General features: G+C 68.8%; 52 protein-coding genes (1 of these 52 only partly in view). 20 read left to right on the top strand and 32 right to left on the bottom strand.

From position 1 onward, the window contains the following. Nucleotides 1-273, bottom strand: the 5' portion of a protein-coding gene (locus tag FSY45_RS24630) for a non-heme iron oxygenase ferredoxin subunit (protein WP_017404936.1). The gene continues 48 nt to the left of window position 1, outside the view; the window shows 273 of its 321 coding nt (coding positions 1-273); its start codon is at nucleotides 271-273; the stop codon falls past the left edge of the window. Nucleotides 274-311: 38 nt separating this feature from the next. Next, nucleotides 312-1454: an aromatic ring-hydroxylating dioxygenase subunit alpha gene (locus FSY45_RS24625; RefSeq protein ID WP_017404935.1), complete on the bottom strand. Its 1143-nt coding sequence runs from the start codon at nucleotides 1452-1454 to the stop codon at nucleotides 312-314. Between the two features lie 111 nt (nucleotides 1455-1565). On the opposite strand from FSY45_RS24625, the gene FSY45_RS24620 reads away from it, so the two are divergent. Next, entirely contained in the window at nucleotides 1566-2867 is a 1302-nt protein-coding gene (locus tag FSY45_RS24620; protein ID WP_017404934.1) for a citrate/2-methylcitrate synthase, read from the top strand. A gap of 46 nt (nucleotides 2868-2913) precedes the next feature. Here FSY45_RS24620 and FSY45_RS24615 read toward each other — a convergent pair whose 3' ends face one another. The 3 genes from FSY45_RS24615 to FSY45_RS24605 form a co-directional block, all read right to left on the bottom strand. Continuing rightward, nucleotides 2914-3198: a DUF2798 domain-containing protein gene (locus FSY45_RS24615; protein ID WP_017404933.1), complete on the bottom strand. Its 285-nt coding sequence runs from the start codon at nucleotides 3196-3198 to the stop codon at nucleotides 2914-2916. After that, nucleotides 3195-3515 (bottom strand): hypothetical protein, encoded by a 321-nt coding sequence (locus FSY45_RS24610; protein WP_103738494.1) that lies wholly within the window; start codon nucleotides 3513-3515, stop codon nucleotides 3195-3197. Before FSY45_RS24610 ends, FSY45_RS24615 begins: the two co-directional genes overlap by 4 nt. A 353-nt stretch (nucleotides 3516-3868) precedes the next feature. Next, nucleotides 3869-4759 (bottom strand): LysR family transcriptional regulator, encoded by an 891-nt coding sequence (locus tag FSY45_RS24605; RefSeq protein WP_108499579.1) that lies wholly within the window; start codon nucleotides 4757-4759, stop codon nucleotides 3869-3871. 92 nt (nucleotides 4760-4851) lie between these two features. On the opposite strand from FSY45_RS24605, the gene FSY45_RS24600 reads away from it, so the two are divergent. From FSY45_RS24600 to fahA, 5 genes are all read left to right on the top strand, one after another. After that, nucleotides 4852-6468, top strand: coding sequence for an FAD-dependent oxidoreductase (locus FSY45_RS24600; RefSeq protein WP_017404931.1), 1617 nt, complete (start codon nucleotides 4852-4854; stop codon nucleotides 6466-6468). A 39-nt stretch (nucleotides 6469-6507) separates the two neighbouring features. Next, nucleotides 6508-7503 carry a tripartite tricarboxylate transporter substrate binding protein gene (locus tag FSY45_RS24595; RefSeq protein ID WP_148748461.1) on the top strand — a complete coding sequence of 332 codons (996 nt, stop codon included), beginning with the start codon at nucleotides 6508-6510 and terminating at the stop codon, nucleotides 7501-7503. Nucleotides 7504-7669: 166 nt separating this feature from the next. Further along, nucleotides 7670-8806 (top strand): porin, encoded by a 1137-nt coding sequence (locus FSY45_RS24590; protein ID WP_017404929.1) that lies wholly within the window; start codon nucleotides 7670-7672, stop codon nucleotides 8804-8806. Between the two features lie 95 nt (nucleotides 8807-8901). Then, the gene (hmgA, locus tag FSY45_RS24585) at nucleotides 8902-10188 is read left to right on the top strand and encodes a homogentisate 1,2-dioxygenase (RefSeq protein ID WP_026062256.1); all 1287 of its coding nucleotides are present in this window, start codon (nucleotides 8902-8904) and stop codon (nucleotides 10186-10188) included. Then, nucleotides 10185-11507, top strand: a complete 1323-nt coding sequence (fahA, locus tag FSY45_RS24580) for a fumarylacetoacetase (protein WP_017404927.1) — start codon at nucleotides 10185-10187, stop codon at nucleotides 11505-11507. Before hmgA ends, fahA begins: the two co-directional genes overlap by 4 nt. Nucleotides 11508-11562: 55 nt before the next feature. On the opposite strand, the gene FSY45_RS24575 is transcribed toward fahA, so the two are convergent. The 3 genes from FSY45_RS24575 to FSY45_RS24565 all read right to left on the bottom strand — a co-directional run bounded on the left by FSY45_RS24575 (nucleotide 11563) and on the right by FSY45_RS24565 (nucleotide 14674). Next, nucleotides 11563-11859 (bottom strand): hypothetical protein, encoded by a 297-nt coding sequence (locus FSY45_RS24575; RefSeq protein WP_017404926.1) that lies wholly within the window; start codon nucleotides 11857-11859, stop codon nucleotides 11563-11565. Between the two features lie 405 nt (nucleotides 11860-12264). Further along, nucleotides 12265-13431 carry an ABC transporter substrate-binding protein gene (locus FSY45_RS24570; RefSeq protein ID WP_026062255.1) on the bottom strand — a complete coding sequence of 389 codons (1167 nt, stop codon included), beginning with the start codon at nucleotides 13429-13431 and terminating at the stop codon, nucleotides 12265-12267. A gap of 331 nt (nucleotides 13432-13762) precedes the next feature. Then, on the bottom strand, nucleotides 13763-14674 hold the full coding sequence (locus FSY45_RS24565) for a LysR substrate-binding domain-containing protein (RefSeq protein WP_017404924.1): 912 nt from the start codon (nucleotides 14672-14674) through the stop codon (nucleotides 13763-13765). 125 nt (nucleotides 14675-14799) lie between these two features. On the opposite strand from FSY45_RS24565, the gene FSY45_RS24560 reads away from it, so the two are divergent. The 9 genes from FSY45_RS24560 to FSY45_RS24520 all read left to right on the top strand — a co-directional run bounded on the left by FSY45_RS24560 (nucleotide 14800) and on the right by FSY45_RS24520 (nucleotide 22489). Next, nucleotides 14800-15459, top strand: a complete 660-nt coding sequence (locus FSY45_RS24560) for a substrate-binding domain-containing protein (RefSeq protein WP_017404923.1) — start codon at nucleotides 14800-14802, stop codon at nucleotides 15457-15459. Between the two features lie 33 nt (nucleotides 15460-15492). Further along, complete coding sequence (locus FSY45_RS24555; protein WP_059400368.1) at nucleotides 15493-16527, top strand: amidohydrolase family protein; 1035 nt, start codon at nucleotides 15493-15495, stop codon at nucleotides 16525-16527. A gap of 1 nt (nucleotide 16528) precedes the next feature. Further along, entirely contained in the window at nucleotides 16529-17212 is a 684-nt protein-coding gene (gene ligK, locus FSY45_RS24550) for a 4-carboxy-4-hydroxy-2-oxoadipate aldolase/oxaloacetate decarboxylase (RefSeq protein WP_148748460.1), read from the top strand. 11 nt (nucleotides 17213-17223) lie between these two features. Next, the gene (locus tag FSY45_RS24545; RefSeq protein ID WP_017407889.1) at nucleotides 17224-18156 is read left to right on the top strand and encodes a DUF1932 domain-containing protein; all 933 of its coding nucleotides are present in this window, start codon (nucleotides 17224-17226) and stop codon (nucleotides 18154-18156) included. Then, a complete protein-coding gene (locus FSY45_RS24540) occupies nucleotides 18153-19073 on the top strand; it encodes an amidohydrolase family protein (RefSeq protein WP_059400366.1) in 921 nt (306 codons plus the stop codon). Before FSY45_RS24545 ends, FSY45_RS24540 begins: the two co-directional genes overlap by 4 nt. Nucleotides 19074-19085: 12 nt before the next feature. Further along, the gene (gene ligA, locus FSY45_RS24535; protein WP_059400365.1) at nucleotides 19086-19535 is read left to right on the top strand and encodes a protocatechuate 4,5-dioxygenase subunit alpha; all 450 of its coding nucleotides are present in this window, start codon (nucleotides 19086-19088) and stop codon (nucleotides 19533-19535) included. 1 nt (nucleotide 19536) lies between these two features. Next, complete coding sequence (locus tag FSY45_RS24530) at nucleotides 19537-20409, top strand: class III extradiol dioxygenase subunit beta (protein ID WP_059400364.1); 873 nt, start codon at nucleotides 19537-19539, stop codon at nucleotides 20407-20409. A 40-nt stretch (nucleotides 20410-20449) separates the two neighbouring features. Beyond that, entirely contained in the window at nucleotides 20450-21409 is a 960-nt protein-coding gene (locus FSY45_RS24525) for a Gfo/Idh/MocA family oxidoreductase (protein ID WP_059400363.1), read from the top strand. Between the two features lie 78 nt (nucleotides 21410-21487). Continuing rightward, entirely contained in the window at nucleotides 21488-22489 is a 1002-nt protein-coding gene (locus tag FSY45_RS24520; RefSeq protein WP_017404468.1) for an aldo/keto reductase, read from the top strand. A 155-nt stretch (nucleotides 22490-22644) separates the two neighbouring features. Here FSY45_RS24520 and FSY45_RS24515 read toward each other — a convergent pair whose 3' ends face one another. The 6 genes from FSY45_RS24515 to FSY45_RS24490 form a co-directional block, all read right to left on the bottom strand. Continuing rightward, nucleotides 22645-23382, bottom strand: a complete 738-nt coding sequence (locus FSY45_RS24515; RefSeq protein WP_017404467.1) for an aspartate/glutamate racemase family protein — start codon at nucleotides 23380-23382, stop codon at nucleotides 22645-22647. A gap of 13 nt (nucleotides 23383-23395) precedes the next feature. Continuing rightward, entirely contained in the window at nucleotides 23396-24397 is a 1002-nt protein-coding gene (locus tag FSY45_RS24510; RefSeq protein ID WP_017404466.1) for a tripartite tricarboxylate transporter substrate binding protein, read from the bottom strand. Nucleotides 24398-24452: 55 nt separating this feature from the next. Beyond that, nucleotides 24453-25367, bottom strand: a complete 915-nt coding sequence (locus tag FSY45_RS24505; protein ID WP_108496980.1) for an amidohydrolase — start codon at nucleotides 25365-25367, stop codon at nucleotides 24453-24455. After that, on the bottom strand, nucleotides 25364-25888 hold the full coding sequence (locus FSY45_RS24500; RefSeq protein ID WP_017404464.1) for a cupin domain-containing protein: 525 nt from the start codon (nucleotides 25886-25888) through the stop codon (nucleotides 25364-25366). Before FSY45_RS24500 ends, FSY45_RS24505 begins: the two co-directional genes overlap by 4 nt. A gap of 21 nt (nucleotides 25889-25909) precedes the next feature. Further along, nucleotides 25910-26887 (bottom strand): tripartite tricarboxylate transporter substrate binding protein, encoded by a 978-nt coding sequence (locus FSY45_RS24495; protein ID WP_059400362.1) that lies wholly within the window; start codon nucleotides 26885-26887, stop codon nucleotides 25910-25912. Between the two features lie 908 nt (nucleotides 26888-27795). Continuing rightward, nucleotides 27796-28917 (bottom strand): porin, encoded by a 1122-nt coding sequence (locus FSY45_RS24490; protein ID WP_148748459.1) that lies wholly within the window; start codon nucleotides 28915-28917, stop codon nucleotides 27796-27798. Between the two features lie 926 nt (nucleotides 28918-29843). On the opposite strand from FSY45_RS24490, the gene FSY45_RS24485 reads away from it, so the two are divergent. From FSY45_RS24485 to FSY45_RS24465, 4 genes are all read left to right on the top strand, one after another. Then, on the top strand, nucleotides 29844-30836 hold the full coding sequence (locus FSY45_RS24485) for a tripartite tricarboxylate transporter substrate binding protein (protein ID WP_026062146.1): 993 nt from the start codon (nucleotides 29844-29846) through the stop codon (nucleotides 30834-30836). Between the two features lie 12 nt (nucleotides 30837-30848). Continuing rightward, the gene (locus tag FSY45_RS24480) at nucleotides 30849-32657 is read left to right on the top strand and encodes a thiamine pyrophosphate-binding protein (protein ID WP_059400360.1); all 1809 of its coding nucleotides are present in this window, start codon (nucleotides 30849-30851) and stop codon (nucleotides 32655-32657) included. Beyond that, a complete protein-coding gene (locus FSY45_RS24475; RefSeq protein WP_148748458.1) occupies nucleotides 32654-34156 on the top strand; it encodes an aldehyde dehydrogenase family protein in 1503 nt (500 codons plus the stop codon). The genes FSY45_RS24480 and FSY45_RS24475 overlap by 4 nt, the downstream gene beginning before the upstream one ends. A 575-nt stretch (nucleotides 34157-34731) precedes the next feature. Then, nucleotides 34732-35781 carry an alpha/beta fold hydrolase gene (locus FSY45_RS24465; RefSeq protein WP_199227645.1) on the top strand — a complete coding sequence of 350 codons (1050 nt, stop codon included), beginning with the start codon at nucleotides 34732-34734 and terminating at the stop codon, nucleotides 35779-35781. 16 nt (nucleotides 35782-35797) lie between these two features. Here FSY45_RS24465 and FSY45_RS27945 read toward each other — a convergent pair whose 3' ends face one another. From FSY45_RS27945 to FSY45_RS24410, 12 genes are all read right to left on the bottom strand, one after another. Then, entirely contained in the window at nucleotides 35798-35962 is a 165-nt protein-coding gene (locus FSY45_RS27945) for a hypothetical protein (protein WP_172739421.1), read from the bottom strand. A gap of 162 nt (nucleotides 35963-36124) precedes the next feature. Continuing rightward, nucleotides 36125-37408, bottom strand: coding sequence for a citrate/2-methylcitrate synthase (locus tag FSY45_RS24460; RefSeq protein ID WP_017404455.1), 1284 nt, complete (start codon nucleotides 37406-37408; stop codon nucleotides 36125-36127). A gap of 376 nt (nucleotides 37409-37784) precedes the next feature. Next, the gene (locus FSY45_RS24455) at nucleotides 37785-38288 is read right to left on the bottom strand and encodes a MarR family winged helix-turn-helix transcriptional regulator (RefSeq protein ID WP_017404454.1); all 504 of its coding nucleotides are present in this window, start codon (nucleotides 38286-38288) and stop codon (nucleotides 37785-37787) included. 675 nt (nucleotides 38289-38963) lie between these two features. Next, a complete protein-coding gene (locus FSY45_RS24450; protein ID WP_059400358.1) occupies nucleotides 38964-40133 on the bottom strand; it encodes an alpha-hydroxy acid oxidase in 1170 nt (389 codons plus the stop codon). Nucleotides 40134-40142: 9 nt separating this feature from the next. After that, the gene (locus tag FSY45_RS24445; RefSeq protein ID WP_026062140.1) at nucleotides 40143-41117 is read right to left on the bottom strand and encodes a tripartite tricarboxylate transporter substrate binding protein; all 975 of its coding nucleotides are present in this window, start codon (nucleotides 41115-41117) and stop codon (nucleotides 40143-40145) included. A gap of 179 nt (nucleotides 41118-41296) precedes the next feature. After that, nucleotides 41297-42217, bottom strand: coding sequence for a LysR family transcriptional regulator (locus FSY45_RS24440; RefSeq protein ID WP_017404440.1), 921 nt, complete (start codon nucleotides 42215-42217; stop codon nucleotides 41297-41299). A gap of 185 nt (nucleotides 42218-42402) precedes the next feature. Further along, the gene (locus FSY45_RS24435) at nucleotides 42403-43581 is read right to left on the bottom strand and encodes a Gfo/Idh/MocA family protein (RefSeq protein ID WP_148748457.1); all 1179 of its coding nucleotides are present in this window, start codon (nucleotides 43579-43581) and stop codon (nucleotides 42403-42405) included. Then, the gene (locus tag FSY45_RS24430; RefSeq protein WP_017404442.1) at nucleotides 43578-44555 is read right to left on the bottom strand and encodes a PDR/VanB family oxidoreductase; all 978 of its coding nucleotides are present in this window, start codon (nucleotides 44553-44555) and stop codon (nucleotides 43578-43580) included. The genes FSY45_RS24435 and FSY45_RS24430 overlap by 4 nt, the downstream gene beginning before the upstream one ends. 9 nt (nucleotides 44556-44564) lie before the next feature. Continuing rightward, entirely contained in the window at nucleotides 44565-45542 is a 978-nt protein-coding gene (locus tag FSY45_RS24425) for a tripartite tricarboxylate transporter substrate binding protein (protein ID WP_017404443.1), read from the bottom strand. Between the two features lie 32 nt (nucleotides 45543-45574). After that, nucleotides 45575-46564, bottom strand: a complete 990-nt coding sequence (locus FSY45_RS24420; RefSeq protein ID WP_026062142.1) for an ABC transporter substrate-binding protein — start codon at nucleotides 46562-46564, stop codon at nucleotides 45575-45577. 4 nt (nucleotides 46565-46568) lie between these two features. Next, on the bottom strand, nucleotides 46569-47888 hold the full coding sequence (locus FSY45_RS24415; protein WP_148748456.1) for a Rieske 2Fe-2S domain-containing protein: 1320 nt from the start codon (nucleotides 47886-47888) through the stop codon (nucleotides 46569-46571). A gap of 44 nt (nucleotides 47889-47932) precedes the next feature. Beyond that, on the bottom strand, nucleotides 47933-48394 hold the full coding sequence (locus FSY45_RS24410) for a bacteriohemerythrin (RefSeq protein WP_088167133.1): 462 nt from the start codon (nucleotides 48392-48394) through the stop codon (nucleotides 47933-47935). A 362-nt stretch (nucleotides 48395-48756) separates the two neighbouring features. Between FSY45_RS24410 and nadC the strand changes: the two genes are divergently transcribed. Beyond that, nucleotides 48757-49614, top strand: a complete 858-nt coding sequence (gene nadC, locus FSY45_RS24405; protein ID WP_103738775.1) for a carboxylating nicotinate-nucleotide diphosphorylase — start codon at nucleotides 48757-48759, stop codon at nucleotides 49612-49614. A 100-nt stretch (nucleotides 49615-49714) separates the two neighbouring features. Here nadC and FSY45_RS24400 read toward each other — a convergent pair whose 3' ends face one another. The 6 genes from FSY45_RS24400 to FSY45_RS24375 all read right to left on the bottom strand — a co-directional run bounded on the left by FSY45_RS24400 (nucleotide 49715) and on the right by FSY45_RS24375 (nucleotide 55707). Beyond that, on the bottom strand, nucleotides 49715-50770 hold the full coding sequence (locus FSY45_RS24400; RefSeq protein WP_017404448.1) for a zinc-binding dehydrogenase: 1056 nt from the start codon (nucleotides 50768-50770) through the stop codon (nucleotides 49715-49717). 47 nt (nucleotides 50771-50817) lie between these two features. Then, nucleotides 50818-52332: an aldehyde dehydrogenase gene (locus FSY45_RS24395; protein WP_227472697.1), complete on the bottom strand. Its 1515-nt coding sequence runs from the start codon at nucleotides 52330-52332 to the stop codon at nucleotides 50818-50820. A gap of 104 nt (nucleotides 52333-52436) precedes the next feature. After that, nucleotides 52437-53621, bottom strand: a complete 1185-nt coding sequence (locus tag FSY45_RS24390; RefSeq protein ID WP_017404450.1) for an ABC transporter substrate-binding protein — start codon at nucleotides 53619-53621, stop codon at nucleotides 52437-52439. Nucleotides 53622-53690: 69 nt separating this feature from the next. Further along, entirely contained in the window at nucleotides 53691-54395 is a 705-nt protein-coding gene (locus tag FSY45_RS24385; RefSeq protein WP_017404451.1) for an ABC transporter ATP-binding protein, read from the bottom strand. Beyond that, nucleotides 54392-55150 (bottom strand): ABC transporter ATP-binding protein, encoded by a 759-nt coding sequence (locus FSY45_RS24380; protein ID WP_017404452.1) that lies wholly within the window; start codon nucleotides 55148-55150, stop codon nucleotides 54392-54394. Before FSY45_RS24380 ends, FSY45_RS24385 begins: the two co-directional genes overlap by 4 nt. Beyond that, nucleotides 55147-55707 carry a branched-chain amino acid ABC transporter permease gene (locus tag FSY45_RS24375; protein WP_187427609.1) on the bottom strand — a complete coding sequence of 187 codons (561 nt, stop codon included), beginning with the start codon at nucleotides 55705-55707 and terminating at the stop codon, nucleotides 55147-55149. Before FSY45_RS24375 ends, FSY45_RS24380 begins: the two co-directional genes overlap by 4 nt. Nucleotides 55708-55791: the final 84 nt, after the last annotated feature.

Raw genomic sequence — 55791 nt, 5'->3', positions numbered from 1 at the left:
ATGGCAGCGCAGCGGATCCGTGCACGGCGCGCCCACCGCCCGGCCGCTTCGGATGTCGAAGGTGCCCTCGTGCAGGGGGCACTCGATGAGGCAGGAATCGACCACCATGCCCAGCGAAAGGTCCGCGTCGCCGTGGGTGCAGGTGCCGTCCGTGGCGAAGATCTCGCCGCCGAGGTTGTAGAGGCACACCCGCCTGCCGTCGATCTCGACCGGGTGCGTGTCGTCTTCGTCGATGTCGGCCACGTTGCCGACCCTGATCCATTCACCGTCCATGGTGTCTCCCGGATTGTTGTCTTGCCGCACCCGCTGCCCTACGCCTGCGACGTCATCACGTCGATGTAGTGGTTCTCCATGTGATACAGCGCCTCCTCGAGCGGCGACATCGGGCCGGGCTGGAAGAACTTCGACCCCGCGGTGTTCTGCATGCCCTCCACCATCACGGCGTCCTCGGCGATGATCTGGCGCACGAAACCCACGTACTTCTCCATCTCCTCGTCATAGTTCGGGATCGAGAAGGCGCCTTCAGGGAACAGCAGATAGCAGATGACCTTGGTCTCCGTGGGAGAGATGGGCCAGATGTGCCACATGCGCACGCTGTCGGCACGCATCGACAGGTTCAGGTTCGGATAGATGCCCGCCTTGCAGGCGATCCCGCTGGGCTTGTCCTGCGCCCAGGGCAGCGTCGGGAAGACCTGCTCGCCGGACTTCGAGTGCGGCCTGGCTTCGTACTGGGTGTGCCAGCCGCCGTTCTCGACCAGGTTGAAGCGGACCTGCTCGCCCTTCACGAAGCCGCCGAAGGTCCCCTTGTGGATGACGCCGACGTGGTAGATGTCGATCAGGTTCTCGACCAGGAACTTCCAGTTGCACTTGACGTCGATCTCGACCTTCTGGGCGAGCTTGCAATGGTCGGTCTGGAACCACCACAGCGGCTGCTCGAAGGGAGCGATGTAGTCGTCGAAAGACATCGGCTCGTCGCTGAAGTTCACGAAGATCCAGCCGCGCCAGACCTTGACGTGAAGCTGGCGCAGGCTGCAGTTCTTCAGCTCGACCTCCGAGGCCTTCATGCCCGGCGCGACGACGAGCTTGCCGCTCACGTCGTAGAGCCAAGCGTGGTACGGGCAGCTGAATTCCTTGGCGTTGCCGCGGCCGACGGCGATCTCCACGCCGCGGTGCAGGCACTGGTTCATGTAGGCGACGACCTGGTCGGGCGCGGGACGGGACACCACGATCGACTCCTTCATCACCTGGAAGGTGTAGTAGTCGCCGACATCGGGAATCTCCTCGACGCGTCCCACGGAGAGCCAGTACTTCATGAAGATCTGCTCCTTCTCCATGGCGTAGATCTCGGGCGAGCTGTACACCTCGCCCGGCAGGTGCCGGGCGCTGAGCAGTTTCTTGCGGGTCTCCTTGAACTTGGGGCGCAGGTCCAGGAGTTGGTGTTCGGCTACTTGCATCGTGGTCGTCCTTTCAAAAGATTCGTTGAGTAAACGTAACGAATACTAGGCAATACATTGATCTATGTATAGATCGATGTGAGAATCGATATAAATAGCCGTAGGAACCCTATGCCAGCCAAGAACAGCTCCGAGAACGCACGCCAGCGCCGCCAGATCAATGACGTCGAATACGTCGGGAGCGCGGAAGCGATGTCGATCCTCGGCGTGCGCCGCGAGACGCTGTACACCTACGTGAGCCGCGGCCTCATCAAGACCAAGCAGCGCCCGGGCGTGAAGGCCAAGCTTTACCGCAAGGCCGACGTCGAGAAGCTCAGGAGCCGGGCCGTCGCCCGCTCGGGCGGGCCGCAGGTCTCCCAGTCGCTGCGCTACGGCGAGCCGATCGCGCAGACGTGGATCAGCGAGCTCACCGCCCAGGGCCCACGCTACCGGGGGGTGCTCGCGCGCGACCTGGTGCGTGACGGACGGTCGTTCGAGTTCGCGAGCGAGCTCATCTGGACGGGGCTGCCGCGCACCCGCGATGTCCCGTGGCCGGCCCCGCAGGACACCCGGCAGCCTGAGTCGCTGGTCCGCATGGCGCTGCAATCGGCCGAGCACGTCACGCCGCTCAAGCTCCTGGCGATGCTGACGACCTCGCTGTCCGCGTTCGAGCGGGCCGAGGACGACGTGGAGGCGGCCGGTTTCGCGGCCTGCCGCCGCCTGCTGCAGTGGCTGGCGGGCACGGCTGGCGTCTTCGGCCCCGAGCCGCGCTTCTCCCCGCCCCGCGACGGCGAGTTCGTGGCGCAGTGCGTCGCCCGCGGGCTGGGCCTGGGCGATCGGCCCGATGCCGTGCGGGCCATCGACGCCGCGCTCGTGATGTCCGCCGAACACGAGCTGTCGGCACCGACCTTCGCGGCGCGGATCTGCGCCTCGACGGGCGCGGACCTGCACGCCTGCGTCGCCACGGCGATGCTGACCCAGTCCGGGCCGATGCAGGTCGGGGGCGCCGTGGAGGTCGAGGCGCTCATCGACGCCCTGCCCTGCGGCCTGGCGCCCGAAGACGCCCTGCCGCTGGCGGCGGCCTCGGGTTTCAAGGGCAATGAGCTGCCGTGCTTCGGCCATCCCCTCTACGATGGGGAGGACCCGCGCTCGGCCGTGCTGCTCGAGCTCGTAGACGACCTCAGCGCGCACGGACCGGATCTGCCGAAGGTGCAGGCGCTGGTGACCGGCGCGCGGCAGGCGGGACAGCACCCGAACGTCTTCGCCGCCCTCGTGATCCTGTGCAAGGCGATGGGTCTGCCCAATGGCAGCGGCGCGATGCTGCATACCCTGGCGCGCACCAGCGGGTGGATCGCCCACGCGATGGAGCAGCGCCTGACGGGCGCCATGCTGCGGCCGCGCGCGAAGTACATGGGCCAGCACCTTCCGCGGTAAGGCAGCCCTCGGCCGCGGCGGGCGTGGGCGAGGAGGTTCCCTCCGGTCAGTCCCGCATCACGAGCGCTGCGGTGGCCCTGCGCACCAGAGGCAGCGCGAAGAGCAGCGTCGGGAAGGCGATGATCCATGACAGTGCCCACGCGCTGAGCCAGATGTAGAGAAAGCCGGGCGCCAGGCCGATGCTGCGCAGGGTCGACACGGCCGACACCACGAAGGTCATCAGGATCGAGAGCAGCAGCGGCATCACCAGCGTCGCGTAGGCGGCTGGCAGCTTGGCGAAGCCGAACACCGTGCGGGCCTGCGCCGCCGAAGGAGGACACTCGTTTTTCATGGGTAGGCCCGTGGTGTGTGGCCTGCACTGCCCTCGGGACTGCGGATGGCGCAGTCCGGACTGCCGTAGCGCCGGACGTTCCAGCACACGGCCATGGAACGCCCGCCCGTCATCCTGGCGTGGTTGCGGCGCAGCGGCGAAGCGCCGCATGCCGCGCGCCGGTCGCGGCTGCCGATGGCGGAGGTGTCCGCGCGGGAGGGAAGCCGCCGCGCGCTCAGGAAATGCACCGCTCCTGCTGCTTGCCGGTCCTGCGCGAAGGACTTGTCTGTACTGCGCCGCATCTGACCCTGGGCATCGGGTTGGTCCTTCGTCTGCATGGATCCTCCTTCATCGGGTTGTTTCGTTGCGCTGCCCAGCAATGGCAGCGCTATTGTTAGTTGCCAAACCAAAGTTACCCGGCGAGGGTGGAGGTGTCAACACGCAAAGCGAGCTGTCGCGGAGGCCGAAGAAAGAATACGCGGGTCCTCTGATGAAGGTCAAAGCGCGGTGCCGGAGGGACGCCTGCCCAGCGATCGCGGTTCGCGATGGGTGGGCATCCGCAATACGACGGCTCGCCGTCGAGCCAGCCTCAAGCCACGGGGAGAGCCCCGGTTCGCCGCCGGCATCGTTCGAGCGGGGTCGGCCGCATCCGGGCACTGGCTCCGCCGCACCCGAAGCCTGCCCGTCGGGCCTAGTCGAACGCGAGCTTGGCGAGCGTGCCACGCAGCCATTGGTTGGCCGGATCCTTGTGCGCCCTCCGGTGCCAGAACTGGCGCACGTCCGCCGCGGGAATGCTCAGCGGCACCGGCAGGATCTGCACGCCACGGGCGTTACGCGCCGCGTTGCGGGGCACGGTGACGACCAGGTTGGAGCGCTCGACGACATCCGCCGCGACGTGGTAGTGGGTCACGCGCAGGATGACGTCGCGCTTGGCGCGCATCTTCGAGAGCGCGCGCTCCACCAGGTCGTCCGCATTGCCCGTGGCCACGGCGACGTGCTGGGCCGTCAGGAACGCCTGCAGCGGGAAGCCGGGGCCGATGAACGGATGCCGCTTGCGCGCCAGGCAGCAGTAGGGATCGCCGAACAGGCGCTGCTGGTAGAAGCCCGACTTCAGAAAGGCGAGGTTGCCGATCGCGAGATCCGCCTCGCCGCTCTGCAGCAGTTGCTGGTACTGGTCGTTGGGCCGCCGCAGCGCCTCGATGCGCACGTGCGGCGCCTCCCGCAGCACCGCCGAGATCAGCCGCGGCAGAACGATGCCCTCCCCCGCGTCGGACAGGAGGATCTTGCACGTGCGCTCCGACGCCTTCGGCTCGAAGCCGTTCGGTCTTTCCAACGACTGCTGAAGGATCGCCAACGCCTGGCGGACCGGGCCGATGAGTTCGTCGGCCAGGGCCGTCGGCTCCATCCCGCCGGTGGTCCGCACGAACAGCGCATCGGAGCAGGCCTTGCGCAGCCGCAGCAGCGCGTTGCTCATTGCGGGCTGCGACAGGCCCGCGACGCTCGCCGCCCGCGACACATTGCGCTCGGCATAGATGGCGTCGAAGACCCGCAGCAGGTTCAGGTCGAACGTTTTGATATTCATATCCTGAATTCTATTTCTCTCCAATATCGATTAGACAATGATGAGCGTGCCGGTGATCATTTCCCCAACCAAACGAGAAAGGATGAGACCCCATGGGGACAGAGATCAAGACGCCCGTGCTGATCGTGGGCGGAGGGCCCATCGGCCTGTCGATGGCCATCGAGCTGGGATGGAGGGGGATCGAGTCGATCCTCGTGGATGAGGGCGACGGCACGATCGAGCACCCGCGCACCGGCCTGATCGCGGTGCGCACGATGGAGCTGTTCCGACGCTGGGGGCTGGCGCAGCGCGTGCGCGACTGCGGATTCCCGGACGACTACGACCTCTCGATGGTCTTCTGCACGTCGCTCAACGGGCTGCTGCTCGATCGGGAGAGCTACCCGAGCATGCGCGACGCGCCCACGCCGCCCGAGACGCCCGAGAAGAAGCAGCGCTGCCCGCAGCTGTGGCTGCAGCCCATCCTGACCGACGCCGCCCGCGCCGAACCCAGGGCCAGGCTGCTGTTCAAGCACCGCTTCGTCTCGCTTCAGCAGGACGGCGAGGGCGTCACGGCGACCGTCACCGACCTGAACACGGGCGAGCCTGTCACCATCCGCGCGGACTACCTGCTCGGCTGCGATGGCGCTACCAGCCAGGTCCGCGAGCAGGTCGGCATCAGGATGGAGGGCCGGCTGCTCAGCTACTCGGTGAACGTCCTGATCCACGCGCCGGGACTGGTGCACGAGCACAAGATGGGGCCGGCCGAGCGCTACCTCTTCGTCGGCCCGGAGGGAACGTGGGGCAATCTGACCGTCGTCGACGGGAACGAGATCTGGCGCCTGACGGTGCTCGGATCGGAAGAGAAGATGGACCTCGCGAACTTCGACCCCGCCGCCTGGGTCCGGCGCGCGCTCGGTCGCGACGACGTGGAGTTCGTGGTCGATTCGGCCATCCCCTGGCGGCGCAGCGAGATGCTCGCCGATCGCTACTTCGAGGGCCGCGTCGCGCTCGTGGGCGATTCCGCCCACACCATGTCTCCGACCGGTGGCATGGGCATGAACACCGGGGCGCAGGAGGTGCTGGACATCGGCTGGAAGCTCGAGGGCCTCCTCAACGGCTGGGGCGGCCCGGCCCTGCTGCGCAGCTACGAGACCGAGCGCCGGCCCGTCGCGCAGCGCAACATCGGCTTCTCCACGCAGAACTTCAGGGCCTGGCAGGACACGCCCAGCCCGGCGGCGGTGTGCGACCTGAGCGCCGAAGGCGAGCAGGTGCGCCGGGACCTCGGCCGGCGCCTGCGCGAGTCGACGCGCGTGGAGTGGGAGTCGCTGGGCCTGCAGATCGGCCACCGCTACGAGGGCTCGCCGATCTGCGTTTCCGACGGCACGCCCCCGACCCCGGACGAGTACTCGACGTACATCCCCACGACGCGGCCCGGCGCGCGCGCGCCCCACGTCTGGCTCAGCGACGGCCGCTCGACGCTCGACCTGTTCGGCCGCACCTTCGTGCTCCTGTGCTTCGACGGCGGCCTGCGGGGCGAGGCGGACACGCTCGCGCAGGCCTTTGCCGCCAGGGGAGTTCCGTTCCGCCTCGAATCCATCGAGCAGGCCGACGTGGCGAGAGCCTACGAACGCCCGCTGGTCCTGGTGCGTCCCGACGGGCATGTCGCATGGCGCGGCTCGCACGTGGAGCACGCCGGCCAGGTGGTCGACACGGTCCGCGGCGCCGCTTAGCCGCAAGCCCCTTCCACGAAACAAAAAGGAGACAACCCCATGAAGACTGAACTGCCCGGCCGCGCGATCAAGGCGATGGCCGCCGCCCTTCTCGGCTCGTGCATCGCACTGTGCGCACAGGCCAACGGCTATCCCAGCAGGCCGGTCACGCTGGTCGTGCCCTTCACGCCCGGCGGCAGCAACGACGCCCTGGCGCGCACGGTGGGCCAGAAGCTCGGCGAGTACTGGAAGCAGCCCGTCATCGTCGACAACCGCCCGGGCGCGGGCGGCAACGTTGGCACCAAGCAGGCGGCCAAGGCGGCTCCCGACGGCCACACCCTGCTCGTCGTGGCCAACAATTTCGTCACCAACCCCTTCCTCTATCCGGACGGCCGCGCGGGCTACGATCCCGTGAAGGAATTCGTTCCCGTCACGCAGCTGGGCCGCGTGCCCTTCGTCCTGGTCGTCCACCCCGGCCTCGCCGCCAAGTCGACCCAGGAGCTGATCGCCCTGGCCAAGGCCCAGCCCGGCAAGCTGTCCTATGGGTCCGCCGGCGTCGGCACGCCGCACCACCTGACCGGAGAGCTCTTCAAGAGCCTGGCCGGCATCGACATGGTGCACGTGCCCTACCGCGGCGCGCAGCCCGTGGTCACGGACCTGATCGGCGGACAGATCCAGGTGCTCTTCGGCGTCGCGAACTCGGTGCTCCCGCACATCAAGACCGGCGCCCTGCGCCCGCTCGCGGTGGCCGGCGAGCAGCCCCTGCCCTACCTGCCAAACGTCCCGACCGTCGCCAGCGCGGGCGGCCCCTTCAAGGCCTTCCGCAGCGAGGTCTGGATCGGCCTGGTCGCGCCGGCGGGCACGCCGCCCGACGTGGTGGCCAAGATCGAGGAGGCGGCGGGCCGGGCACTGCGGGATCCGGCGGTCAAGGCGGCGCTGGAAGCCCAGGGCCTGGAGCCCGCCCCATCGACGCCGGCCGCGCTCCAGGCACTCATGCAGGAAGACATGGCGCGCTGGTCCAAGGTCATCAAGGACACCGGCGCACGCGCCGAGTGAGGCGCAGCGGCGAGGCCGGCGGCTGATCGCCGCCGCCGGCGCCGCCGCGCCGCCCTCTAACACCCGATTGCAGCTGGCTGACGGCGCGGAGCACCCGCCCGCCGGGCAGCGCATCGCCCGCAGCGTGGCCCGTCAGGCCCCATCCCATCACAACGAGGAGACAACCATGAAGCATTCCCTTTCCGCGGCGGCCGCAGGCCTGCTCGCGCTCGGGCTCGCACCCGCGCATGCGCAAGGAGGCGCGCCGGCGTCCGGCGTCACGATCTACGGCGTGGCCGACGCCGGGGTCGAATGGTCTAACAACGGCGCCGGCTCGTCCCGCCGGCTGGTGTCGGGCGGCGCGCTGGGCAGCCGGCTCGGCTTCCGCGGCGTCGAGGACCTCGGCGGCGGCCTGTCCGCGGTTTTTCGCCTGGAGCAAGGCATCAATCTGGACGATGGCACCCTGGGCCAGGGCGGCCGCGCATTCGGCCGGGAAGCCTCCGTCGGCCTGGCAAGCACCGCCTGGGGCACCGTGACGGCCGGGCGCCTGCCGACGCCCTACTACGTGGCCCAGTCCGGCGTCGACGCCTTCTCGTGGATGGGCAGCGGCGGGCATCTGGCCATCACGCGCAGCACCGACGCGACCCGCCAGCTGCTGCCCCTGGCCGTCAGCGCCCGCTTCGACAACGCGGTGGGCTACGTGACGCCCAGGCTGGGACCGCTGACGTTTCGCGCCATGGCCGCGGCCGGGGAGAATCAGCCCACCATTGGACGCGCCTACAGCGCCTCGGCGACCTACCGCAACGGTCCGGTCGACGCGGTGCTGGCCTGGGCACGACAGCAGGGCGCGGACAACGCGAACGGCCGGATCGACGCCGTCGTCGCCGGGGGCAGCTACGACTTCGGCGCCGCCAAGATCTTCGCGGGCTACACCGCGGAAAAGAACAGCTGCGGCACCTGCACCGGCGCGCTCGCCCGCGCCCAGGGCGTCACGGGCGCCGCGGCCAGCGAGTTCCGCCTGATCAACCTCGGGGCCCGCGTGCCCTTCGGTGCCTTCACCGCCATCGTGCAGGCCGTGCGGATTTCCGACCGCTCGGCCTACGCGGCGGCCACCGGCCAACGGGACGCCACATGGCTGGCCATCGGCGGCGAATACACGCTCTCCAAGCGCACGATGGCCTATGCCTCGCTGGGCGCGGTCGGCAACCAGAACGGCTCGCGCTACGCGCTGGGTTCCGGATCGGCCCAGCAGCCCGCAGGGCTCGGGGGAGCGGGCGACCACCGTTCCACCACGCTCACACTGGGCATGCGCCACGCGTTCTGAACAGACACGGCAGACGCCCAGGTCGTGCGCTCAGGCGCCTGCGTGGCGCAGGAGCGCCGCCGCATGTTGAATCAAACCAAGGACAGGCCATCGCCATGACTGAACCACAACCCGCCTACCAGACCGGCATGTGCAACGAGTTCGCCACCGAAGCCCTCCCCGGGGCGCTCCCCCATGGGCGCAACTCCCCGCAGCGCGCGCCGTACGGCCTGTACGCCGAGCAGCTCTCCGGCACGGCGTTCACCGCGCCGCGCCACGCCAACCGCCGCGCCTGGCTCTACCGCATCCGGCCTTCGACGCTGCACCATCCTTTCGCCCTCGTGGATGCGGGACGGTGGACGAGCCGGGCCGGCGACGGCCCCGTGACGCCCAACCAGCTGCGCTGGGACCCGCTTCCTATGCCCGAGCGGCCGACGGACTTCATCGAGGGCATGACGACGATGGCGTGCAACGCGTCCTGCGCGGTCCACCTCTATGCCGCCAACCGGTCGATGGAGACGCGGTTCCTGTACGACGCCGACGCGGAGCTGCTCCTCGTGCCCCAGGCTGGTCGCCTCGAGCTGGCAACGGAAATGGGCCGTCTGCAGCTCGAGCCCCAGGAGATCGCCGTGATCCCCCGGGGCGTGCGCTTCCAGGTGCGGCTGCTGGACGCCCAGGCGCGGGGCTACGTGTGCGAGAACTTCGGCGCCGCCCTCAAGCTGCCGGACCTCGGTGTCATCGGCTCCAACGGGCTGGCGAATCCCCGGGACTTCTGCACGCCGGTCGCGGCCTACGAAGACCGCGAAGGCGACTTCGAGCTGGTCGCGCGCTTCCAGGGAAACCTGTGGAGCGCGCGCATCGGCCACAGCCCGCTCGACGTGGTCGCCTGGCATGGCAACCACGCGCCCTACAAGTACGACCTGCGGCGGTTCAACACCATCGGCTCGATCAGCTACGACCATCCCGATCCGTCCATCTTCCTGGTGCTGCAGTCCGTCAGCGACACCCCGGGCGTCGACACCATCGACTTCGTGGTGTTCCCGCCGCGCATCCTCGTGGCCCAGAACACGTTCCGGCCGCCCTGGTACCACCGTAACGTCGCGAGCGAGTTCATGGGGCTGATCCACGGGGCCTACGACGCCAAGGCCGAGGGCTTCGTGCCCGGCGGCGCGTCCCTGCACAACTGCATGAGCGCGCACGGACCGGATGCCGACACCTTCGCCAAGGCCAGTGCCGCTGACACCTCCCGGCCGGACTACCTCACCGAGACGATGGCCTTCATGTTCGAGTCGTGCGACGTCTTCAGGCCGACGACGTTCGCCCTGGAGACCGCCCAGCTGCAGGAGGACTATTTCCGCTGCTGGCAGAACCTCGGGAAGCACTTCGATCCGGCGCGGCCATGACGCGGGTGAACGAAACCCACGCGCCGGACCTGCGCAGCTGGGTCGGGTCCGCGAACGAGGACACGACGGATTTCCCGATCCAGAATTTGCCCTTCGGCGTCTTCCGCCGGCGCGGCTCCTCCGGGCCGTTTGGGGGCGGCGTGGCCATCGGGGACCAGATCCTCGACCTGGCCGCCGCGGCCGCCAGCGGCGCACTCGCCGGCGATGCGCGGGATGCCGCGGTGGCCGCCTCGCGCAAGCGCCTCAACGACTTCATGGCCATGGGGCCCGCCGCGTGGTCGGCGCTGCGCCTGGCGCTCTCGCGCGCGCTGCGCACGGGAGCCACGGAGCGCGGCAGGTTGGAGGGATGCCTTCTTGCCCAGCGCTCGGCCGAATACGCCCTGCCCGCGGCCATCGGCGACTACACCGACTTCTACATCGGCATCCACCATGCCACCGCCGTCGGCCGGTTGTTCCGGCCGGACGCACCGCTGCTTCCGAACTACAAATGGGTTCCCATCGGGTACCACGGCCGCAGTTCCTCCGTGGTCGTCAGCGGCGAACCGATCTACCGCCCGCTCGGCCAGAGCAGGGCCGAGGCCGGCGACCCGGAATTCGGTCCGAGCAGGCGCCTGGACTACGAACTGGAGCTCGGTTTCCTGGTGGGCCCGGGCAACCGGCGCGGCGAGCCCATTGCCATCGGCAGCGCCGAGAGCCACCTGTTCGGGGTCGCGCTGTTCAACGATTGGTCGGCGCGCGACATCCAGCCCTGGGAGTACCAGCCGCTGGGGCCCTTCCTGTCCAAGAACTTCGGCAGCACGCTCGCCCCGTGGGTCGTGACATTTGAGGCGCTGGCGCCGTTCCGGGCCGCTTGTCCGCGTGCGCCCGGCGACCCCGAGCCATTGCCCTATCTGAATTCCGAACGGAACCGGGCCAGCGGCTCGGTCGATGTGCAGCTCGAGGTGCTGCTCCAGACCGAGGCGATGGCCCGGTCGGGCCTGCTGCCAGCGCGCCTGTCGCGCTCGAGCTTCGTGGAGGCCGCCTACTGGACCCCCGCCCAGCTCGTGGCCCACCACACGGTCGGCGGCTGCAACCTCGCGCCTGGCGACCTGCTCGGATCGGGCACGCTGTCCGGGCCACATCCAGAACAGGCCGGCTCGCTCCTCGAGCGGACTGCCGGTGGACGGCAGGCCATCGCCCTGCCCTCGGGCGAGCACAGAACCTTCCTGGAGGACGGCGACACCGTCATCCTGCGCGCCTGGTGCGAACGCAGCGGAGCGCGACGCATCGGCTTCGGCGCATGCGCCAGCACCATCCACGCGCCGAAGCGCGCACCCTAGCCTCGCCGCGCGCTGCCCTGCACTGCCAAGCTGGCACCCGGGCGCGTCCTGCAATTCAGCGGCGAGGCAGGTTGGGACACTCGCTGACCGGCGTCGTGTGCCCGGCCGCCAGGCGCTGCGCGCATGCCGGCGCGTGGTCGCAGAACGTGCACCGGACTTCCGCCGCCCGGGTCGCCGGCAGGTCGTCCTGGGTCCTTGCCGCCTGCACCTGACGCCGGGCGGTGAACTTCCGCAGTTCCAGCGCGCCGGGATGCCGGAGCCTCCACCACTCGGGTTGCAGGTTCAGCCACAGCAGCGTGGCCGCACCGCCAAGAAGCGTCAAAATCACGAGAATCCCCAGAAGCTTGTCCATGATCGTTCCTTTCTGCCATCGTCGGCGGATGCAGGCTGGGCGGCCCTGCAGGTTCTGCCGTCTCCGCAGGCGCAGGCGATTTTTTGTTAGTCGCCTAACTATTAATCTAGGCCTGCCGCGGCCGGCCGTCAACCGCCGCGGGCGGCGTCCTGGACGAATGTTGATCTCGCGCAAACCCGGACGCACCCGCGCCGCCCTCCGACGCGGGGGATCCGCGGGTACGGCCGGAAGCGATCCACCGCTGCGGCCCTCCTCTCCCGCCGGCGGATGTCGTGCGCCGCAGACCCATCCGCGCCCCGAGGCACATGCAGGTACGGCCGGGGCACATGGCCGGTCGCTCCACGCGCGGCGGCGCGGCCGCCAATGCGCAGCGGCGCTGGGATCCGAGCCGTCCCGGCCGCGTACTCAGCGCAGCATGCGTCCGTTGTGCGTCATCACCAGGATGTCGGCCACGTCGATGCCGCTGGCGATCTTTCCCTCGGTCGGCGCGGAGAAGGAGACGCCGCCGAGGGACACCCCCTGCATCGCGCGCAGGGTGGCCTGGAGCGCGGGGCGCGTCAGCCCGGGTGCGCGCCGCAGGCCTTCCAGCAGCACCTGCGCGTTGATGTAGCCTTCGAACGAACTGAGGGACAGCCGGTCGTAGTTCCGGGCCTTCATCGCTGCCTGGTATTCGCGCGCCAGGGGAAGCAGCGTCGCATAGGGGTTCGGCACGACGCTGGAGAAGGCCGTGCCAACCGCATCGGCGCCCACTTGCTCCCACACCGAGCGCTCATCGACCGTGGAAAGGCAGACCATCTGCGCCCACAGTTTCGTCGCCACCTTGGCGCGGATGGCGGCGATCCCGGTCGCGGTCACGCCACCGACCACTACTACGTCGGCGCCGCTGCGCTCGATGCTCCGCGCCTGCTCGGTGTAGTCGGTGGCGTCCCGCGCATAGGGCACGGCGGCGACGAGCGGCAGTCCCTGCGCCTTCAGCACCGACTCGAACTGCGCGCGGAACGCCGTGCCCGAGTTGTCGGTCGCGTGCAGCACGGCGAAGCGGCTCCGGCCAATGGTGGGAAACAACGCGGCGATCGCGCGGGTCTCCGCGTCGAACGTCGCTCGCACATGGGTGACGATCTCGGTCCCCGGGCGGCGGAATGCATCGTTTCCGTGCAGCACGCCGACGATCGGCACGCCCGCGCGGGTCGCCGCCGGAATGGCGGCGCCGATGATCGGGCCGCCGAACAAAGAGGTCACCGCGACGACGGATTCCCTTGCCGCCAGCGACCCGATGGCCTCGACGGTCTTCTCGGCCTGGTACCCGTTGTCGATGGCCAGGAGCTTGACGGGCTGCCCCCGGATCCCTCCAGCGCGGTTCGCCTGTTCGAGCGCTCCGTCCACGCCCTGCCTGATCATCTCGGCCTGGCGCGCCTGTCCTCCCTGCAAAGGAAGCAGCATCGCGATCTGGATCTCGCGCGCCGCCGCCCGCGCTCGGAACGGCAATCCGACGGCCGCCGCTGCGAGCACCCCTCCGATGCACGAAAAGGTGCGGCGCCGCGCTCGGTCGGTACCCGTAGGTTCAGTGTTCATTGTCTGCCTCTCTCCATCATTGGTGCGCGCGATCGGTGCCGCAGCCCCACGCCGGCCGGTCGCGCTGACTTTTTGCGAGGCGACTCTAAACACTTTGTCGCGCGCTTGATAGATTGAGTCTCAGTCAATGTGAGTCCGCCGCGCGGGTGCGACTTCCGCACGGACAGAGGCCTGCATCGCCGGGCGGGGTACTGCCCGCATGCGTCCTGCATCTCGCCGAGGGCGGCTGCGCCGCACCGGGCCATATGCGCCGAAAGGCCGTGGCCTGCAAGGCTGTCACCACGGACGGCCCGGCGGGCATCGGACACGCCGAGCCGGGCCGACCGGGCCTTCACGCCGGCCGGAGGACTTCGGAGACCGTCAGCCGCACCAGGTCCAGCGTGGTCTTCTGGACCTGCGTGGCGGGGCGTTGCAGGCTGGTCGCCAGGGACAGCGCTATGCGCAGCGGCGGCGCACCGATGACCTGGGCGCTGTAGGCAGAAGGAACAGGCGAATTGAGCAGCGCGTTGCGCGGCAGCACCGCGTACCCGGCCCCGTCGGCCACCATGTCCAGGATGGCGGCGACCCCGTCGATCTCCAGCGCGATCTCGGGCCGGCAGCCGATGAGCGCCATCTCGGCTTCCACGTGCATGCGGATCGCGTTGGGGCGCGAGGGAATGACCAGCGGCAGCCGCGCGAGCTCGGCGAGCGCGATGGGGCCGGGCGGCGGGTCCTCGGCCAGCCCGCGCGGGCGGGCGCGCACGAGCAGCAGATCCTCGTCCATGAGGTGCGACACATCCACATCGCGCACCGGCTGGCCGTTGTAGAGCACGACGATGTCCAGGCGACCGCTGACCAGTCCTCTCAGGAGTTCGCTCGAAAGCCCTTCGCTGATCGAGAGCCGAGCCTCCGGCAATTCCTTGCGGAAGGCGCGCATGAGCGGCACCGCCATCGCGCGCGCCACGCTGCTGGGCAGCCCGATGGCGACGGCGCCCGAGACGCCGCCGCGCAGGCGCTCCATGTCCTCCCGCGCCCGGGCCATCTGGTGCAGGATGCCCCGCCCATGGTCGACCAGCAACCGGCCCGCCTCCGTGGGCGTGACGCCGCGGCCATTGCGCACCAGCAGGTTCTGGCGCAGCTCCACCTCCAGCAGGCGCACCTGCCGGCTCAGGGCCGACTGGGCCATGCCGAGGGCCGCCGCGGCATGGGTGAAGCTGCCCATTTCGGCGACCCGCACAAAGTACTCGAGCTGCTTCAGATCCATCGACAAATGAGATATCTGGTAGACCAATCCGCCACTTCTTGTATAGCTGGAATTGCAGCAGAATACCCCAAAATACTTAGCCACCAAACAATCCTATGAATGCTCCGCTTCGTGGAATCTCCTCCATGGCCACCCGCCAGGTGTTGGCCGAGCTGCTGGCCGCCTACGAGCAGCAGACCGGCCAGCGCGCAGCCATCGAGGCCGTGGGCGGCGTGGACGCGGCCAAGCGGGTGCAGGCCGGCGAGGCTTTCGACGTGGTGGTGCTTGCCTCTGACGCCATCGACAAGCTCATCGCGGCCGGCGCCGTCGTGGCCGGCAGCAGGACCGACTGGGTGCGCTCCGGCGTGGCCGTGGCGGTGCGCGCGGGCGCGCCGCTGCCCGACATCGGCTCGGAAGACGCAGTGCGCAGTGCCGTGCTGGCCGCGCGCAGCATCAGCTATTCCACCGGCCCGAGCGGCGTGGCGCTGGCGAAACTGTTCGAGCGCTGGGGCATTGCCGACCAGGTGGCCGGCCGCATGGTGCAGGCCCCGCCCGGCGTGCCCGTGGGCTCCCTGGTGGCACGTGGCGATGTGGAGCTCGGCTTCCAGCAACTGAGCGAGCTGCTGCACGTGGAGGGCATCACCATCGTGGGCCCGCTGCCGCCTGCGATCCAGATCACCACCATTTTTTCATCGGGCGTCGCTGCCTCCAGCCAGCAGCCCGAGGCCGCCAAGGCGCTGCTCGACTTCTTCGCATCGCCAGCGGCGGCCGAAGCCAAGCAACGCCAGGGCATGGACCCTGCCTGAACCCGAACACCAAGATCCAAGGAGCACAACGCAATGAGCCTCATCATCGACTGCCATGGCCACTACACCACGGCACCCAAGGCGCTGGAGAACTGGCGCAACCAGCAGATCGCCGGCATCAAGGACCCGGCCGCCATGCCCAAGGTCGCCGATTTGCAGATCAGCGACGACGAGCTGCGCGAGTCCATCGAGACCAACCAGCTGCGCCTGATGAAGGAGCGCGGCAGCGACATCACGCTGTTCTCGCCGCGCGCCAGTTTCATGGCCCACCACATCGGCGACTTCAATGTCTCCAGCACCTGGGCGGCCATCTGCAACGAGCTGTGCCACCGCGTCTCCACCCTGTTCCCCGACAACTTCGTGCCCGTGGCCATGCTGCCGCAAAGCCCCGGGGTGGACCCCGCGACCTGCATCCCCGAGCTGGAGAAGTGCGTCAAGGAATACGGCGCGGTGGGCATCAACCTCAACCCCGACCCCTCGGGCGGCCACTGGACCAGCCCGCCGCTGACCGACCGCCACTGGTACCCCATCTACGAGAAGATGGTGGAGTACGACCTGCCCGCCATGATCCACGTGAGCACCAGCTGCAACGCGTGCTTCCACACCACGGGCGCGCACTACCTGAACGCCGACACCACGGCCTTCATGCAGTGCATCCAGGGCGACCTGTTCAAGGACTTCCCCACGCTCAAGTTCCTGATCCCGCACGGCGGCGGTGCCGTGCCCTACCACTGGGGCCGTTTCCGCGGCCTGGCGCAGGAGATGAAGAAGCCCCTGCTCGAAGACCACCTGCTGAACAACATCTTCTTCGACACCTGCGTGTACCACCAGCCGGGCATCGACCTGCTGAACACCGTGATCCCGGTGAAGAACGTGCTGTTCGCCTCCGAAATGATCGGCGCGGTGCGCGGCATCGACCCCACCACCGGCCACTACTACGACGACACCAAGCGCTACATCGAAGCGTCGAAGATCCTGAGCGGCGACGACAAGCACCAGATCTACGAAGGCAATGTGCGCCGCGTGTTCTCCCGACTCGATTCACGACTGAAGGCAAAGGGGCTCTGACATGTACGAATTAGGCGTTGTCTACCGCAACATCACCCGCGCCGATCGCGCAGCCGCTGACGGCCTGGCTGCCCTCGGCTCGGCTACCGTGCACGAGGCCATGGGCCGCGTGGGCCTGCTCAAGCCCTACATGCGCCCCATCTACGGCGGCCAGCAGGTCAGCGGCACAGCCGTCACCGTGCTGCTGCAGCCCGGCGACAACTGGATGATGCACGTGGCGGCCGAGCAGATCCAGCCCGGCGACGTGGTGGTGGCGGCCGTCACCTCCGAATGCACCGATGGCTATTTCGGCGACCTGCTGGCCTCCTCGTTCCAGGCGCGCGGTGCGCGGGCGCTCATCATCGACGCCGGCGTGCGCGACGTGAAGACCCTGCAGGAGATGAATTTCCCCGTGTGGAGCCGCGCCATTTCCAGCAAGGGCACGATCAAGGCCACGCTGGGCTCGGTCAACATCCCGGTGGTGTGCGCCGGCATGTGGGTCACGCCGGGCGACGTGATCGTGGCCGACGACGATGGCGTGGTCTGCGTGCCCGCCGCGCGCGCCGCCGAGACGCTCGAGGCCGCGCGCAAGCGCGAGAGCTTCGAGGGCGAGAAACGCGCCAAGCTCGCCTCGGGCGTGCTCGGCCTGGATATGTACAACATGCGCCCCGGGCTCGAAAAGGCCGGGCTGCGCTACATCGACTGAGGACCTACGCCATGCCCATCCCCGCATCGGCGCAGGACTGGCACATCGGCCTCGTCGGCTACGGCGAGGTCGGCCGCATTCTCTGCGAGGACCTGCGCGCCCAGGGGCTGCGCGTCTCGGCCTACGACCGCAAGCTCGGCGGTGCGCTACAACGGCCCTTGTTGGAGCACGCGCGGGCCCATGGCGTCGAGTTGCTCGACAGCCACGCCCGGCTCGCGGCCACTGCCGACTTCGTGATCAGCGCCGTCACCGCCAGCCAGACGCTGGACGTGGCCCGGGCGTGCGCTCCGCAGGTGCGCAAGGAAGCCTTCTATCTGGACTTCAACTCGGCCTCCCCGGGTGCCAAGCAGGCGGCCGGCGCGCTGATTGATGCGGCCGGTGCCCGGTACGTCGAAGGCGCGGTGATGACCAGCATTCCACCTTACCGCATCAAGGTGCCGCTGCTGCTGGGCGGCGCCTCGGCCAGGGCGCTGGCCGAGGCCATCGCGCCGCTGGGCTTCGTCGCCAAGGTCGTCAGCGACCGGCTGGGCGTGGCCTCGGCCACCAAGATGTGCCGCAGCGTGATGGTCAAGGGCCTGGAGGCGATGGTGATCGAGAGCTTCACGGCCGCGCGGCACTACGGCGTGGAGGACGCGGTCATCGCCTCGCTCCAGGAGACCTTTCCCGGCATCGACTGGGAGAAGCAGGGCGCCTATTTCTTCCAGCGCGTGATCGAGCATGGCCGCCGCCGCAGCGAGGAGATGCACGAGTCCGCGAACACGGTGCGCGAAGCGGGCATGCCCGCCTTCTCCGCGCAGGGCACAGCCGAGCGCCAGGCCTGGATGGCGGACCGCGCGGACGCCGGGTCGTTCGGCGAACGCGGCGCTCCGGGATTCGCGCGCGCCGCCGACTGGCGCGCCGAGGCCGACCGCCTGTTGCAATCTCTCAAGGAACCCACCGCATGAGCACTTTCACGAAAACCCCAGGCTGGCTCGACTGGTACGCCGGACCCAGCAAGCCCCGCTTCCAGGTGCCGCCCGGCAGCGTGGACGCGCACTGCCACGTGTTCGGCCCGGGCGCGGAGTTCCCCTACGCGCCCGAGCGCAAGTACACGCCCTGCGATGCCTCGAAGCACGAGCTGTACGCGCTGCGCGACCACCTGGGCTTTGCCCGCAACGTGGTGGTGCAGGCCACCTGCCACGGCGCCGACAACCGCGCCATGGTCGATGCCTGCCTGTCCAGCGGTGGCAAGGCGCGCGGCGTGGCCACGGTCAAGCGCTCGGTGACCGATGAAGAATTGCAGGCCCTGCACGCCGCCGGTGTGCGCGGCGTGCGCTTCAACTTCGTCAAGCGCCTGGTGGACTTCACGCCCAAGGACGAGCTGCTGGAGATCGCCGGCCGCATCGCCAAGCTCGGCTGGCATGTGGTGATCTACTTCGAGGCGGTGGACCTGCCCGAGCTGTGGGATTTCTTCACGGCCTTGCCTACCACCGTGGTGGTGGACCACATGGGCCGGCCCGACGTGACCAAGCCCATCGATGGGCCCGAGTTCGAGCTGTTCCTGAAGTTCATGCGCCAGCACCCCAACGTGTGGAGCAAGGTCAGTTGCCCCGAGCGCCTGTCGGTCACCGGGCCGAAGGCGCTCAACGGCGAGCAGGCGGCCTACCAGGACGTGGTGCCGTTCGCGCGAAAGGTGGTGGAGGAGTTCCCCGACCGCGTGCTCTGGGGCACCGACTGGCCGCACCCCAACCTCAAGGACCACATGCCCGACGACGGCCTGCTGGTGGACTTCATCCCCCACATCGCGCCCACGGCCGAGCTGCAAAAGAAGCTGCTCGTGGACAACCCCATGCGCCTGTATTGGCCCGAAGAGGCGAAGTAAGGAGAGCGCGCCATGTCCCTCGACAAACCCTACCTCGACGTGCCCGGCACCATCATCTTCGATGCCGAGCAGTCCCGCAAAGGCTACTGGCTCAACCAGTTCTGCATGTCGCTGATGAAGGCAGAGAACCGCGAGCGCTTCAAGGCCGACGAGCGCGCCTACCTCGACGAATGGGCCATGACCGAGGAACAGAAGCAGGCCGTGCTGGCCCGCGACCTCAACTGGTGCATGCGCACGGGCGGCAACATCTACTTCCTGGCCAAGATCGGCGCCACCGACGGCAAGAGCTTCCAGCAGATGGCCGGCAGCATGACCGGCATGACCGAGGAGGAATACCGCAACATGATGGTCGGTGGCGGCCGCTCCCCGGAGGGCAACCGTTTTCTCGGCGAGGACGGCGACGCCCAGCCGCAACACCAACCCCAAGGCAAGGCCGGCCATAAAACCACGGGCAGCAACTGACATGGCCAAGATCACCGCATCCGTCTACACCTCCCACGTGCCCGCCATCGGCGCCGCCATCGATCTGGGCAAGACCCAGGAACCGTACTGGCAGCCGCTGTTCGCGGGCTACGACTTCTCCAAGGAATGGGAAAAGGCCCAGAAGCCCGACGTGGTGTTCCTGGTCTTCAACGACCACGCCACCGCGTTCAGCCTGGACATGATCCCGACCTTCGCCATCGGTACGGCCGCCGAGTACCAGCCCGCCGACGAAGGCTGGGGCCCGCGCCCTGTGCCCGCCGTCCACGGCCATCCGGCGCTGGCGGCGCACATCGCGCAGTCCGTCATCCAGGACGACTTCGACCTCACCATCGTCAACAAGATGGACGTGGACCACGGCCTCACCGTGCCGCTGTCGCTGATGTTCGGTCAGCCCCCCCAGTCCGACTATCGCTGGCCCTGCAAGGTCATCCCGTTCGCCGTCAACGTGGTGCAGTACCCCGTGCCCTCGGGCAACCGCTGCTTCCAGCTGGGCAAGGCGATCCGCAAGGCCATCGAGTCGTTCGACGAAGACCTCAACGTGCAGATCTGGGGCACGGGCGGCATGAGCCACCAGCTGCAGGGCCCGCGCGCCGGCCTCATCAACAAGGACTGGGACAACCGGTTCCTGGACCGCCTCATCGCCGAGCCCGCCGAGCTGGCCAAGGTGCCGCACATCGAATACGTGCGCGAGGCCGGCAGCGAAGGCATCGAGCTGGTGATGTGGCTCATCGCCCGCGGCGCCATGGCCGACGTCGCTGGCGGACCTGCGCCCAAGGTGGTGTACCGCTTCTTCCATGTGCCCGCCAGCAACACCGCGGTGGGCCACCTGATCCTGGAGAATCAGCCCGCCTGAGGCTGGCTGATTTCGAATCAACCCGTAAAGGACCCCCACCATGACCATCAAAGTAGCCCTGGCCGGCGCCGGCGCCTTCGGCATCAAGCACCTGGACGGCATCAAGAACATCGACGGTGTCGAAGTCGTCTCCCTCGTCAGCCGCGACCTGGCCAAGACCCGGGAAGTGGCCGACAAGTATGGCATCCAGCACGTGACCACCAAGCTCGAAGACAGCCTGGCCATCAAGGAAGTGGACGCGGTGATCCTCTGCACCCCCACGCAGATGCATGCCAGCCAGTCCATCGCCTGCCTGGAAGCCGGCAAGCACGTGCAGGTCGAGATCCCGCTGTGCGACGTGCTGGCCGACGGCGAGAAGGTCGCCGCCCTGCAGAAGCAGACCGGCCTCGTCGCCATGTGCGGCCACACCCGCCGCTTCAACCCCAGCCACCAGTACGTGCACAAGAAGATCAAGGCGGGCGAGTTCAATATCCAGCAGATGGATGTGCAGACGTTCTTCTTCCGCCGCACCAACATGAACGCGCTGGGCCAGCCGCGCAGCTGGACCGACCACCTGCTGTGGCACCACGCCGCCCACACCGTGGACCTGTTCGCCTACCAGGCCGGCAGCCCGATCGTGAAGGCCAACGCGATCCAGGGCCCGATTCACAAGGAGCTGGGCATCGCGATGGACATGAGCATCCAGCTGCAGGCAGCCAACGGCGCCATCTGCACGCTCAGCCTCTCGTTCAACAACGACGGCCCGCTGGGCACCTTCTTCCGCTACATCGGCGACACCGCCACCTACATCGCGCGCTACGACGACCTGGTGCAGTCGCACAGCAAGGGCCCCGAGACGCCGGTGGACGTGAGCCAGGTCGACGTGAGCATGAACGGCATCGAGCTGCAGGACCGCGAGTTCTTCGCCGCGATCAAGGAAGGCCGGGAGCCCAATGCCAGCGTGGCACAGGTCCTGCCGTGCTACCAGGTGCTGAACGGCCTGGAACGGCAACTCAACTGAGTCCGCGCCATTTGGCACTGTATCGTTTCCACTGCCTGCACGGCAAGCGCCGCGGGCGTTCTTCCTGGGAGAAGCGCAATGCAGACACGCACCCTCGGCCCATTCGAAGTCAGCGCCATCGGTCTGGGCTGCATGAACCTCTCGCACGCCTACGGCGCGCCCGTCTCCGCCGACACGGGTGAGCGCGTGCTGCTGGCGGCGCTGGATGCCGGCGTGACGCTGTTCGACACGGCGGCGCTGTACGGCTTCGGTGCCAACGAGGAGTTGGTGGGCCGCGTCCTCCGGCCCCATCGCCAGCGCATCACCCTGTGCAGCAAGGGCGGCATGGCCGGCGTGAAGGGCGAGGACGGCGTGACGCGCCGCGTGATCGACGGCCGCCCCGCCACGCTGCGCAGCAACTGCGAGGACAGCCTGCGCCGCCTGGGCACCGACGTGATCGACCTGTACTACCTGCACCGCTGGGACAAGCAGGTGCCCATCGAGGACTCGGTGGGCGAGCTGTCGCGGCTGGTCGCGGCAGGCAAGGTGCGGGCCATCGGCCTGTCGGAGGTCTCCGCCGCCACATTGCACCGCGCGCACGCCGTGCACCCCGTCGCCGCCGTGCAGACCGAGTACTCGCTGTGGACGCGCAACCCGGAGATCGCGGTGCTCGACGCGTGCCGCGAGCTGGGCGCGGCCTTCGTTGCCTTCAGTCCCCTGGCGCGCGGCTTCCTCTGCGGCGAACTCGTGGACGTGGGTGCGCTCCACGAGAAGGACATCCGCCGCGCCATGCCGCGCTTCGCGCCCGAGGCCTACGCGGCCAACCTGAAGCTGCTGGACGGCTACCGCAGGATCGCGCGGGACGCGGGCTGCACCCCGGCACAGCTGGCCCTGGCCTGGCTGCTGCACCAGGGCGGCCACATCGTCCCCATTCCCGGCACCACGAGCGTGGAACACCTGCTGGACGACCTGGGCGCCGCCAACATGCGGCTGCACGCCGCGGTGATCGAGCGGCTGAACGTTCTGATCAACGAACTTACCGTGGTCGGCCAGCGCTACAGCGCGCAGAGCGCGAACGAGGTCGACACCGAAGCCTTCTGAACCGCGAAGGCCCCTGGCGTCCGCGAGCCCGCCTTCGCGGTGTTGCGGGCGCCCTGCTGCCGGTTCCACACGGTGCGAGGGCAGGAATGCCCAGGCGCGAGGTTGTGAGGTTCACCCCGCCCTCCTCCGGCGGTCGGGCCGCGCCCCGGACCGCGTCAGGGTGCTCCGGCGCGGGCCAGCAGGCGGCCGTAGCCTGGAACCCCCGGCAGCGCGCCAAGCTTGCGCATGCAGTACCAGGCCACCGCCGTGTTGCTCGTGACGACGGGCCGTCCCAGGGAACGCTCCAGGGCCTCGATGGTCTCGGCCGTCCGCACGGTGGTGCAACTGAGGACGTATGCGTCCGCCCGCGCATGGGCATGGCGCGTGGCGAACGCATGCCACGCCTGCGGCGCGATGGCCATCATCTCGCGGCCGGTGCGGCAATCCAGGCCGGCGTTGCCGAGGATCTCGAATCCATGCTCGGCGAAGTAAGCCGCCTCCCGGTCATTGACGGCCGCCGTGTACGGGGAGAGCAGCACCACGCGCCGCGCGGGCAGGGCCTGCAGCGCCGCCACCAGGGCCTGCGACGTGGCCACGCAGGGCAGCCCAGTCGCGGACTGGATGCGCGCGAGAATCGACGCCTCCAGCTCGGTGCTGTAGGTCGACACGGCGGTGCAATGGAACACCACGATGTCGACGCCCGCGTCCGCGAGCAGCTCGGCCGCCGGCTCGACATCCCGGGCCATGCCCAGCAGGCTCGCCTCCGAACTGTCCACGAGCTTCAGCCGCGTGACCGCGATGGCGATGTCGGCGGGAAGCATCGCGCGCAGTTGCGGCTCGGCGGCCTGGTTCACGGAGGGCAGCAGCACGCCGATGCGCCCGCCCGATCCGTAGTCGAGTGCTGGGGCGGTCATGCCGATGCGCCCTTCAGTTCAGCTTGAGCCCGAGCTCCTTGATCAGGGGCGCGTACTTGGCGGTCTCCCGCCGGATGGTCTCGTCCATCTCCTCGGGCGTGGTGCCCGCCGTCTCCAGACCGAACACCATGAGCTGGTCCCTGACTTCCTTGCGCTGCACGACCTCCACAACGTCCTTGTGGATCTTGTCGATGATCGCCCGCGGCGTGCCGGCGGGCGCGGACAGTGCATTCCACATCAACAGTTCGTAGCCCTTGAGCCCGGCCTCCGCCAGCGTCGGCACGTCGGGCAAGGCCGCGGAGCGGACCGGACCCGTCGTGGCCAGTGCACGGATCTTCCCGGACTGGATGTGCGGGACATTGGCGGCGATGCCGTCGAAGCTGACCTCGACGTCCCCCGAGAGCATTCCTTTGACGACCTCCGAGGCGCCGCGGTACGGCACCTGGACCAGCTTGATCCCGCTCTGCCGCGTGAACATCTCGCCTGCGAGCTGTGTGGACGTGGTGCTGGAGCCGTAGTTGATGCTGCCGGGCTGGGCCCGGGCGGCAGCCACCAGGTCGGCCACCGCCCTGAAGGGTGTCCGGTCGGTTGCGGTGAGCACCAGGGACTGGCGGGCGACGATCGAGATGGACGCGAAGTCCTTGATCGGATCGTAGGGCAGCCGCGAATACAGCGCCGGGTTCAGCGTGTAGGTCGAATCCAGGGGCATGAACAAGGTGTAGCCGTCGGGCGCGGCCCGGGCGGCCTCCTGCGCCGCGATCAGCGTGTTGGCCCCGCCCTTGTTGTCGACGACGACGGGCTGGCGCCACTTTTCGGACAGGCGTTGCGCGATCGCTCGGCCCAGCACGTCGGCGGGCCCACCGGCCGGGAAGGGCACGATCAGACGCACCGGCCTGGCGGGGAAGCTGGCCGCGGCCTGCGCCTGCGCAGCGGCGGGGAGGACCGGTAGCAGCAGCATCGGGACGAGCAGCGTGGCGCGCTGCGCCGCGCGGCGCAGCAGATGGAACATGGGCATGGGTGTCTCCTCTTTCTTTTGATCGCAGGGGGTCGGCGGCGCCGGGGCGGGCCGCTCAGAACCCGTACAACTGCTCGGGGTTGCGCACCAGGATCTGGTGGCGCTGTGCTCCGTCGGGCACCCAGGTCAGCATCTGGTCCAGCAGGTCCGTGGTGTTGGGCATCTCGCCCTTGAACGAGACGTGCGGCCAGTCGCTGGCCCATACCAGGCGGTCCGGCCGGGCGGCCAGCAGCGCCTGGACGTAGGGCACCATGTCCTCGTAGGGCGGAGGCAGCGCCGACATCCGGTAGCCGCAGGACAGCTTGACCCAGCACCGCCCCGTGTTCACCAGCCTCAGCAGCGCCTGGAAGCCAGGCTGCCCCACGCCGTCTCCCGGCCTGAGCGAGCCCATGTGGTCGATCACGACGTCGGTGGGCAGTTCGCGCAGGGTGGGCTCCATCTCGGCCAGCGGAGCTCGGCCCTGGTCATCCATGACGTGGAGCTGCACATGCCAACCCAGGCGGGCGATGCGCGCCGCCAGCGCGGGCATCTCGGCCAGCGGGACGGCACCTGCATGGCCGATGTTGTAGCGCACTCCCCGCACGCCGGCTTCGTGCAGGCGGTCCAGTTCGGCATCCTGCACCTCGGCCCGCAGCGCGACGATGACGCGCGCCGGCCGGCCCAGCTCGGCCACCGCCTCCAGGTGCCGCCGGTTGTCGGTGCCATAGCCGCTGGGCTGCACGAGCACCAGGCGCTCGACGCCCAGGGTGTCGTGCAGCGCGCGCAGCCGCGCCGGCAAGGCGTCGGGCACATCGAAGGCGCGCGTCGCGGCCACGGGATAGCGGTCGGCGGGGCCATAGACATGCACATGGCAATCCGCGGTCCCCGGCGGGCAGATCAGCCTGGGCTTGCGGGGAGCGGGATCGGGAGGCTGGCACAGCGGAATCTCCGCGGAAGCTCGCGCGCTCGTTGCAGGCGACGGGCCGCTCATTCGAAGATCCGATCCTCGTGCAGCACCACGGGCACTTCCTTGTTCTTCTCGGAATAGCCATCGAAGGGCTTGCCCTCCAGGTCGATGCGCGCGAGCACGTCGCTGTCGGGGTCGATGTGCGCGCCGATGCGCAGCATGACGAGTTCCTCGCGGTCTTCCTTGGCGTGGAACCAGTAGAAGGTGCCGGCCGGCAGCAGCACGCAATCGTTCCTGCCTGCCTCGCGCGTCTCGCCATTCGGCCCGTGGAACACCGCGCCGCCCTGCAGGATGACGAACACGTGGTCCTCGTTGGAATGCGCGTGGATCTCGTTCTCGCCACCGCTCGCGTAGGTCTTGAGCACCACGTTCATGTAGCGCGACGCGCCGAGGACCTGGTTGGTGCGGCCCTGCTTCGGCAACTGGGTCCGGATGTGGAAGAAGCTGGGCTGGCCCGGCTTGTTCAGGCGCGCCATCTCCGCGCGCCACTCCGCGGCGCTGTTGACGATCGGGGCGAAGCTGTGGCTGGGGCTGTTCGTGGTCATGGTGAATCTCCTTCGTGAATGTCAATCGATCCTGATGCCGGCTTCCGCGATGACGGGACGCCACCTCGCGGCCTCCGAGGCGATGAAGCTGCGCAGCGCCTGCGGCGAGCTGGCGTCGGCCAGCAGCCCGGCGCCCAGGAGCTTCTCCTGCACGTCCTTGGACGCGAGGGCTTGCGTCAGCGCGCGGTTGAGCTCGTCCACCACCGCAGCGGGCGTGCCCTTGGGCGCCAGCAACGCCATCCACACGTCGATGTCGGGCAGCTTGATCCCCACATCGGCCATCGATGGCACGTTGGGCAGCGTGGGGATGGGCTTGGCGCTCAGGCGCGCGAGCGGCCGCAGCGTGCCCTTCTCGAAATGGGGCATGGCGGTCGTGATGCCGTCGATGGTGAACGTGACGTCCTTGGTCAGCAGGCTCTGGGTCGTGCCCGCGCTGCCCTTGTAGGGCACCGAGACCACCTCCTTGCCCAGCGTGCGCTTGAGCAGCTCGCCGGAGAGCTGGGACGTGAAGGTGCCGAAGCCATAGCTCATTGCGGCGGCGCCGGCCTTGGACTGCGCGAGCAGCGCCTGCATGGACTGGGGTCCGGCCTGGTGGGTCATGACCACCAGGGGCGTGGTGGCCACCTTGCCGATCGGCTCGAAATCCTGGACGGGATCGTAGGGCAGCTTGGCGTAGAGGTACTGGTTCATCACCAGCGTGTTGTCGATGGCCATCAGCAGCGTGTAGCCGTCCGGCGCCGCCTTCGCGACGGCATCGGCGCCAATGATGGTGTTGGCGCCCGGCTTGTTGTCCACCACGATCGGCTGGCGCATCAACTCGCCCATACGCTGCCCGACGACGCGGGCCAGCAGGTCGGTGGGACCGCCGGCGGGGAACGGTACGATCATCCGGATCGGCCGGCTGGGATAGTCACGGGAAGCTGGTGCTTGTGCGTGCACCGGAATGGCGGCGCAAATGAGCGACACGGCGAGGGCCGCGGCGACCTGGAAGGTTTTCATGGGGTGTCTCCTGGGCGGTTGTCGATATCCGCGATTCGTTGTCGCGGACGATTTGTTGACCGCTGTCAATTCTGGGGGGCCGGTGCGTGCCCGGCAACGCAGGCTGGCCTATTCGCTGTATCGAAGAAATGAATTCGCCATGCTCCGCGCCTTTCGGAGGTCTCCGCCGTCGTCGGCGGTGGCCGGCCACAAAGGGACGCGTCGCCCTCCAGGGGCATGGGCCAGGCGTTCACGCCACGCGGCGCGCGGGCGACGACCGCCAGCATGGTCACCGCTGGGTGCAGGCACGGTTGCACGAAGCGCAGTTCGTGCTCGACATCAACGCGGACCGGTTCGGCGCTCCGGAGATCCTGGTCCTGCCCTTGCCCGCCGCGCTTGCCTGGCAGCGGGCGAGCGCATCCGCATCGCTGAGCACTAGGCCGAAGCGCAACGTGCAGTCCTGCGCGAGAAGGCGCCCGCCGTCGCTCAAAGCCCGGGCGGCGCGGCCGAACGGCACGCGCCAGCGCATCCGACGGTCCCGGGGATCGGCGGTCCGGGAGAGTCCATGTTCAGTGACTGCACGGACGACGCGACGGGCCCTCGGCCGCGGCGCGCGCTCACCAGGCCACCGCGCGAGCCGATCAAGGCGGCGCCGCCGCTCCGGGGCGCAGCTCCAAGCAGGCTCCTTGTGCCGCCCCCAATGCGCGCCACCTTGGCCACCGCCTCGGGCGCGGGACGGTCGGCCCGACCTCGCGCGGGAGACGATGCCCTTGCCCACCTTCTCGGCGCTTTCCCCGGGCAGGCGCCCGTGCACAAAAAAAGGCGCCGGGTTGCCCCGGCACCAAACCTTGGAGATAACAATGCGGGGATCCCGGCGCCCAGCCACCGCGGCCCATCGCGGGGCCGCAGCGGCGTGCCGCCGGTCGCCATCAAAAGTTGTGACGGACCCCCATGTAGATGTTGCGGGAGCTGCCGCTGGACGAGCCGACCAGCATGGCCGGGGCCTGGGCAGCGCCGGTGCCCAGCACGTACTGCGACCCGTTCTTGTTGCTGATCTGTCCCACGCCGAAGTACAGGCGCGTCCTCTTGGACAGGTCGTAGTCGCCGCCAAGCGAGATCCAGTTCGCGTCCCGGTTGCCCGTCAACGCCGTGTAGTCGGACCGGTCGTTGACGCGGGTGAACTGGGCAACGGCCGTGAACTGTCCGAACGGCACGCGCACGCCGAGGTTGGTCAGCCGGAATTCGCTCGTCGAAGCACCGGGCATGCGGGCGATTGCCCCGGTGCAGGTCGCGCAGGAGTTCTTCTCCACCGTCATGCCCAGGAAGAACTTGGCGAAGCGGGCGTCGTAGGAGCCGCCAACCACCATCGCCGAGACCTTGCCCGCAGCATCGTCCGGCCCCTCCTGCCGCTGGAAGCCCGCATTGAGGTCGAAGCCCCCGGCCTGGTAGCGCGCGGATGCGCCGTACCCGCGTCCGATCGTCGTCGAGTTCTCGCCGAAGGAGTACTGGCCGCGGAACTCGATGCCGCCCCAGCGCGGGGACACGTAGTTGACCGCGTTGTCCTGCCGCGCCGACACCCCCATCGGCAGCACCTGGCGCTGCGTGGTGGGGCTGACGTTTCTGGTGAGCGCGAGCAGCCCGCCGGCGCCTTCCCAGACGAAGGCGTCCACACTGCTCTGGACCATGCTGTACGGAGTGGGAATACGGCCCATCTGCAGCGTGCCGAACCGCGCATCGCTCAGGCCGACCGACGCCTCGCGCCCGAACGCGCGACCGCCTTGGCCGAGCGTGCCGTCGTCGAGGTTGATGCCCATCTCGAGGCGGAAGACGGCGGCAAGCCCTCCTCCCAAGTCCTCCACGCCGCGAAAACCCAGGTTGCTCCCCGCACTTCCGCCCGATACCAGCCGATTGACACTCGAGCCCCCCGATCTCGGCGAGTCCATCCCGGCATCCACCCGCCCATACATGGTCACGCTGCTCTGGGCATTGGCTGCGCCGCAAACGCACAGCAGCGCGGCGCATGCAACCGCATGCTTGGCCATTCCGTTCATAGTTGTCTCCTTCGTTGAACTTGGGGCTTGGCCCCGATTCCTCTTCTTCACATTGCGCCTGGCGTCTCATGGGAAAGCTCCACGCGCAGCCCGCCAAAGACCACATCGTTCGATGACTCGCGGGTTCATCGTGGTTCCTCCGGCTCGTTCAGTATAGATAGACGCCTAATCTTTTTGATAGTCGCCTAATCAAATTTTCCGGATTCAGAACGCCCGGCTGTGGCGGGCGTGCGACGCTTTCACGCCTGACCCGTTGGTGGCCGCGAAACACTGGCAGAGACCATCCCGCACGGCATCGGAACCAACCCGGATTGATTGGATGATCAATGCCTCGCGCCGGACTCCGCAGCATCCCGTCGGGTTCGAATCCCGTTGTCGCCGCAAGGAGCAATGGACGAACGAAGACGGTGCAACGTCGATTCACAACCGATGGGGTGCCTGGCCAGCGAGCCAGTCGCGCGCCGGCCTCTGCCCGCCGTTCACGGGCACGCGGGCACGTCCGCCAGCGGCGTTCTTCCAAGTTCCACGCGCTGCTTATCGGGCCATCGCCGGCCCGCTGCACCGGTGCGCGAGACCGTGGTCACCGTGCAGCGGCACACGGACATGCGGACCGGTTGTCAGGACAGTGCGGCGTCTTCACCAATGCCCGCGAGGCACGATGGAAGCCGAGCGCATTGGCCATGCGGGCGCACAGCGCACCTCCGGGCGCGAGAGCCCTGCGCACCCTGGAGGACAGGATGGCCACCGGGCGGCGCCGGTTGAACCATCGATCAACCTCGGGATGAACCCTAGCTCGCCACGCGGGCTGCCACGCCGCGTTGCTTCTTCATAGGTTGACCGCGCATTCAAGCTTGATGCACATCAACCTTGTTCCTAGGATCGGGATCTTCTTAGGGCACGTGTAGTTGCCTGCAACCGGAGACACCATGAAGAATCCATCAAGCCCCACTCGGCGCTCGCTGCTCGCGGCCGCCGCCATGATCGCCGCAGGCTTCGGCCACTCGGCCATCGCACAAGAGAACTATCCCACCAAGCCGGTCACCCTCATCGTGCCCTTCACTCCCGGCGGGAGCAACGACGTCATCGCCCGCGTGATCGGCCAGCGGCTCAGCCAGATCTGGAACCAGCCGGTCATCGTGGACAACAAGGCAGGCGCGGCCGGAAGCATCGGGACCGACCACGTGGCCAAGGCCCCTGCGGACGGCTACAAGCTGCTGATCACCAACAACAACACCATGTCCATCAATCCGGTGCTGTTGCCGAAGACGCCGTACGCCGTCGCGCGCGATTTCGCCCAGGTCACGCAACTCGGCGCGGTGCCGGTCGTGCTGGTAGCGAACTCGAACGTGAAGGCCACGACCGTGAAGGAACTCGTGGCGCTCGCGAAGGCCACTCCGGGCAAGCTCACTTATGCCTCGTCGGGCTCCGGCAGCCCGCAGCATCTGTCCGCGGAGCTCTTCAAGGCGATGACGGGCACCGACATCACCCACGTCCCCTACAAGGGCGCGGCGCCGGCCATCACCGACATGCTGGCCGGGCAGGTCGATCTGCAGTTCGGTGCCATCAACTCGCTGCTGCCGCACATCCGCACCGGGAAGCTGCGCGCGCTCGCCGTGGGTGGCACCCGGCGCGCCAGCCTGCTGGCCGATGTCCCGACCATGGCCGAGGCCGGCCTGCCCCAGTACGACAGCGAGATCTGGCTTGGCCTGGCGGCCCCCGCGGGGACCCCTGCGGCGGTCATCAAGCGGATCAACGCCGATGTCACCAAGATCCTGAACGAGCCCGAGGTGAAGGAGAAGCTCGCCGAGCAGGGTATCGAGACGCGGCCGAGCACGCCGCAGGAGATGACCAAGCTCGTCGAGAAGGACACCGCGCGGTGGGCGAGCGTCATCAAGAGCGCGGGCATCAAGGCCGATTGAGCGGAGCACCCATTGAATTCGAAGCAAGCCATTCCTTTGCGCCGCGACATTCCCGCAGCGGGCGCCGGCGCCGGCAGCCTGTGGGCCAGCGACGCCATCGCGGAGATGATCCGCGCGCTCGACATCCCCTATGTCCTCCTGAACCCCGGGTCGAGCTTCCGCGGTCTGCACGACAGCCTGGTGAACCACCTCGGCAACATCGACCCGCAGATGCTGGTCGTGCTCCATGAGGAGCATGCCGTCGCGATCGCCCATGGCTACGCGAAGGTCGCCGGAAAGCCGCTGGCGGCGATCGTTCACAGCAACGTGGGCCTGATGCACGCGTCCATGGCGATCTTCAACGCCTGGGTGGACCGCGTGCCCGTGTTGGTCCTGGGCGCGACGGGCCCGGTCGATGCGGCCAAGCGGCGCCCCTGGATCGACTGGATGCACACCGCGCAGGACCAGGGCGCGCTGGTGCGCGACTTCAGCAAGTGGGACGCGCAGCCGGCTTCCGTCGCCGCGTCGTACGAGGCGCTGCTGCGGGCCAAGCAGATCGCGCTGACCGCACCCGCCGGCCCCACCTACGTGTGCTTCGATGTCTCGCTGCAGGAGACGCGCATCGATGCGATCCCGGCGCTGCCGGACGTCAGCCGCTACCAGGTTCCCTCCCCCGCCGTGCCGGGCAGCGATGAGCTGGCCAGAGCCGCAGCGCTGCTGTCCTCCGCGGCCCGCCCGGTCATTCTGATGGGGCGGGTCTCCAGGTCTAGCGAGGGCTGGCGCCAGCGCATCGAGCTGGCCGAGAAGCTGAATGCGCAGGTCCTTACGGACCTGCGCGCCGGCGCATCGTTCCCCACCGACCATCCGCTGCACGCGGCCGTGCCGGGCGTCTTCCTGACCCCGGACGCGGCCGCCACGCTGCGCGCCGCCGACGTCGTGCTGAGCCTGGACTGGTACGACCTGAACGGCACGCTGCAGCAGGCGTGGCGCAACGAGAGCGTCGGCGCCAAGGTGATCCAGGTCTCGCTCGACCACTACAGCCACCGGGGCTGGAGCATGGACCACCAGGGCCTGCCGCCGGTGGACGTGTTCATGCCGGTGGAGCCGGACGTCGCCGTGCCCCTTCTCTGCGCTGCCTGCACCGAGCGCCCTTCGGCCCTCCAGGCCCCGAAGAGCCCGATGGCCATGCCCCCGGTTCCGCAAGACGGGACGATCAGCATCGCGATGGTCGCCGACGCCCTGCGCCGGGCCGCGGGCACGCAGCCCATCACCCTGATCCGTGTGCCACTGGGCTGGAGCGGCGAGATGGGCCACTTCCGCGATCCGCTGGACTACCTGGGCATGGACGGCGGCGCCGGCATCGGCTCCGGGCCGGGCATGGCCGTCGGCGCCGCGCTGGCGCTGCGTGGAACCGACCGACTGCCCGTGCTGATGACCGGCGACGGCGACTACCTGATGGGCATGACAGCACTGTGGACCGCCGCCAATGCTGGCGTTCCCCTGCTTACCATCGTCTGCAACAACCGGTCGTTCTTCAACGACGAGCTGCACCAGGAGCGGGTGGCCCGCGATCGCGACCGCCCGGTGCAGAACCGGTGGATCGGGCAGCGCATCGGAGATCCGGACCCCGATCTGGCCGCGCTCGCGCGCGGGCTCGGGCTGCAGGGCCTCGGACCGACGGACAGCCCGTCGGAGCTCGACGAGGTCCTGGCCCGCGCCGTCGCTGCGGTGCGCGATGGAGCGACCGTCGTCGTCGACGTGCACGTCACGCCGGGCTACAGCGCCGCGATGGCCTCCGGCATGACCCGCTCCCATGAGGACCAGGAAGGAGGCCAGCCATGACAGCGGCCCCCATCGTCCTGCCGGACAGCGGCGACCTGAGCCCCTACGTCCAGCGAGTCCTGCCCCGGTCGAGCGGGCTGTTCTGGGACGGCCGCTGGCATGAAGGAGCGGACCAGGCGATCGCGACCTTCAACCCGTCCACGGGCGAGCGTCTGGCCGACGTGACCTCGGCGGGTTCGGCGGAGGTCGACGCCGCGGTCGCCTCGGCGAAGGCCGCCTTCCCGGCCTGGGCCGAGACCCCGCCCCTGCAGCGCGCGGCGCTGCTGCGGGAGGCCGCGCGCCGCGTGCGGCTGCATTCGCGGGAACTGGCGCTGCTGGACGCCGCCAACTGCGGCAATCCCGTGCGCGCCATGCAGATGGACGCGGAGATCGCGGCCACCCAGCTGGACTATTTCGCGGGGCTGGTGCTCGAGATCAAGGGCAAGACCATCCCGACCGCGAACGGCGCGCTGAACTACACGCTCAGGGAGCCGCTCGGCCCCGTCGCACGGATCTTCCCGTTCAACCACCCGTTCATGTTCGCGGCAGGCAAGATCGCCGCGCCGCTCGCGGCGGGCAACACGGTCATCCTCAAGCCGCCGGAACAGGCGCCGCTGTCGACCATCCGGCTGATGGAGATCCTGGACGGCCTGTTCCCCCCGGGGGTGCTGAACTGCATCGCTGGCGGACGCGAGACGGGTGCCGCGCTGTCCGCGCACCCGGATGTGGCCGCCGTCGCGCTTATCGGAAGCGTCGGCGCCGGCAAGGCCGTGCTGCGGTCCGCCGCGGACACGATGAAGCGCACCTTGCTGGAGCTGGGCGGCAAGAACGCGATGGTCATCTATCCCGACGCGGACCTGCGCAGCGCGGTGGAGGGGGCCGTGCGCGGCATGAACTTCACGTGGTGCGGGCAGTCGTGCGGCTCCACGAGCCGCCTGTACGTGCACCGCTCCCTGCACGATGAATTCATGCAGCGCATGGCCGAGGAACTGGCGCGCAAACACCGGCCCGGCATCGCGACCCACCTGGACACGACGATGGGCGCACTGGCGAGCCGCGCCCAGTACGACCGCGCGCTGCACTACATCCAGGCCGGCATCGACGAGGGCGCCGTGCTCCTGACCGGCGGCCACGCGGCGCGCGATGCGCAGCTGAAGGACGGCCTGTTCATCGAGCCGACCATCTTCACGGGCGTGCGGCCCGACATGCGGATCGCGCGCGAGGAGATCTTCGGCCCCGTGCTCTCGGTGTTTTCCTGGGACGACGAGGACCGGATGCTGGTCGAGGTCAATGGCACGGAGCTCGGACTGACGGCCTCGGTGTGGACCACGAGCCTGAACACCGGCCTGCGCGCCGCCAAGCGGATCCAGTCGGGCTACGTGTGGGTCAACGAGTGTTCGGTGCACATCCCTGGCGCGCCGTTCGGCGGCTACAAGCAGTCCGGCGTCGGCAGGGAGGAGTCCAAGGAGGAACTGCTGGAGTTCACGCAGCTCAAGAACGTCAACGTGAAGCTCGGCTAGAGACCATGGTTGCTCGATAGGTTGCCAAGAGGCTCGTCGTCGGCATCGTGGATTGCGCGCTTTCGTGTACCGGGCAAGATGCGACGCGCTCTCCAGCCACGATCCGTATGAACACAGGTCTTCCTTCGCCTGTCGAGCGACCACCCTGTCCAGCGCCCGGCCCGCCGGAATGCTAAAGGGGCCCGCGCCATGCGGAACGCTGGTTCCGCCGCGCCCATCCACCGTACGGCCTGCCCCCAAGCGCAACTCGCATATCGCCTCGGGAAATCTCTCCTGCGAGTAGCCGGCCAGGTCGCTCCTCGAGCCCATCGACATCTGCGGCATGACGACGCAACACAGCTCCTCGAGGTCTGGGGCCAGGGCGTCGCTCCGCCCACGTTCAGTGAGGAGGTGCAGGTGCTGTCGCGGCGGCTGGACAGCGCACAACAGGGTTCGCCCCAGCTTTCATATTGTTAGTCGATTAACAATAATGGTCGGCATGGCCTGGCCGCGCTGGGCCGTCCTCGCCAGACGCTCCGGCGACCGTCCTGCACTGCCAGAGTCGATGCCAATGCCACAGAGAACCAGGAGACAAGATGCACAACACGCCCCCCGCCTCCCGCCGGAGGTTCTTCCGCACCAGTGCTGGCATGGGTGCCGTCCTAGCCGCGGCCACCAGCACCGGCGCCTCCGGCGCCAGCACGCCCCCCCACGCCGCCGTGCGGGTGCGCAGCGGCTTTGTGGCCGGTCCTTCGACCTACTACGAGGTTCTGGAGCCGGTCGCGAAGACCCGCAAGCCGCCCATGGTGCTGATCCACGGCGGGGCGCACACCGGCTCCTGCTACATGGCGACCGCCGATGGCCGCCCGGGCTGGGCGCCCTTCTTCGCAGCCCAGGGCTACCAGGTGGTGGTCCCTGACTGGGCAGGCACCGGTCGCAGCGGCTACATCCCCTACGACGACCTGTCGGGCGAGACGGTCGTGAAGGGCCTTGGCAAGGTGCTGGCCACGCTGGACCGCCCGGCGATCGTCATGACGCATTCGATGTCGGGCCCCTTCGGCTGGAAGCTGCTCGAACTCTTCGGCGACCGCATCGTCTCCCTGGTGGCAATCGCACCTGGCGGGCCGGCCAACGTCAGCGCGCCGACCGAGTTCCTGTCCAGCACGTCGGACGACGTGGAAGTCCGCTTGGCACCCGGCGCTCCGGTGCTCAAGCTCAGCCGCAAGCTGCCCTTCGTTGCCGAACCGGGCTGGGCCACGAAGAAGCTGGTCGGCAGCAGCACGCGCTTCCCGCGCGAGCACCTGGACAGCTACCTGGCCAGCCTGACCGTCATTCCGCCCCGCCTGCTGCTAGAGCGGGTGAACTATGAGAACAGCGCGCCCCGTGTGACCGACCCCTCGGGCTACAAGGGCAAGCGCGTGGCCCTGATCATGGGCACCAACGACGCGGACCACACGGCCGCCATCGACAAGCCCATCGTCGACTGGCTGAACGACATCGGGGCGCGCGCGGAATTCATTCCGCTGGGCGACCGGGGCATCCAGGGCAACGGCCACATGATGATGATGGAGAGCAACAGCGACCAGTTGGCAGCCGGTATTGCCGCCTGGCTGCAGACCGGCAAATTCAGCGCCTCGGCGTCCTAGTACCTCCGGGCAGTGCTCAGGCCAACTCCGCCGTGATCCAGCGGCGCAGGCTGTTGGAGTAGGCCAGGTCGGTGACGCGCGGCAGGTCTTCCACCCGCACCATGCCCTCTTCCAACCACCACCGCGCGGACGCACCGCTTAGCAGGCGGCAGCGCAAATGCGGAGTGGCCATCGCCGTCATCGGGGCTGCCCCTCGCAAAGAGGGAGACGCACGAGTTCGCAGCGGCAGGCCGGTTGCCGCGGGCCCGCAATGCCCGGCGTCCAGTCCGCTCCTCCAGAGGATCGCCTCTCGGCTCCGAGCGACACAGGGCGGCGCTAGCGACGCGCACGGGCCCTGCCACGCTCATGGGCGGGGGACGTAACGGGCGCGCGGCCGCCAGAGGCCGGTCACGCCGCGCTGCTCCTGCACATGCGCAGCCCAGCCGGCCATGCGCGCCACCAGGAAGAAGACCGCTGCCGACCAGACGGGAAGCCGGAGCGCCCGCACCAGGCAGACGACGGCGAACTCATGCCTTGGATGGTCCGCGAGATTCTCCTTCGCCCAACCGACGAAGTCGGCGACCTGTCGCATGTTGAAGGAGTCGTCAGCCAGTTCGGTGGCGATGGCGAGCAGGTGCTTCGCGCGCGGGTCGCCGCCCAGGTAGAGCGGATGCGTGAAGCCGGGGATCCGCTGCGCCCGCTGGTGCAGGCGCAGGGCCTTGTCGCGCAGCGCCGTCGCGGACGGCCTTGCGGTGAGGAACCGGTCCACGACCGCATAGTGCCCGGCGATCTCGGTCCCGGCGCTTGCGCAGATGCCCACGGCAATGCAGTCGAAAAGGTTCGCGCCTCCCGAGGCAGCCGCCCGGACGGCCAGGGTGCCCGGCGGCAGTTCGTGGTCCGCGAGGAGCACGAGCAGCGCGTTCACCGCGCGGATCCGCGCTGGCGTGGTTTCGCATCCGAAGGACCGGATCAGCGTCGAAGCGATCGATTCGGAGCGCTCCGGCAGCGTCAGCGCGCGGGCCGGGCCGACGCATCCCAGCGCTTGCGCCACGGCACAGATCAGCAAGCGCGCCTCTTGCACGACGCCCGCGTCCAGACCCCCACCGCCCGACATCCTGCGGCTGCGCTCCAACTGGAGAGCCAGCATCGCGAGCGATCCGTACACGCGGTGAGGATCGGTACCGTGCAGTATCCGCAAACCGGCCTCGCGGGCCAGTGCCTGGTCGCGCGGAGGGATTCTCCAGGCGCCGGCCCTCGCGACATCGAGAGGAGCGCCCCAGAGCAATTCGCAGACCCGCTCGAACGGAACGCCTTGCCGCGCGAGGTCGCAGGCCAAGTAGCCCCGGTAGGCTGGACCCGCCTCGGTGATTTCCGTGATACCGCTGCTGACGATGGGCGGCCCATGGTCCATCGCACCGGCTGCCGCCGCGGCATGGCCTGCACGGGCGGCCGCGCGCGCCATGACCCGTTCGATGTCCGAGCGGCTGTACAGGTGCGCCTTCGTTCCGGGCTGGGGCACGCTGCGGATGGCCCCCCTGCTCACATAGGCGTAGAGCGTCTGCGGGCGGACGCCCAGAAGGGCAAGACTGGCTTTCGCATCCAGGAAATCCGGCTGCCGGCACGACGTGGGATCGGGGCATGTGCTCATGTGGGCTCCGCGCGATTCCAGCGTTCGACGGCACGTAAATCCCGAAACCGCGCTATGTCTCCGTAGGTCTAATCATTAGGTCTCTAATTATCTCACAGGCTGCCAGGCAGAAGACGGCGGCACTGGCCCGGCGGGTTCCGGCGTGCGTTCCATGGGGCATCCATGCCACTCGCCTGTGGCGCGCGGGGTCCACTGGGTGGCATCGTCGACTCGTCGACCCACATCGAGACCGATGCGGCGCGGCTGGCCGCTCGGGCGCACTGCGCCGCGGCGGGACCGATGCATTTGAGGGATTGGGGAGAGCGTGGCACTGCCGCGAGGCGCGGTGCGCTTCCATGGCGCGCCGCACCCAGGGCGCGGCCATCGGCAGCGCGGGCTACGGTCTTGCGGATGACTGAGCGGCGCCTGTCCGCTTCGGATCATCCTGAATGCACTCGTCGCTCGCCAGGTTGTCGATGATCTTCAGCAGCGAGCGCCGCACGATGCTGATGTGGGCATCCGTCAGGGATCTGATGGCGAGCGCGTTGACCTCCTCGGCCAAGGGCACGAGCTTCGCCTTGAGGCGCTTGCCCGCCGGCGTCAGGAAAACGTAGATGCTCTTGCGGTTGTCGGGACGCTGCTTTCGCAGGACGTACCCGAGCTCCTCCATGGCCTTCAGGGCGATCGCCGTGGTGGGCGCCATCACACCGGCCTCCGCGCTCAGTTCTGCCTGGGTGAGCCCATCCTTCTCCCAGAGAATCCGCAGGAAGGTCCAATGGCCGAGTTGGACGTCGTGGCGCGCAAGACGGGTCTGCAGCGATCGAAGAAAGGAGCGCGTCGCGTCCTTCACCAGATGCGCTAAACGGTCGTCGGGAACGCCCTCATGCCAGTGCTGCAGCATACGGCTCGCTACCTCCGCCGACTCTTTCCCTGCCTTTTTTGCCAATTTTCATTCCTCAATGCATCCCAACGGACGCTCTGCCCGGCCGACCCCCTGCAAGACAGCGGCGATCGGCGTACATGAACGAGCCGACGGACACGAAGAAGCGGGAGGAGGTTGAAAAGGTGCTGCCCAGGCCAAGCGGACCGCACAAATATAGCACCGTACATTCTGCTGTTCTCAGTAGGCGGCATGCTGATCCAGATCACAAAACCATGCGGTTGCACGGGCAATGCCGGGACGATGCCCAACGCCTTCGTTCTGGCAGGCCATAGACTTTTCGCCCCGCGTCGCACGCTTGGCACCAGGCTACGCGCGCACTTCGGCGCGTCAACCTTCAGCGAGCGGCTTCCCGTCCGCTCGAGACAGCGGCGGCCGATTGGCTTCAGCGCCCCGCTCCGCGGCTGCGCCGCCCGGGATGCGCGTGCGGGAGTTGCGCACCTCTTGACCAGACCACGGTGCCTGCGACACGCGGCCCGCAGCTTGCGCCTGCGGGTATCGCGAACTGCCGGTCCCGGCGGCATCACCGCCCCCGCCGAGGAGGTCTATGCCGCCCCTGCCAAGGGGCCTGTGCCGCCGATGCTGCTTCGGTCCTTCTCCGGCGCCGGCCGGGAAACTGCAGTTTTTCCCGCCGCGTCATGCCGGCTGCAGGCCAACGTGCTGGTGCCCCAGCGCGTCCACCGAGTCCACCCCCAACAAGCCCATGACGCGGTCCGTCTCCTGCAGGAGGATCTCGAGCGCGCGACTTGCGCCGGCCTCCCCCGCCGCAGCCACGCCGTACAGGGGCGCCCGGCCCAGCAGCACGCCGCGCGCGCCAAGGGCGAGGGCCTTGACGATGTCGGAGCCCCGCCGAAAGCCGCTGTCGACCAGGACGGGCATGCCCCCGGCAGCGGCGGCGACCGAGGGCAGCATGTCCAGCGTGGCGGGCAAGCCGTCAAGGCTGCGCCCGCCATGGTTGGACACCACGACGGCGTCCGCCCCATGGGAGGCGGCCAGGCGCGTGTCGTCCGCGGTGAGGATGCCCTTGACCACCAAGGGGCCCGCCCACTGCGAGCGAAGCCAGGCGACATCCTCCCAGCTGTAGAACGGATTGCGCTGCGCGCGGGTATAGGCGGCCAGCGCGTACGCGTCGGAGCCCGGTGGCAGGAACTCAGCCAGGTTCTCGAAGCGCGGCATGCCGCGGGCGAACCATGTGGAAACGACCCATCGCGGATGGGTCGCCGCGTCCCAGACGATGCGCGGAGAGAAATGCAGTGCATGGGCGAATCGGTTCCGCACATCCCGCTCACGGTTGCCCGGGATCAGCGAATCGACCGTGACCATGAGCGCGCAGTAGCCGGCCGTGTGTGCGCGCGCCAGCAGCCTGGTCGCGACCTCGCGTCCGCCCCACGGATAGAGCTGGAAGAACTTGGGTCCAGCCGATGCCCTGGCCACGGCCTCGATGTCGTTGTTCGAGCCGGCGGACAGCGAGAACGCCACGCCCGCCGCTGCGGCCGCGCGCGCCAGCATGAGGTCCGCGTCCGGCACGTAGATGCCGTTGAGGCCCGTCGGCCCGATCATGAAGGGCGCCGCGAGCCGCTGCCCGAACAGCGTGATGGACAGGTCGCGCGAGCCCTTGCCCGTGACCATCCGCGGCAGGAGGTGATAGCGGTCGAAGGCGGCGCGGTTGCGCCGCAGCGTCACTTCGTCCTCCGCGCCGCCTTCCAGGTAGTCCCAGATCACCTGCGGCAGCCGCCTCTTGGCCAGCCGGCGGAGATCCTCGATGTTGACGACCGACGGAGGCTGCAGTTTGCGGTGTGAATGCATGCGCCTCGCCTACTCCGCGCGGATTCCCGCCGCCTGGATGATCGGCCGCCAGCGCGCGATCTCGCTGGTGATCAGGTCCATGAACATCTGCGGCGGCCCGGGCGTGACGTCGACGCCCTGCGATTGCAGGCTCGCGCGCGTGGAAGGGTCGGCCAGGGCCTTGTTCAGCGCCGCGGTCAGCTTGGCGACGACCGTGTCGGGCGTGCCCGCCGGCGCCATGATCCCGTACCAGGCGCTGGCTTCCACGCCGGGCAGCCCGGCCTCGCCGGGGGTCGGCACGTCCGGCAGGGCCGGGGAGCGCTTCTCGCCCATGACGGCCAGCGCCTTCACGCGGCCGGCCTGGATCTGCGGCAACGCCGACACGAGCGGCTCGAAGATCACCTGGATCTGGCCGGCGATGAGGTCCGTGATGGATCCCGCGCTGCCCTTGTAGGGCACATGCGTCATCTGGATGCCCGTGCGCAGCTTGAATAGCTCGCCCGCCAGGTGATGGGCGGAACCCGTGCCGCTCGAGCCGTAGTTCACGGCGGTGGGCTGGGCCTTGGCGCGCTCGACCAGGTCGCGCAGCGACCCCGCCGGGAAGGCCTTGTTCGCAATCGCCACGAGGGGCATCATGCCGATCTGCCCCACCGGCCGGAAATCCTTCACGGGATCAAACGGGAGCTTGTCGTACATGCTCGCCGCATAGGCGTGCGCCGAGGGCGTCACGATCAGCGTGTAGCCGTCGGCCGGAGACTTCGCGACGATGCCGGCCGCGAGCGTGCCGGCGGCCCCGCCCCGGTTCTCGACGATTACGGGCTGCCCCAGCGAATCCCCCATCTGCTGGATGAGCGACCTGGCGATCACGTCCGTGGGGCCGCCGGCCGGCGCGCCCACGAACAGGCGGATCGGCTTCGTGGGGTAGGCGGCGCTCTGCGCCTGGGCGCTCGGCTGCAGCTGCAAGGCCAGGCTCGCGACGACGAGCGACAGCATGCGAAATCTCATGAGGTATCTCCTGAATGGTTCTTGGAAGCGGAAAGGATCCCGGCGCTTGCGCCCGGCCGGGTGCCTCCGGGGCGATCCCGGATGCTCGGTCCAGCGGACTGGCCCGCCGACCTGGGAACAAGCGAAGCGCCGCCCGCGGCACGCGTGGGGAAGGTGGCCGGCTGCATGACGGCACGCTCCTAGTCAAGCACCCGCCTCTGCAGCGTGTCCCGCACCAGTGTCCGCAGCCAGCGGTGCGCCGGATCCTCGTGCTGGCGCCTGTGCCATATCTGGATCACCTCCACGCTGGGCGATGCGAACGGCAGCGGCAGGGCCGCGATGCCTTCCTTGCCCTCGAACGCGCCGGCGAGGTCCATGGGAATGATGGCCGTCAGGCCGGTCTGCGGGATGATGGTCAGCAGGCCGAGGTAGTGGGGAATCGTGGCCACCACGTTGCGGTGGATACCCATCGCGGCCATGGCCTTCTCGATGACCTCCTGGCTGCGGCCTTCCGTTCGCACTGCGATGTGGAGCGCCGACTGGAAGGAAGCGAGGTCCAGCTCGCCGCGCGCGGCGAATTCCTTGTTGCCCGTGATGCACATGAACCCGCTGTTGCGCAGGAGCCGCTGCTGGAAGACGCCGCCGTTCTTAATGTCGGGGAAGTACCCGATCGCGAGATCGACGCCCCCCGATTCCAGCCCCTCCTCCAGCTTCTCCACGATCGGCGAGACCGTCCGCAGCCGCACGCACGGCGCCTGCTTGCGCACGGCATTGATCACCATCGGCAGATAGCAGGTCTCGCCGACATCCGTCATGCAGATCGTGAACAGGCGCGACGAGGTGCGCAGGTCCAGCGCCACCTTGGAGAAGATCTGGCGGCGTGCCAGCTCGAGGGCCTGGCGGATGGGCTCCGCGACTTCCAGCGCCTTTGCCGTCGGCTGCATCTCGTTCTTGACGCGCACGAACATGGGGTCGTCGAACGCCTTGCGCATCTTCGACAGCGCGTGGCTCATCGAGGGCTGGCTCAGCTGCAGCCGCTCGCCGGCCTTGGAGACGCTGCGGGTCTCCATGAGCGCCTCGAAGACGACGAGCAAATTGAGGTCCTCGTGGGACGGTTGCATCTTGGCCTACCCTTTGGCTGGATCGATGGGAATCTCCCCGGTCTGGCGCGGCGCGCCATGAAACCCGGGCCGCCGCGAGGTGCGGGCCGTGGCGCCTGGACCGCCCCCGGCGGCCCGCACGCGCCGGTGCCTTCTCCGGCCACGGCCTGCACGCGGAGCGCCACGGCGCACGCAAGGGCGCCGCCTCAGCGCAGCAGCTCCACGTCCTTGCCCGAGCCCGCCGACTCGAGCAGCGCCAGGCACACCTCCAGCGTGGAGCGCGCCCATTCGCCGTCATGCAGCGGCGCGGTCCCGTTCACCACGGCCTCGTACAGTTCGTCGATGACCTCGAAGCGGGGCACCGCGGGCCGGCCCAGCGGCCGCCGCTCCTTCGTGAGGTCCCCGTACACGCAGACGCTGTCGGGCAACGGACGGATATCGCCGCGCTCGCAGGACACCACGACCGGCCCGAAATGCTGGTGCCACGCCGGCGGCGCGCCCGCGGACGCGGGCACGTAGCCGGGCCCGCCATAGGTGCCGGCCGCCTTCAGGCGCGCCTCCTCCTCCGGCGAACCCACGGTCGCCAGCTTGCGGCGCACGGCGCCGTACGCCTCGGGCGACTTCTCGGCGCCCATCTCGCCGATCCAGCCGCACCATTCGTCCGAGTCGAAGTGCCCGTAGCCGTTGTAGCTGACGCTGGCGAACGCCCCGCCCTCGAACCACAGCAGGGCCGAATAGGCGCCCTGGGTCGGGCGCCTGGGGTCCCAGTCGCCTGTGATCGCGCGCACCCGGCTGACCCGCGTGCCGGCCAGCAGGCGCACGATGTCGACCTGGTGGGCGGCCTGGCTGAACACCACGCCGCCGCCCTCCTCCGTGCGCAGCTCCTCGGGACGCCGCGGCCGGTAGAGGAAGTCGGTGTAGTTGAGCGCGTGGATCATGCGCACCCGCCCGAACTCACCGCCCAGGGCGATCTCGCGCGCGCGCAGGTACGGCGTGTCGAAGCTGTGGCAGTGGCCGACGATGAGGTGCACGCCGGCGTCCCGGCAGTCCCGGATCATCGCGTTGCAGTCGCCGAGGGACAGCGCCATGGGCTTTTCCACGAGCACGTGCTTGCCGTGCCGGGCGGCGATGCGCGCCTGCTCCGCGTGGAACTGGTGCGGGCTGGCGATGTAGATCGCCTCGACGTCCGGGTTGGACGCCAGGCCCTCGATGTCCGGGTACACCGGCGCATCGAAGTCGCTCGCGAAGCGCTCGCGCGCCGGCTCGCGCGGGTCGCAGGCCGCCACCAGCCGCACGCGCGCGTCGCGCTGGAGCGTGGGCAGCATGAGCGTGAAGGCGCGGCCGAGTCCGGCGACGCCGAGTCGAAGTGGGCGGCCGGCGTTCACAGGTCGATCACCAGTTCGTCGGACTTGGCCCGGGAGACGCAGATCATGATCTGGCTGTCCATCTCCTCGGGCAGCAGCACCATGTCTCGGTGGTCGGCCTCGCCGCTCAGCAGCTTCGTGCGGCAGGTGCCGCAGGTGCCGCTCTCGCACGAGGACGCCGCGTTGCAGCCGTGCTCGTGGAGGACCGACAGGATGGACTTGCCGACGGGCACCTCGAACGCCGCGCCTGAGCTGGCCAGCTTCACCAAGAAGGGCTTGTCGTCGGGCCGCACGCCCCCGCCCTCGTTGAAGCTCTCGAAGTGCACGTTGGCCGGCGACCAGTGGCCCGTCATGTCGCGCACCGCCTCCATCAGCGCGCGCGGGCCGCAGCAGTACACGTGGGCCGTGTTGGGCTTCTCCAGCACCGGCCAGAGGTCGAAGGCGCGCGCGGGGTCCCCGTGGCTGTGGTGGATCCGCACGCGGCTCTTGAGCTCGGGGGCGCCGAGCTCCTCGCGGAAGGCCGCAGTCTCGGGAAAGCGCGTCAGGTAGATGAGCTTCCACGGTGCCGGCGGCAGTTCGCCGAACGAGCGGATCATGGACAGGATCGGGGTGATGCCGATGCCGCCCGCGACGAAGAGGTAGCCCTTGGCGTTCTCGACCAGCGGGAAGGCATTCGAAGGCAGCGACGTGGGCAGCGTATCGCCCTCATGCAGTTCCTCGTGCATGGAGAGCGAGCCGCCCTGCCCCTCCGGATCGCGCTTGACGGCGATGACGTAGCGGTGGCGCTCCGCGGGATCGTTGCACAGCGAATACTTGCGCAGCATGCCATTGGGGGCCTGGACCTTGACGTGCGATCCCGGCGTGAACGGCGGCAGCTCGCTGCCATCGGGCTGTACCAGCTCGAAGCTGCGGATGTCGCGCGCCACGTCGAGGATCCGCGCCACGCGCAACGGCATCTGCGTGTCGGAATGGGTTTGGGGTGTGGTGAGCGTCATGACGCGCGACTACTCGGCCTTCAGCTGCGCCCGCGCGGCGGCGTCGGTCACCTGGGCCTTCTCTGCACGCAGCGCCCGCGCGAGCTGTTCGGGCGTTCCGCCCGCCGGGTCGACGCCCGCAGTGCGCAGCTGCTCGATGACCTCGGGGACCTTCACGATCCTGTTGATCTCGGCATTGACCTTGGAGATGACCTCGCTCGGCGTACCGGTCTTCGCCAACACCGCGACCGTGAATGCGAAATCGAAGCCGGGGATCTTTTCCGCCAGGGTAGGCATCTGCGGTGCCAGCGGGGAACGCGTCGTCGAATTGGTGGCCAGAAGGCGCGCCTGGCCCGACTTGACGAAGCCCATGAGCGACGGCGGCGAAGCGAACACCATGTCCACCTGTCCGCCGATCATCGCGGGGACCGAGACGGCGCTGCCCCTGAACGGAATGTGCGTCATCGAGATGCCCAGGCTTGCATTCATCGCCTCCATCGTCAGGTGGTGGATGCTGCCGTTGCCGGCGGAGCCGTAGTTGAGGCCCCCTGGCTTCGCCTTGGCCAGCGCGACGAGTTCGTCCAGCGTGTTCGCCTTGACGTTCGCGTTGACGGCGAGGAACAGCGGGGCCTTGCCGACGAGGGCGATCGGCACGAAGTCGTTGGCCGCGTCGTAGGTGATCTTCTTGTTGATCAACGGCGTGATCGACAGCATCGGCCCATCGGTCACCAGCAGCGTGTAGCCGTCAGCCGGGGACTGCAGGATCGCGGAGGCGGCGACCGAGCCACCCGCACCGGGCCGGTTGTCGACGTAGACCGCCTGCCCCAGCGTATCGCCCAGCGACTTGGCGATGATGCGCGCCACCGTGTCGGGAAGGCCGCCGGCGGCATAGGGAACGACGAGCTTGATGGCGCGGCTCGGATAGGCCTGGGCATGGGCCAGGGAGCCGAATGCGAGTTGGGCGATGCAGGCCAGGCCAACCAGCCAGGCGGGGATCTTGTGCTTCATGGTGGGTGTCTCCAGTTGTGGGTGGTGCGGGATCAGATGCTGTAGGTCTCGTAGGTCGCGGGGTGGAAGAGCTCGCTGACCGGCACGTGGCGCGATGACAGGCCCTGCTCGTAGTGGGCCCGCACGAAGGTCTCCAGCGTCCTGGCCGAGGCCGCCACGCCGTACGACCAGAAGTCGTCCCCCATCGCCTCGCGGGCAGCCTGCAGCTGCTCCTCGACGAAGGGCAGCGTGACCTTGGTGGCCGAGGTGTCCGACAGCAGCTCCAGCGCGGCGGCCTTGGACTGGGTGAAGGCCTTGACGAGCGCGGCGGGAAGCCAGGGGTGCTTGGCGGCGAGTTCCTTCCTGACGGCCGCCACGTGCATGATCGGGAACACGCCCGTGCGCCGGTAGTAGTCCTTGGCCACCGCGGTCGGGTCGTCGAACAGCCAGCCGATGTTCGGGTTGGCGAGCGCCGACCGGCTCGGCGGGCGCGGCGCCATGAAGCCATCGATCTCCCCGCGGTCGAGCATCTGCGAGATCGTCGCCCCCTCGGGCGCCTGCTCGATCCGGACGTCGTCCGGCAGCTGCAGCTTGACCTTCTCGGGCCGCCCCGGCGTCTCGATGCCCCCGCGCACCCAGGTCACGTCGGAGGGGCGCACGCCGAAGTCGTCCTGCAGGATCGCGCGCGCCCACACGTTGGCGGTGAGCTGGTATTCGGGCAAGCCGATGCGCTTGCCCTTCAGGTCGGCCGGCTCGCGGATGCGGTCCTTGCGCACGTAGATCGACGTGTGCCGGAACGCCCGCGAGAGAAACACCGGTAGCGCGATGTAAGGGCACTCGCCCCGCGAGTGCTTCACCAGGTAGCTGGAGAACGAGAGCTCGGTGATGTCGAAATCGACGCTACGCATCGCCCGGAAGAACATCTCCTCGGGATTGAGGAGCATGTACACGGGATCGACGCCGTCGATCTGAACGCGGCCGTCGAACAGCGCGCGGGTGCGGTCGTAGTCGCCCATGGCGACGGAGAGTTGGAGTTTGCTCACGGGATCAGGACTTCACGGAATAGGAGGGTTCGAACTCGGGACGGTTTTCGCCGTCCAGCCAGACATAGCGGGTCTCGTAGGTGCGCCAGTCGGTCGTCTTGGGGACGATGGCCTGGAAGGAGCAGACGGCCGGCGTGGCCGCCTCGGCGCCGGTGCCGATGGCAGGCGCCCCCTGGTCGAAGGCTTGCACGGCCTCGAGCATCTGCTTGCGGAATTCCACGATCGCCAAGTCGCTGGCGCCCAGACGGTCATGCGTGCGGTCGGCGATGGCGCCCATGGTCAGCCACATCGCCACGTCCTGGTTCGGGAAGCCGGTGATGCCCGTGAAGTTGCCGGCCTTCATGGCGTTGCGGTCCTGCCAGAACTTGTTCGCCTCGTTGCGCAGGGGGCGGTAGTTCTGGTCCAGGTCGACACCCACCGTCTGGCGCAGGAACTTGCGCCAGGTGTCGGTCTCCGGCGTCTGCGACGGGTGGCCCCAGGCGATGAAATAGAACGCCGTGCTCGTGTCGTCCATCGGCACGTTGATGTTGGCCACGTTGTAGAGGTTGTTGGGCGGGATCAGGGCCGTGGCCGGTGCCACGAACACCGTCGAGCGCACGTAGTCGTTCTCCGCGGCGTTCGTGATCGGGCGGCGCAGCGCGGCATAGCGGAAGCCGAAGCCGGTGCGCTGCACCTGCATGCGCGGCGCCTTGTCGGTGGACGGGCGCAGCCAGGTCTTGTCCGTGGCCTTCGCGCCGTCCACGCGCGCAGGAACCATGTCGGAGGAGTGAAGGCTGGAGCTGTGCGCGGAGTCGATGGCACCCTCGAGGATCTGCGCCCAGTTGCACGGCAGCAGCACTTTCGCGATGCTCACCCGCGTGTCCGCCGTCGGCGCCCACGGCGGCGGCTGGAATTCGGGCATGGTCTCCTTGGGCCCCATGTAGGCCCACACCATGCCAGCCCATTCCTTGGTGGGGTACGCGGTGTGCTTGACCTTGTCGACCATGCCGCTCGAAGCCGGCTCGGAAGCCATCTCCAGCACGTTCCCGTCGACGTCCATCTTCCAGCCGTGGTAGAGGCAGCGAAGCCCTCCCTCCTCGTTGCGGCCGTAGACCAGCGACGCGCGACGGTGGGGACAGTACTCATCCATGACGCCGACCCGGCCGTCGCTGTCGCGGAAGACCACAAGGTCCTCGCCGAACGCCCGCGCCTTCACCGGCGTGCCGTCGGGTTCGCTCACCTCTTCCACGAGGCAGATGGGCATCCAGTGGCGGCGCATCAGGCGTCCCATCGGGGCGTCGCCTTCGACGCGGCAAAGCAGTTCGTTCTCTTCGTGAGTCATCATGATGTCATCTCATCTCTAGTGGTGGTTGCTTCAGGGGGGTTGAACTAGCAGGCCAGGGCGGCCTCGGGCTTTCGGCCCACGCGCAGCACCACGGGCTTGGCGCCGTGCTGCAGCTTGCAGAGCCAATGGGTGAGTGCCGAGTCGAGGTGCTGGACGTGGGGCGGAAACCAGGCCGCCAGCTCGTCCGCCACGCGGCGGGCCACCTCGACCTCCCCGCGCGCCAGGCGGGCACGCACGCCGCGCAGCGTGGACAGCACCGCTTCGTGCTCGCTGATGTGGCAGTCGCGCGGCGGAAACGCCGTCGTGCGCATCAACTCGTTCTCGGCCGCGAAGTGCGAGGCCGCATGCTGGAGCACCGCGTCCAGCGCCTGCGCCATCTCGGGCGCGGCGGCGCACCGCATGCGCTCGATCAGCTCGGCCAGTTGCTCGTGCTCGCCATCGATCGCCGCATGCCCGAGCAGTAGCGAGTCTGACCAGATCGGCGCCGAGGTTTCAGTGGGGTTCATGGCGGGGAATGCGGGCACCGTCTGGCGGTGCCCCGTTTTGTTAGTCGCCTAATGATTTTAGGGGCACACGTTGATCCGGGCAACGGTTTTCCCTACGGGGTTTCCCTAGAATCATTTGGTCTCTAATAATTTTGTAAACTCGGACTCGATGTGTACGCATGGCGGTGCGTGTGCGTGCGTGCGCACCGGTTCGGCCGACGGGCAAACGTCTCCTCCAGTCGCGCGCATGAGCGAGGTGAGGCCGCAAGCCATGCTCCGGCGCCGGTGGCCCCGGTGGCTGGCGCTCCGCCGGCCCACGCAAGCACAGGCGGCACGGCCGCGCCGGGACGCGGCCTCCCCAGGATGAACAAAAAGGATTGAACGTGAGTGAGAGAGAGTTTCTGAAGCAGGTGCACCAGGACGTCGAGCGTGCCTTGGACGAGGATGTCGGCCCGGGAGACCTGACCGCGGAACTGGTCCCGGCGACCGCCCGCGCCACGGCCACCATCACGTGCCGCCAGGCGGCGGTCGTCTGCGGCCGGCCCTGGGTCGAGGAGATACTGCACCGCCTGGCGCCGACGGCGCGGGCCGACTGGCGCGTACCCGATGGCGGCACCTGCGTGCCCGGGCAGGCCGTCGTGGTGATCGAAGGCGTGGCGCGCGAGCTCCTCACCGCGGAGCGCACCTGCCTGAATTTCCTGCAGACGCTCAGCGGCGTGGCGACCAAGACCGCCCGCTATGTCAAGGTGGTCGAAGGCACGCGCGCGGCCGTCCTAGATACGCGCAAGACCATCCCCGGCCTGCGCGCCGCGCAAAAGTACGCCGTGCGCTGCGGCGGCGGCCAGAACCACCGGATGGGCCTGTACGACGCCGTCCTGATCAAGGAGAACCACATCGCGGCAGCGGGCGGCCTGACGGCCGCGTTCCGCGCGGCGCAGGCGCTCAAGGGCCGCGTGGCCTTCATCCAGGTGGAGGTCGAGACGCTGCGGCAGTTGCAGGAAGCGCTCGACGCGGGCGTGGACATGGTGCTGCTGGACAACATGCCCCTGGAGACCGTCCGTGAAGCGGTGCGGCTGGCCCAGGGCCGCTGCAGCCTGGAGGTCTCCGGCGGCGTCACCTTCGAGACGCTGCGGGCCTACGCGGAGACCGGCGTCGACCGCATCTCCGTGGGCGCGCTGATCAAGGACGTGACGGCCGTCGACTTCTCGATGCGCTTCAGCGAGCGGCCGCTGGAGGCCTGAGCCGGGACCGCGTCGCGTCGGCGCGCATGCCGGCGACCGGACGGGCCCGTGCGCCGGGCCGTGGCCCGCATACGCCCCCGGTACCGGCGCCCCGCCGCCATCAGAGCAGGAACACGCCCTTGCCGCCCACGCCCTGGTCGAACAGCCGGTAGGCCTCCTCGGCCCGGTCCAGCGTCCAGCGGTGGGTGTACAGCTGGCCGACGTCGAGCCCCTTGGCGGCGACGAAGGCGGCGCACTCGGCCTGGCCGGTCGTCGAGAACGTCCACGACCCCATGACCGTCATCTGGCGGCGCAGCAGCTCCGGACTGACGTTGATGCGCACCTCGCCGCCCTCGCCGACGAAGCAGCAGGTCCCCCAGGTCTTGGCCGCACGGATGGCCGCGCTGCGCGCGGATGCCGCCCCCGAGGTCTCCAGCGACTTGTCGACGCCCTGCCCGCCGGTCAGCTCCAGGATGGCTTCTGCGACATCGCCGTCGCCCGACGGGGCGAAGGCCACGTCGGCGCCCAGTCGGCGTGCGTGCTCGAGCCGCTGCTCGTTCGTGTCGATGGCGATGACGCGCGCATTCATGGCCCGCGCGAACTGCGTGGCCGACAGGCCGACGGGCCCCTGCCCGAAGATGGCGATGGTGTCTGCCGCGGACAGGTGCATGCGCCGCAGCGCCTGGTAGGCGGTGCCGGTTCCGCAGGCGATCGCCGCGCCGGCCTCGAAGCTCAGCGAATCCGGCAGCGTGACCACGGTGTTCGCCGGCACCTTCAGGTAGGGCGCGTGGCCGCCGTCGTCGTTGTTGCCGTACACGCGCACCATCGGCTGGACGTTGCGGCACAGCTGCTGCCAGCCGGTGCGGCAGTGCGCGCAGGCGTTGCAGCCCTGGTAGTGGTGCACCATGACCCGCTGCCCGACCCGCGCGAGCTGCGCCGGCACGGCCGAACCGACCGCGCAGACGATGCCCGCGGGCTCGTGGCCGGCGATGGGCGGGCGGCCGATCAGCGATGGCATGTAGGCAGGCTGGTCCAGCGGCCTGCGGTAGTTCTGCAGGTCGGTGCCGCACATGCCGGACGCCTTCATCTCGATGACGACGTCCAGCGGCCCGGGCGTCGGGTCCGGCACCTCGAGGTACTCGATCTTGCGGTTCCCGGGAAATACGACACCTCTCATCGTGGCTCCTATGCGATGGATCTGTGGCTGTGCGGCCGGGAGGGTGCCTAGGCCTTGAAGGCGAACGGGTCGCGCACCTCGTCGCCGAGCTCGCACCAGACGCTCTTGGTCTGCAGGTAGTGGTTCACGGCCTCGGTGCCGTTGACGCGCCCGATTCCGCTGGACTTGTAGCCGCCGAAGGGCGAATTGAAGGCCAGCGTGCGGTAGGTGTTGAGCCAGACCGTTCCCGCCTCGAGCCGCCGCGCCATCAGGTGCGCGCGCCGGAAGTCCTTGGTCCACACCCCCGCGGCCAGCCCGAACTCCGAATCGTTGGCCAGGGCGAGGACCTCGTCGTCGTCTTCGAAGGGCATGACCGCGAGGACCGGCCCGAAGACCTCCTTGCAGATCACCGGATTGGCCGCATCCGCCCCGCCCAGGATCGTGGGCGCGAAGAAGTAGCCGCCGTCGAAGCCTGGCACCGCCAGGCGTTCGCCCCCGCAGAGCACGCTGGCCCCTGCGGCCACGGCCTCGCGCACGATGGCCTGGTCCTTGTCCAGCTGGGCCTTGCTCGCGACGGGCCCCATCTGGGTGGCCTGCGCCAGCGGGTCGCCGACCGCGATCCGGCCCGCCCGCCGCACCAGGCGGGAGACCAGTTCGTCGTAGATGCGGCGGTGGATGTAGGCGCGCGAGCCCGCCACGCAGGTCTGGCCCGCCGCCGCGAAGATCCCGGCCAGCACCCCGATTTCCGCGCGGTCGATGTCGGCGTCCTCGAAGACGATGTTCGGGCTCTTGCCGCCCAGCTCGAGCGTGCACGGGACGAGCTTCCTGCCCGCCTCGGCGGCGATGGCCCGTCCCACGTCCGTGCTGCCGATGAAGGAGATCTTGCGGACCTGCGGGTGTCCGACGAGCGCCTCCCCGGTTTCCCTCAGCCCCGTCACGACGTTGAGGACGCCGGGGGGGATGCCGACGCTTTCCGCCAGCCGGGCGATCTCGATCGCCGAGGCCGACGTCACCTCGCTGGGCTTGACGACGATGGTGTTGCCCGCGGCGAGCGCGGGCGCGGCCGACTCGATCATCAGCAGCGTCGGAGAGTTCCAGGGCACGATGACGGCCACCACGCCCAGGGGCTCCTTGAGCGTGTAGTTGAGCACCGACGTCTGCGCGACCGGAATGACCGCGCCCTCGATCTTGTCGGCCATGCCGCCGAAGTAGCAGAGCCAGTCGCGCACGATGCGCGCCTGGGTCTGCATCTCCGAGGCCAGCTTGCCGTTCTGCGTCGCCTCGAGCGCGCCGATGTGCATCGCGTTCTCCGCGATCGCGTCGCCCCAGCGCATCAGCAGCCGGCCGCGCTCGGTCGCGGACATGCGGGACCAGGGGCCGCGGAATGCCTTGGCGGCCGCCGTCACCGCCCGGTCCACCTGGTCGGCGCCGGCGATGGCGAAGTCGCCCCAGCGCCGCCCGGTCGTGGGGTTGAAGGACTCGAAGGTACGTCCCGGCTCGGCCGCGACGGCCTCGCCGGCAATGTGCAGGCCGTAGCTGCGGGCGCCCATCTCGTGATTCGGCAGCGAAGTTGACTGCGACATGGTGGCTCGGATCCTCTTTCTGAACAAACGGGGTGGACACGGGCGGCCCTTGCGGGGGCGCGCCGCGCGGCGGCGCCACCCGACCGGGCACGGCCGCCTCTCGCCTACAGCGGACAAGCCGCCAGGTGCGGATCGGCCGTGCCCTCGAGCACGACCTCCTTGGACTTGAGGCTCCAGACGGGTCCGCTTCCATCGACTTCGACCGCGACGAACCGGTCGACCGGGAAGCCGTTCTTTCCGATCCGGTACTGGACCCCGCGAACGGACCGGTAGGCCGCCTTGCGCAGCGCCGCGCTCAGCTTCGCGGCTTCCTTGGTGTTGCCGCCCAGTTCGTCCACGGCGGCCTTCAGCTGCGTGACCATGTCGTAGGACGTCGCGGCGTAGTTCGACGGCAGGCGGCCGTACTTGGCATTGAATTCCTTGACGAAGCGCTTGTTCTCGGCGTTGTCCAGGTCCGCCGCCCAGAAGTCGGCTGTTTCCGAGCCAAGCACGCCCTTCACGCCCGCGGCCTGCAGGCTCGGCAGGTTGAGCTGGTCCAGCGTGAAGGCCGTGAAGAGCTTGGTCTTGCCGGCCAGGCCCGACTGGTCGAACTGCCGCGCGAAGGCAGCGCCCGCGGCACCCGGGTAGAAGGCGAACAAAGCATCGGCGCCGGACGCCCTCACCTTGCTCAGCTCCGCGGAAAAGTCGAGCTGCGGATCGTCGCCCCACCGGGTCATGTCCGCACCGACCACCTCGCCCGTGTACACGCGCCGCACGGCCTGGAGGAAGTCCTTGCCCGCGGTGTAGTTCGGGGCCATGAAGTACAGCTTCTTGGCGCCGCGCAGGTTCATGAGCTTGCCCACCGCCATCGGCAGCACGTCGTTCTGCGCGTGCATCGCGATGAAGTTCTCGTAGCACAGCTTGCCCGCGATGTCCGACGGGCCGGCATTGACGCTGACCACGACCTTGCCGGCATCGACGATCGGCTTGCGCGAGGCCAGCAGCACGTTGCTCCAGATGTAACCGCCCAGCACGTCGACGCCGTCCTGCTGGATCAGCTTCTGCGTCTTCTGGCGCCCCAGCTCGGGCTTGAGCCCGTCGTCCTCGTAGACGATCTCGACCTTGCGCCCACCCATGCTGCCGCCGATGTGCTCGACCCCCAGGTTGACCGCATCGACCACGTCCCGGCCGATGACCGCGCCGCCGCCGGTCAGCGTCGTCACGACCCCGATCTTGATCGGCGGCGTCTGCGCGCCGGCCGGAGCGGCCATGGCGGCAGCCAGCGCCAGAAAAATGCCCAGTATCTTCATTTCATCGTCTCCTTTGATGGAACAAGCAAAGCGGATGGGGATGGGGATGGGCCGGCGCCACGGCGCGGGTCACACGGCCATGAGCCCCGAGATCCTTTCCAGGTCGGACTCGACGTCCTTGGCGGTCCCCGTCCATTTGATGCGGCCGCGCTCCATGACGTAGAAGCGGTCCGCCAGATGCACGAGCTTCTTGAGGTGCTTGTCGACGATGAGGATCGCCAGGCCCGTGCGGCGCAGATCGGCCAGGCACCGCCAGATCTGCTCCCGGATCAAGGGCGCCAGCCCTTCGGTGGCTTCGTCCAGGATGAGCAGGCGGGGATTCGTCATCAGCGCGCGTCCGATGGCCAGCATCTGCTGCTCACCGCCCGACAGCAAGTTTCCGGCGGCAAGGCGGCGCTCGTGCAGCTTCGGGAAGATCTCGTAGACGCGATCCACAGTCCATGGCGCGGCCCCCGCGGTCCGGCTGGCCGCCGTCGCCATGAGGTTCTCGTGCAGGGACAGGTTGGGAAAGATGTGCCGTCCCTCGGGCACGAGGCCCACGCCCAGCCGCGCGATCTGGTCGGCCGCCAGGCCGGTGATGTCGACGCCCTGGAACGTGACGTTCCCGCCCTTCTTCGGAAGCAGCCCCAGGATGCTGTGCACCGTGGTCGTCTTTCCCATGCCGTTGCGGCCCATGAGGCACACCACCTCGCCCTCTCCGATGGACAGGTCCACGTCGAAGAGCACGCGGTTGGCGCCGTAGCCGCCCGAGAGACGTTGAACGCTGAGCGTCATAGATCATCCCCCAGGTAGGCGTTGCGAACATCCGGGTTGGCGCGGATCTCCGCGGGCGTGCCGGTGGCCAGCACCGTGCCGCCCACCAGGACCGTGACCCGGTCAGCCAGCCCGAAGACCGCATCCATGTCGTGCTCCACCAGGATGATGGTGGTCTTGCCTTTCAGGCGGGCCAAGTGCTGGGTCATCTCCAGTCCTTCCTCGTGCCCCAGCCCGGCCATGGGCTCGTCGAGCAGCACGATCGCGGGGTCGCCGGCCATGGCCAGCGCGAACTCGAGCAGGCGCTGCTCGCCATGACTCAGGCTCTCGACCAGCGCCCCTGCCCTGCCGTGCATGCCCACGCTGCGCAGCAGTTCATGCGCGCGCGCTTGCAGCGGGGCGTCGCGCTGGATCGAGCGCCAGAAGCTGAAGGCGTGCCCGTCCTGGGCCAGGATCGCCAGCACGGCGTTCTGCAGCACGGACATGCTCCGGGCCAGCGCCGTGATCTGGAAGGACCGCGAGATGCCCCTGCGGGCCCGCTGCGCCGGAGACAGGCCCGTGATGTCCTGATCGTGAAGAAGGATGCGCCCGCGGTCCGGCCGCAGGGCCCCGAACAGCTGGCTGATCAGCGTCGTCTTGCCCGCCCCGTTGGGGCCGATCAGGGCATGGATCTCGCCCTTGCGGATGTCCAGCGACACGTCCCGGGTGGCGACGACGCCACCGAAGGCCTTGAACAGCCCGTCCATGGCCAGCACCGGTGCGACGGCGGCGCTCATGCCGAACCTCCCTTGGTTCCCAGCAGCAGGCTGGCCAGCCCCCGGCGCCCGCCGCTCACCGCGACGATCAGGAAGGCTCCGAACCAGAACTCCCAGTAGGCAGTCTTGCTGCCCAGCAGCTGCTCGATGAGCACGAACGCGGCCGCCCCCAGGACCGGGCCGCAGGCCGTCCCGCTGCCGCCGAGCACGACCATGAACATGAGCGCCGCGGACAGCTTCCAGCTCGTGAGGTCGGGCGTCACGAAGCTGGTGAGGTTGGCGTTCAGGAACCCGGCCAAGCCGCAGACCGCCGCGGCGAGCACGAAAGCCGCCAGCCGGTAGCGATCGACACTGAAGCCCGACGCCTCCACGCGCTGCTCGCTCTGGTTCGCGGCCGCCAGGACCAAGCCGAAGCGCGAACCCTTGATGCGCACGAACCCGAGCGAGGCGAGCGCCAGGGCGCCCAGGGAGGCGAAGTACAGGACGGGCCGGCTGCCCAGGTCCAGCCCCCCGGAGAACACGCTCGACCCGGTGATCGGGGTCTCCTCGTTTTCAGTGCAATAAGTGACGGTACGCAAAGCTAGCACTGGCGCGGGGGTGGTCTGGGTAGACCGTTGATTTCATTGACTTTCCTGTTCGCTTTGTAAACGGGTATGGTGGCC

Origin of the sequence: Comamonas sp. Z1, from assembly GCF_008121555.1 — a bacterium.
Taxonomy (GTDB): Bacteria; Pseudomonadota; Gammaproteobacteria; order Burkholderiales; family Burkholderiaceae_C; genus Comamonas; species Comamonas thiooxydans.
The sequence above is the reverse complement of the archived record's forward strand: the minus strand, read 5'-3'. Positions and strand labels throughout refer to the sequence as shown.

What these genes read in the sequence shown, in the direction of transcription:
- FSY45_RS24545 (WP_017407889.1), top strand. Translation starts at nt 17,224, where the DNA reads ATGCCCATCCCCGCATCGGCGCAGGACTGGCACATCGGCCTCGTCGGC.
- FSY45_RS24440 (WP_017404440.1), bottom strand. Translation starts at nt 42,217, where the DNA reads ATGCAACCGTCCCACGAGGACCTCAATTTGCTCGTCGTCTTCGAGGCG.
- FSY45_RS24475 (WP_148748458.1), top strand. Translation starts at nt 32,654, where the DNA reads ATGACAGCGGCCCCCATCGTCCTGCCGGACAGCGGCGACCTGAGCCCC.
- FSY45_RS24515 (WP_017404467.1), bottom strand. Translation starts at nt 23,382, where the DNA reads ATGACCGCCCCAGCACTCGACTACGGATCGGGCGGGCGCATCGGCGTG.
- FSY45_RS24380 (WP_017404452.1), bottom strand. Translation starts at nt 55,150, where the DNA reads ATGAGCGCCGCCGTCGCACCGGTGCTGGCCATGGACGGGCTGTTCAAG.
- FSY45_RS24400 (WP_017404448.1), bottom strand. Translation starts at nt 50,770, where the DNA reads ATGAGAGGTGTCGTATTTCCCGGGAACCGCAAGATCGAGTACCTCGAG.
- FSY45_RS24520 (WP_017404468.1), top strand. Translation starts at nt 21,488, where the DNA reads ATGCAGACACGCACCCTCGGCCCATTCGAAGTCAGCGCCATCGGTCTG.
- FSY45_RS27945 (WP_172739421.1), bottom strand. Translation starts at nt 35,962, where the DNA reads ATGACGGCGATGGCCACTCCGCATTTGCGCTGCCGCCTGCTAAGCGGT.
- FSY45_RS24450 (WP_059400358.1), bottom strand. Translation starts at nt 40,133, where the DNA reads ATGCATTCACACCGCAAACTGCAGCCTCCGTCGGTCGTCAACATCGAG.
- FSY45_RS24555 (WP_059400368.1), top strand. Translation starts at nt 15,493, where the DNA reads ATGAGCCTCATCATCGACTGCCATGGCCACTACACCACGGCACCCAAG.
- FSY45_RS24415 (WP_148748456.1), bottom strand. Translation starts at nt 47,888, where the DNA reads ATGATGACTCACGAAGAGAACGAACTGCTTTGCCGCGTCGAAGGCGAC.
- FSY45_RS24425 (WP_017404443.1), bottom strand. Translation starts at nt 45,542, where the DNA reads ATGAAGCACAAGATCCCCGCCTGGCTGGTTGGCCTGGCCTGCATCGCC.
- FSY45_RS24460 (WP_017404455.1), bottom strand. Translation starts at nt 37,408, where the DNA reads ATGAGCACATGCCCCGATCCCACGTCGTGCCGGCAGCCGGATTTCCTG.
- FSY45_RS24540 (WP_059400366.1), top strand. Translation starts at nt 18,153, where the DNA reads ATGAGCACTTTCACGAAAACCCCAGGCTGGCTCGACTGGTACGCCGGA.
- FSY45_RS24625 (WP_017404935.1), bottom strand. Translation starts at nt 1,454, where the DNA reads ATGCAAGTAGCCGAACACCAACTCCTGGACCTGCGCCCCAAGTTCAAG.
- FSY45_RS24610 (WP_103738494.1), bottom strand. Translation starts at nt 3,515, where the DNA reads ATGCAGACGAAGGACCAACCCGATGCCCAGGGTCAGATGCGGCGCAGT.
- FSY45_RS24605 (WP_108499579.1), bottom strand. Translation starts at nt 4,759, where the DNA reads ATGAATATCAAAACGTTCGACCTGAACCTGCTGCGGGTCTTCGACGCC.
- FSY45_RS24395 (WP_227472697.1), bottom strand. Translation starts at nt 52,332, where the DNA reads ATGTCGCAGTCAACTTCGCTGCCGAATCACGAGATGGGCGCCCGCAGC.
- FSY45_RS24530 (WP_059400364.1), top strand. Translation starts at nt 19,537, where the DNA reads ATGGCCAAGATCACCGCATCCGTCTACACCTCCCACGTGCCCGCCATC.
- FSY45_RS24590 (WP_017404929.1), top strand. Translation starts at nt 7,670, where the DNA reads ATGAAGCATTCCCTTTCCGCGGCGGCCGCAGGCCTGCTCGCGCTCGGG.
- FSY45_RS24410 (WP_088167133.1), bottom strand. Translation starts at nt 48,394, where the DNA reads ATGAACCCCACTGAAACCTCGGCGCCGATCTGGTCAGACTCGCTACTG.
- FSY45_RS24595 (WP_148748461.1), top strand. Translation starts at nt 6,508, where the DNA reads ATGAAGACTGAACTGCCCGGCCGCGCGATCAAGGCGATGGCCGCCGCC.
- ligA (WP_059400365.1), top strand. Translation starts at nt 19,086, where the DNA reads ATGTCCCTCGACAAACCCTACCTCGACGTGCCCGGCACCATCATCTTC.
- FSY45_RS24510 (WP_017404466.1), bottom strand. Translation starts at nt 24,397, where the DNA reads ATGCCCATGTTCCATCTGCTGCGCCGCGCGGCGCAGCGCGCCACGCTG.
- FSY45_RS24570 (WP_026062255.1), bottom strand. Translation starts at nt 13,431, where the DNA reads ATGAACACTGAACCTACGGGTACCGACCGAGCGCGGCGCCGCACCTTT.
- FSY45_RS24615 (WP_017404933.1), bottom strand. Translation starts at nt 3,198, where the DNA reads ATGAAAAACGAGTGTCCTCCTTCGGCGGCGCAGGCCCGCACGGTGTTC.
- FSY45_RS24575 (WP_017404926.1), bottom strand. Translation starts at nt 11,859, where the DNA reads ATGGACAAGCTTCTGGGGATTCTCGTGATTTTGACGCTTCTTGGCGGT.
- FSY45_RS24445 (WP_026062140.1), bottom strand. Translation starts at nt 41,117, where the DNA reads ATGAGATTTCGCATGCTGTCGCTCGTCGTCGCGAGCCTGGCCTTGCAG.
- FSY45_RS24620 (WP_017404934.1), top strand. Translation starts at nt 1,566, where the DNA reads ATGCCAGCCAAGAACAGCTCCGAGAACGCACGCCAGCGCCGCCAGATC.
- FSY45_RS24565 (WP_017404924.1), bottom strand. Translation starts at nt 14,674, where the DNA reads ATGGATCTGAAGCAGCTCGAGTACTTTGTGCGGGTCGCCGAAATGGGC.
- FSY45_RS24455 (WP_017404454.1), bottom strand. Translation starts at nt 38,288, where the DNA reads ATGCTGCAGCACTGGCATGAGGGCGTTCCCGACGACCGTTTAGCGCAT.
- FSY45_RS24500 (WP_017404464.1), bottom strand. Translation starts at nt 25,888, where the DNA reads ATGACCACGAACAGCCCCAGCCACAGCTTCGCCCCGATCGTCAACAGC.
- ligK (WP_148748460.1), top strand. Translation starts at nt 16,529, where the DNA reads ATGTACGAATTAGGCGTTGTCTACCGCAACATCACCCGCGCCGATCGC.
- hmgA (WP_026062256.1), top strand. Translation starts at nt 8,902, where the DNA reads ATGACTGAACCACAACCCGCCTACCAGACCGGCATGTGCAACGAGTTC.
- FSY45_RS24465 (WP_199227645.1), top strand. Translation starts at nt 34,732, where the DNA reads ATGCACAACACGCCCCCCGCCTCCCGCCGGAGGTTCTTCCGCACCAGT.
- FSY45_RS24525 (WP_059400363.1), top strand. Translation starts at nt 20,450, where the DNA reads ATGACCATCAAAGTAGCCCTGGCCGGCGCCGGCGCCTTCGGCATCAAG.
- FSY45_RS24490 (WP_148748459.1), bottom strand. Translation starts at nt 28,917, where the DNA reads ATGAACGGAATGGCCAAGCATGCGGTTGCATGCGCCGCGCTGCTGTGC.
- FSY45_RS24495 (WP_059400362.1), bottom strand. Translation starts at nt 26,887, where the DNA reads ATGAAAACCTTCCAGGTCGCCGCGGCCCTCGCCGTGTCGCTCATTTGC.
- FSY45_RS24385 (WP_017404451.1), bottom strand. Translation starts at nt 54,395, where the DNA reads ATGACGCTCAGCGTTCAACGTCTCTCGGGCGGCTACGGCGCCAACCGC.
- FSY45_RS24390 (WP_017404450.1), bottom strand. Translation starts at nt 53,621, where the DNA reads ATGAAGATACTGGGCATTTTTCTGGCGCTGGCTGCCGCCATGGCCGCT.
- FSY45_RS24505 (WP_108496980.1), bottom strand. Translation starts at nt 25,367, where the DNA reads ATGAGCGGCCCGTCGCCTGCAACGAGCGCGCGAGCTTCCGCGGAGATT.
- FSY45_RS24485 (WP_026062146.1), top strand. Translation starts at nt 29,844, where the DNA reads ATGAAGAATCCATCAAGCCCCACTCGGCGCTCGCTGCTCGCGGCCGCC.
- FSY45_RS24560 (WP_017404923.1), top strand. Translation starts at nt 14,800, where the DNA reads ATGGCCACCCGCCAGGTGTTGGCCGAGCTGCTGGCCGCCTACGAGCAG.
- FSY45_RS24600 (WP_017404931.1), top strand. Translation starts at nt 4,852, where the DNA reads ATGGGGACAGAGATCAAGACGCCCGTGCTGATCGTGGGCGGAGGGCCC.
- FSY45_RS24430 (WP_017404442.1), bottom strand. Translation starts at nt 44,555, where the DNA reads ATGACGCTCACCACACCCCAAACCCATTCCGACACGCAGATGCCGTTG.
- fahA (WP_017404927.1), top strand. Translation starts at nt 10,185, where the DNA reads ATGACGCGGGTGAACGAAACCCACGCGCCGGACCTGCGCAGCTGGGTC.